Source organism: Ralstonia flaminis (assembly GCF_958415495.1).
Classification (GTDB): domain Bacteria; phylum Pseudomonadota; class Gammaproteobacteria; order Burkholderiales; family Burkholderiaceae; genus Ralstonia; species Ralstonia flaminis.
This window is the reverse complement of sequence record NZ_CATZLL010000004.1, coordinates 339,932-396,670: the sequence shown is the minus strand read 5'-3', so window position 1 is coordinate 396,670 and position 56,739 is coordinate 339,932. Positions and strand designations below refer to the sequence as shown.

Genomic DNA, 56,739 nt, shown 5'->3' with positions numbered 1-56,739 from the left:
GCTCTCATCGTTCACAAGTACGGTGGCACCTCGATGGGTTCAGTTGAACGCATCAAGAATGTCGCCAAGCGCGTTGCCAAGTGGCACCGTGCCGGTCACCAGATCGTGGTCGTTCCGTCGGCCATGTCCGGCGAAACCAACCGCCTGCTGGGTATGGCCAAAGAGATTTCGGCCCAGCCTGACCCGCGTGAACTCGACATGATTGCCTCGACTGGCGAGCAGGTGAGCGTGGGCCTGCTGGCCATCGCGTTGCATGCTGAAGGCATCGACGCCCGCAGCTACACCGGCTGGCAAGTGCCGGTGAAGACCGATTCCGCCTACACCAAGGCCCGCATCCAGTCGATCGACGACGAGCGCGTACGCGCTGATCTCGACGCCGGCCGCGTGGTTGTCATCACGGGCTTCCAGGGCATTGACGACGAAGGCCACATCACCACGCTCGGCCGTGGTGGTTCGGATACCTCGGCCGTGGCGGTTGCTGCCGCGCTCGAAGCCGACGAGTGCCTGATCTACACCGACGTGGACGGCGTGTACACGACCGACCCGCGCGTGGTGGACGACGCCCGCCGCCTGGACAAGATCACCTTTGAAGAGATGCTGGAAATGGCCAGCCTCGGCTCCAAGGTGCTGCAGATTCGCTCGGTGGAGTTTGCCGGCAAGTACCGCGTGAAGACCCGCGTGCTGTCGTCGCTGACTGATCCGCTGATGTCGCTCGACGTCGAGATGAACTCGGGCACGCTGATTACTTTTGAGGAAGATTCGAACATGGAAGCCGCCGCCATTTCCGGCATCGCCTTTGCCCGCGACGAAGCCAAGATCACCGTGATCGGTGTGCCGGACAAGCCCGGCATCGCCTATCAGATCCTGGGTCCGGTTGCCGATGCCAATATTGACGTCGACATGATCATCCAGAACCAGTCGGTGGAAGGTAAGACGGACTTCACCTTCACCGTGCCGCGCGGCGAATACCAGCGCGCACTGGCGATCCTGAATGACAGCGTGAAGGGCCATATCGGCGCCGCCAGCGTGTCGGGTGATCCGAAGGTGTCGAAGGTGTCGGTGGTGGGTGTGGGCATGCGCTCGCACGTGGGCATCGCCAGCAAGATGTTCCGCACGCTGTCGGAAGAGGGCATCAACATCCAGATGATCTCCACCTCGGAAATCAAGATCTCGGTGCTGATCGACGAGAAGTACATGGAGCTGGCCGTGCGCGCGCTCCACAAAGCATTCGAGCTGGATCAGGCGTAACTGACTGACCGGTGCCGGGTGGCCGGGGTGGCGACCCTCGGGAGCCACAGATTCTCACCGCGTGTCATGCAGTTGTCGTTGACCAGGTGGGGTGAAGTGGCTAGAATACGCGCTTCGTTGCACGGGCTCCTTCGTGCGACGGTCAGTTTGGGAGACGTGGCCGAGAGGTCGAAGGCACTCCCCTGCTAAGGGAGCATCCGGGCCAAAACCTGGATCGAGGGTTCGAATCCCTCCGTCTCCGCCAGTTTGGCGCTTCTCGCGGGAAGCGCATATAACAGGCGGATGCGAGTCGAGTTGACGTGACGGCTCGCATTGCACTGCACGTCAAAAAGCCCGCATGGTTTGCGCCATGCGGGCTTTTTCTTTGTCTGCCGCCTCGGCGGGCTTCACGTGCATGCGCCATCCGAAGATGGCGCACATGCATCGGCGCATCAGCCTTGGCCGACGCTCTCCGGCACGCCTGCGGTCACGTTGAAGCCGCAATCGACGTAGGTGATCTCGCCGGTCACGCCGCTGGCCAGGTCCGACAGCAGGAACGCAGCCACGTTGCCGACTTCTTCGATGGTGACGTTACGGCGCAGCGGGGCCACGTCTTCCATGTACTTGAGCAGCTTGCCGAAATCCTTGATGCCGGATGCGGCCAGCGTCTTGATCGGGCCAGCCGAGATGCCGTTGGCTCGAATCCCCTTCGGCCCCAGCGCGCCGGCCAGGTAACGCACGCCGGCTTCCAGCGAGGCCTTGGCCAGACCCATCGTGTTGTAGTTCGGGACGATGCGCTCGGCGCCCAGGTAGGTCAGGGCGAGCAGCGAGGCATTGGGCGACAGCATCGGCAGTGCGGCCTTGGCCAGTGCCGGGAAGCTGTACGCCGAGATGTCGTGCGCGATGCGGAACGACTCGCGCGACAGGCCATCGATGAAGTTGCCGGCAATCGCCTCGCGTGGCGCAAAGCCGATCGAGTGCACCAGGCCATCGAAGTGGCCCCAGTGCTGGCCCAGGTCTTCGAACACCTTCGCGATCTGCTCATCGCTGCCGACGTCGCAGTCGAACACCAGCTTGCTGTCGAACTCGTTGGCGAATTCGGTAATGCGGTCCTTGAAGCGTTCACCGACGTAGGTGAAGGCCAGTTCAGCGCCTTCGCGCTTGCAGGCGTTGGCGATGCCGTAGGCGATCGAGCGGTTGGACAGAAGGCCGGTAATCAGAATGCGCTTGCCAGCGAGGAATCCCATGGTTTCTCCGTACAAATGTGGGGCAGCGTCGCGCCCGTATGTCACTGCGGTCACTCAGCAGCGGTATCTGGAGGGCACGAGGCAATTAGGGTCGGCGCGATGATACCGGAAAGCGCTGGGCGTCTGCGCTTTTGGGTGCCGCTGCATGTGCTGCATTCGTTGCCGTGTCACCCTTGTCAATGCGGGACGATCCCCGGGCCAGAATTGACGGGAAAGCCCGAATAGGGCGTTAGAATCGTCTGAAACAGGTTTTCATACAGTGATCGATCTGGATCCACGCATGCAGGGACAACGGGGGCAAGGGGCGCAATGAGCGCAATGGGCGTACTTGCAGCGGTACATCAGCCGTACTGGCGACGACATCGGCAGCACCTCGCAGCGCTGGCCTGCCTTGTGACGACCTTCTGCGCGGCACCGGCCTGGGCGGCGCATGGTTATGCGGAATATGGCGATCTCAAATATCCGGCCGGTTTCTCGAATTTCGGCTATCTGAATCCGAAGGCGCCCATTGGCGGCATGCTGCTGCTGGGCAACCCCGACCGGCGCACGAGCTTCGACAAGTTCAATCCGTTTACGATCAAGGGCACGTCTGCGCCGGGGCTGACGCAGCTCGTGTTCGAGACTCTGCTCATCACAAGCTGGGATGAGACTGCCAGCGGCTACGGCCTGCTGGCTGACGATGTGACGGTCGCACCGGACGAACTCTCGGTTACTTTCCACATCAACCCTCGCGCACGTTTCTCCAATGGCGATCCGGTGCGTGCATCCGATGTGAAGTACTCCTACGACATGCTGATGGGCAAGGGCGCCAGCCCCGCCTATCGCAGCATGACAGCCGATGTGTCCAAGGTGACGGTGGTGGATGCCGCCACCATTCGCTACGACTTCAAGCGCCGCAACAAGGAGTTGCCGCTGATCGTTGGCGGCCTGCCGGTGTTCTCACCCAAGTGGGGCAAGGGCAGCGGCAAACCGGACGATCCGGATGGGGGGAGGGACGCGACTTTCGATAAGCTCACGTTCCAGGACCCGATTGCCAGCGGTCCCTATGTCATCGAGCGCTTTGACCCGTCGCGCGGCATTACCTTTCGCCGCAACCCGGACTACTGGGGCCGTGAGCTGAACGTCCGGCGCGGCTCGTTCAACTTCGAGCGCATTCAGTACAAGCTCTACAAGGACCAGACCGCGCGTCTGGAGGCGTTCAAGGCCGGCGAGTACGACGCGATGGTCGAGTACCTTGCCAAGAACTGGGCCAAGAGCTACGTGGGCGTGAAGTTCCGCAGCGGGGAGCTCATCAAGAGCGAGTTTCCGCACCGCAACGGCGCGGGTATGCAGGGTTTCCTGATGAACTTGCGTCGACCACTGTTCCAGGATTTGCGGGTGCGCAAGGCGCTCACGCTGGCGCTGGATTTCGAGTGGCTCAACCGGCAACTCTTTTATGGAGCGTATCGCCGGCTTGACAGTTATTTCACCAACAGTGAGCTGGCCGCCTCCGATTCGCTGACCGGCATGCCGAGCAAGGGCGAGCTGGCACTGCTGGAGCCGCTGCGCAGCCAGCTCGATCCGGACGTGTTCGGCATCCTGCCCGCGCCGCCCTCGACGGATCCGCCCAGTTCGCTGCGTGACAACCTTCGCCAGGCGCGCCGCCTGCTGGCCCAGGCCGGCTGGACGTATTCCGACGGTGCGTTGCGCAACGCTCGCGGCGAGCCCTTCGTCTTCGAGATGCTCGATGACGGCGGGGCAATGAGCCGTGTCATGGCCGCGTATGTGCGCAACCTGGAGAAGCTCGGCATCCAGGTCAACCAGCGCATGACCGATTTTGCGCTGTACCAGAAGCGGCTCGAAGAGTTCGACTTCGACATGATCTCGCTGCGCTTTCCCGATTCGCAGAGCCCCGGCAATGAGCTGAAGGATCGCTTCGGTTCGGCGGCGGCGGACGAGCAGGGCTCAGACAACGTGATCGGTCTGAAGTCGCCGGCTGTGGATGCGTTGATCGACGATGTGCTGCGTGCCAACAACCGCGATGAGCTGATCATCGCCTCGCGCGCGCTCGATCGTGTGCTGATGCACGGCTATTACGTGATTCCGCACTGGTATTCGGCCGTGCACCGCGTCGCTTACAACAAGAACCTGATGTATCCGGATCGCCTGCCGTACTACTACTCGGCCGAGGCCTGGGTGCTGACGGCCTGGTGGCGCCAGCCGGAGTCTGCCAAATGAGCCGCCCAATGACCGTATCGGTGACACCATGTTTGCCTACCTGATCAAACGGCTGCTACTGCTGATCCCGACGCTCATCGGCGTGGTCACGCTCACCTTTGCGGTGATCCAGTTTGTGCCCGGCGGTCCGGTCGAGCAGATGATGCTGGAGATGAAGGGGCGCAACGGTGTCGGCGAGGCTAGCGGTGGCGGGGCATTTGATTACCGCGGTCGCCGCGGAGTCGACCCCGAGAAGATCAAAGAGATCCGCGCGCTGTATGGCTTCGACAAAGGTCCGGTCGAGCGCTACTTCCTGATGCTTGGACGGTTTGCCCGCTTCGACCTGGGTGAGAGCTACTTCCAGCACCGCAGTGTGTGGGAGCTCATCAAGTCCAAGTTGCCGGTTTCGATCTCGATTGGGCTGTGGACGTTCTTCCTGACCTACCTGATAGCGGTGCCGCTTGGTATCGCCAAGGCAGTGCGGGCGGGCAGTCGGTTCGATCTGGTGACGAGCATCATCGTGCTGGTTGGCTATGCCATTCCGGGCTTCGTGCTGGGCGTGCTGTTGCTGGTGCTATTTGGCGGCGGAACGTTTTTCCAGTGGTTTCCGATTCGCGGCATCACGTCTGACAACTGGGACCAGCTCAGCCTGCTCGGCAAGGTGACGGATTACCTCTGGCACATCGCACTGCCCGTGACGGCATCCGTGGTGGGCAGCTTTGCCGTCATCACGATGTTGACGAAGAACGCATTTCTGGAGGAGATCCGCAAGCAATACGTGCTGACTGCGCGCAGCAAGGGCTTGTCGGAGCGGCGCGTGCTGTGGAAGCACATCTTCCGCAATGCGCTGCTGCCGTTGGTGACCGGCTTTCCGGCGGCCTTCATCGGCGCGTTCTTCACGGGCTCGCTGCTGATCGAGCAACTGTTCTCGCTCGATGGCATGGGGTTGCTGTCGTATGAGGCGGTAATGCGCCGTGACTACCCGGTCGTGCTCGGCACGCTGTACCTGTTCACGTTGATCGGCCTAGGGGCGCGATTGATCTCCGACGTGTGCTATGTGCTGGTCGATCCGCGTATTCACTTCGGCTCGGTCGGGCGATAGGCGGGCAGGCGATCATGACTCAGTATTCACGCACATCTGCCCATCCGACCAACACGGCTGTGCCGCACGCGCATGCGGTCCGCCATTCGCCGTCGCCGCTCAAGCGCGCTTGGCGACGCTTCAAGCAGCACCGATTGGGTTACTGGAGCCTGATTCTGTTTGTGGTGCTGTTCGTGCTCAGCATGGGCGGCGAGCTCATCTCCAACGATCGGCCGCTGGTGGTGAAGTATCACGGCACTTGGTACTTCCCCATCGTGAAGACCTACCCGGAGACAACCTTCGGCGGCGACTTTCCGACACCCACGGATTACCTCGATCCATTTATCCGTGACAAGTTTAAGGAGCCGGGGAGCTTTGCGATCTACCCGCCCAATCCGTATTCGTACGAGACGCTGAACTACTTCTCGAAGGAGCCCAACCCAGCGCCGCCATCGGCCGAGAACTGGCTTGGTACGGACGATCGCGGCCGTGATGTGTTCGCGCGGCTGCTGTACGGCTTCCGGGTGTCGGTGCTGTTCGGGCTGGCGCTTACGCTGATCGGCGTGGTCGTCGGCACGCTGACCGGCGCGCTGATGGGCTTCTTTGGTGGACGCTTTGATTTGTGGTCGCAGCGGCTGATCGAAGTTTGGAGCTCCATGCCGGAGCTGTACCTGCTGATTATCTTCGCGTCGATCTTCACCCCCAGTCTCGGGCTGCTGATCATCCTGCTGTCGCTGTTCGGCTGGATGAGCCTGTCTGACTATGTGCGTGCCGAGTTCTATCGCAACCGCTCGCTCGACTATGTGAAGGCTGCGAGGACGATGGGTCTTTCCAGCTGGCAGATCATGTGGCGCCACATCATGCCCAACAGCCTGACGCCGGTCATCACGTTCCTGCCGTTCCGTATGAGCGCGGCCATCCTGGCGCTGACCAGTCTCGACTTTCTCGGCCTCGGCGTGCCGCCATCTACGCCCAGCTTGGGCGAGTTGCTGGCGCAGGGCAAAGCCAACCTTGATGCGTGGTGGATCTCGCTATCGACTTTCGTGGTGCTTGTGCTGACCCTGGTGTTGCTGACCTTCATGGGCGACGCACTGCGCGACGCCTTCGACACGCGCCTGTCGTTCGCGCAACTGCGTGCGCGCCAGAAGCCGGCGGGGGTGAAATGACCCGCGTTGATCTGCGTTCCTCCGGGCCCAAGTACGACGGCCCGCTGTTGCGGCTGGACGACCTGTGCGTGCACTTCGAATCCGAGCACGGTGAGGCAACCGAGGCCGTCAAGCATGTCTGCCTCGACTTGCATGCCGGTGAGCGCTTCGCGCTGGTGGGGGAGTCGGGCTCGGGTAAGTCGGTCACGGCACTGTCGATCATGCGCTTGCTGGCCGACGCGCAATACAGCGGTCGCATCCTGTTCGAAGGCCGTGACTTGCTGGCCGCCAGCGAGCGCGAGATGCGCGGCCTGCGTGGCGCCGACGTGGCCATGGTGTTCCAGGAGCCGATGACGGCGCTCAACCCGCTATACAGCATCGGCAACCAGATCGTCGAGACGCTGGAGCTGCACGAGGGGCTCGACAAGCGTGCCGCCAAGGCGCGCGCCATTGCGCTGCTGGAGCGTACTGGCATCGCCGAGGCGCCGCGCCGCTTTGATGCCTTTCCGCACCAGCTCTCGGGCGGCCAGCGCCAACGCGCGATGATCGCCATGGCCCTTGCGTGCTCGCCCAAGCTGCTGCTGGCGGACGAGCCGACCACAGCGTTGGACGTGACCGTGCGCATGCAGATCCTGCAGTTGCTGCGCGAGTTGCAGGGCGAGTTTGGCATGGCCATCATGCTGATCACGCACGACCTGAACATGGTGCGCGCCTTTGCCGAGCGTGTTGGCGTCATGGAGCGCGGCGTGCTGGTGGAGTCCGGTGACACAGCAACCGTATTCGCGGCCCCGCAGCACCCATACACCCTGCGCCTGCTGGAAAGCCGCCCGCAGCGTGACGTGCTGCCGCTGGTGCCGCTTGCGCCCGTGCTGCTCGAGGCAGACAAACTCACCGTCACCTACGAGCGCCATCGCCCGGGGTTTGCTGGCTGGTTCCGTAGTGATCCGTTTACCGCGGTCGATGCCGTCTCGCTGCAATTGCGCGAAGGCGAAACGCTGGGCATCGTCGGTGAATCGGGCTCGGGCAAGACCACGCTCGCGCAGACGCTGCTCGGGCTGCAGACGCCCAGGGGTGGAGACCTGCGCTTTCTCGGCAACTCGCTGCTGCACATCTCGCGCGATGAGCGCCGCGCGGTGCGTGCTCGCATGCAGGTGGTGTTTCAAGATCCCTATGGCTCGCTCTCGCCCCGCATGACGATCGAAGAGATCGTCGGCGAGGGCCTGGCGCTGCATCAGCCGCACGTGAACCCGACCGAGCGTCGGCATCGCGTGATCGAAGCGCTGCGCGAAGTGGGGCTGGATCGCACCGCGCTGGGGCGTTACCCGCACGAATTCTCCGGTGGGCAGCGTCAACGCATTGCGATTGCACGTGTGCTGATCCTTAAACCACAGGTGCTGGTGCTCGATGAGCCGACTTCAGCACTTGACGTGTCGATTCAGCAGCAGGTGCTGTCGCTGCTGGGGGGGCTTCAGAAAAAGTACAACCTGTCGTATCTATTCATCAGCCATGACCTCGCCGTCATCCGTGCAATGTCGCATCGCGTGGTCGTGATGAAGGACGGAAAAGTGGTGGAAGAGGGCGACACGGAAGTGGTGTTGGCATCACCCTCACACCCCTATACCTGCAAGCTGATGGCCGCCGCTTCGCTCATACCGTCAAGGGATAACCCGTAAAAACGGCCGACTGCGCCCCAGAAGAGTGCAGTTTTGAAAGGTCTGCATTGTAAGGGTGCGCTTCTAAAGTCATGTCTAAGTGCCTGATTCGCATATGAATTCAGGCGAATTTGTAACGACCTTTGACAAGTCAAAGTGTGACTTTTATCATCCTGCGAGATTGTTTTGAGCAGGATTCGGACGCGTCTCATTTGCATTCACGCATAAAGAGCCGATCATTCCGACTTTCCCAGGAGAACCGATGCAGCACTTCGTACTTCATTCCATGGCGCGCCTGGCGGTAGGGGTTGTGATCGGCTGCGGCGTGATCGTGTCGAGTGCAGTGCAGGCTGATACGGTCTTCAAGGACACGGAAGTTCGGGCCGACGTGAAGCCGGAAGCCAAGCCTGGTCTCATCTCCAACGTCATGACCAAAACCGGCGACGTCGTCATGAACGCACTGGGCATGATTGGTCTGCGTTACCGTTTTGGCGGCAACACGCCGGAATCGGGCCTCGACTGCAGCGGCTTTGTCCGCTACGTCTTCAACGACACCTTCGGTTTTCTGCTGCCGCGCCGCGCTGTTGAGATGAGCCGCGTTGGCACGAGCGTCGACATGGCCGAACTGCGCCCCGGTGACCTAGTGTTCTTCAATACTATGCGCCACACGTTCTCGCACGTCGGCATCTACATCGGCGATAACAAGTTCGTGCACGCACCGTCCACCGGCAGCAAGATCCGCGTGGATGACATGACGGCCTCGTATTGGGTGACGCGCTATAACGGTGCGCGCCGCATCGAGAACAGCTCGGGTACCCCGATCAAGGAAGGCGCTGACAACTTTGTCGAGCAACTCAAGCGCGTGGACCCGAACGCTGCTGGCAAGCCGCTGGCTCTGTACGGCGGCTGATCTGGTCAGCGCTCAGTAAAAAGACCGCCACGGCGGTCTTTTTTGTTGCGTATCGATTGGGAGTCAGTGCGCCGGCAGCGGAGCGGCCACCGCGGTTTGCGGCAAGCGCAGCTTCTCACGCAGCAATGGCATGGCGGCCTGTGCGGCTTGCTCGCCGGCGAGGATGGCCTCGTTGCGCGCGGTAAAGTCGCTGCCCTTCACAAACGGCAGGGATGGCGTGATCACCACGTCGGCTTGCGCCAATTCTGTCTTGTTGATGCTCTGACCCATGATGGCAGTCGTCTGCAGCAGCATGCTGGCTTGACCCGAGACCGCCTGGTTGGACGGGTCTGCGGAGATGTTCACGGCAATCACGAATGTTGCGCCCATCTGCTTGACGTACGAGACCGGTACCGGCGCCACCAATCCGCCATCCACATATTGATGCCCGCTGATGGTGACGGGCTGGAACACTCCCGGGATGCTGCACGACGCGCGCACCGCCTGACCGGTATTGCCGCGGCGGAACAGGATCGGCTTGCCACTGGCCAGGTCCGTGGCGACGATGCCCAGCGGAGTGCGCATCTGTTCGATGGTCTTCTGCTTCACGAGGCGGTTGATGTATTTCTCCAGCGCCTCACCCTTGAGCCAGCCGCCAAAGCGCGTGCCGAACGGCAGTGCCCAGTCGGCAATCATGGCCTCGTCCATCTTCAGTGCCATGCGGTTCATCTCCAGGCCGGACATACCCGACGCGTAGATGGCTGCCACCACGCTACCCGCGCTCGTGCCGGTAATGAAGTCGATCTGGATGCCTTGTGCCTCCAGCATCTTGATGACACCGATGTGCGCGAAGCCGCGCGCGGCGCCACCGCCCAGCGCCAGCCCGATGCGTACGGGCTGGGTGGCAGGCTGTGCCGTGGGCGGCAGCACGGCCGTCGGCGGCGTCACGGGGGTGTCAGTCTTGCCGGACGAGAAGCCCGTCACGGTGCAGGCGGAGAGCAGGGAGGCGCCGGCGGCGCCCAGAAAGAGGCGGCGTTGCATGGATCGATTTTGAGGGCCCAGGGGTCGCGCGAAGGTGCGCGGCCGGCCGCCATTGTGCCAAAGATCGACGGCAAGCTGAGCGCGCCGCTGCCGTCAGTTGTGAATCCAGAGATGGAACCTCCCGTCTCCCGTTTTGACGACCCGTGCGCTGAAGGGTTTCTCCCGGGGGAACGGGGGATCTTTGCGCCAATCGTGCACATCAGCAATATTCGGCGTATTGCCGCATTGGGCTGAGTCTTTGACTTCTGCGCGCACTCTGAGATCTGCGTTGTCGGAAATGCTAAATCTTTCGATAGCATTAGGCCTGACAAAACGCGCGTGCTGGATTTCCCACGGCCTGATGCTGTAGGACTGATAGATGGTGATCCAGGTGCAGTTTTGGGTCTCATTCTTGACGGTGAGAATGAAGGCCGGTGCTGCAGTCGATGGCAGGGTGAGCGCAAGCAGCACGGTGGCTAATAGAGGCGTACGCATCGTTGACTCCGGTGGGGGTGTTGGTGAGTGCCGGTTCCCGTACGGCGTAGGATTCGGCGGCGTCAAAAAAGGCACCTCGCGGTGCCTTAGGTTTTGGTACGCAGGAGGCGTCAAGGGTTGTGCCAGTGCCCGCCGGACGCGTCACCCCGCAAGTGGATCGAGTCGTGGTCCGTCTTGGTCAGGTATTGGCGTGTCGTGGTCGTCCAGCGGTGCGGCTCCGCGGTCGGGTACTCGGCGAGCAGCTTGTACTGCGAGCCGATCGCATAGAACCCCGACGTGAACTCGTGATTCTTGCCCTTATCCACGTTGCCGTAGCCGATCTGCTGGCCGAACGGATCGTAGATCGTTACCCAGATGCTCTGATCTGAGTCGTTGAACACTTTGAAACCAGCCATGTGCTCTGCTCCTGAAGGCGTCGCTTGAGAGCGATCTTTGAGGATTACGGCTTGATGTGGCGGATCTCGGTCAGGTGTGCATCGCCCGACAGCGGCTTGTGCACATAGACCAGTGCCGGGAATTGCGTGTGCGGCGTGATGTAGGTGGTCGTGCCGGTGCACAGGAACGCGTAGTTGGTGCCGGCAACCACCTGCGTTGCAAAGGCCGTCGGGGTGTATTGCACGCCCACGAGATTCCCGATGGCCTCCTTGAGTACCGTCTTGGCTTCGGCTGTGATTTCATAATCGAATTCGGTCCAACCGCCAACGATTTGCGTCATGTTATTGACTCCTAGAAGGTCGCATTGAGAGAGAACCTGTTGCCGTTGCGACCGACAGCCGCAGGTTGATAGGACCGTTTCCCGTGTCTCAAAAATCAGCGTGAATATCGGTGATGCGGTACCCGGTGTCTGTAGAACAAAGGCGCTACAATCGCCGGCCCTGAACCGTCGTACATTTATTTCCCCATGGAAACTGCACGCACCGATTCAGCCCCGCCGCATATTCGCGTCGCCATCGTCGAGGACGATGCGGGTTTTCTCGCTGCAGTCAGTCATGCAGTGAATACGGCGCCGGACATGCGGCTGGCCGGGCAGGCCGGCACGCGGGCCGAGGGGTTGGCGATACTGCAGGGGACACCGGTAGACGTACTACTGGTCGACCTGGGTTTGCCGGATGGCTCCGGCATCGACGTCATCCAGGCAGCCGCACAACGCTGGCCTGGCTGCAGCATCATGGTCAGCACCAACTTTGGCGATGAGACGAACGTGATGCGCTCGATCGAAGCCGGCGCGGCAGGCTATCTGCTCAAAGACAGCTCGCCGGCGCGGATGCTGGACGAAATCCGTAGCCTCGCCAGCGGTGGCAGCCCGATCAGCCCGATCATTGCCCGGCAGATCCTGGCCCGTTTTCGCCAAGGCAGCGGCGGTGCGCGCGAGCAGGCCGCTGCGCCGGATCTGCTGTCGGCTCGCGAGAAAGAAGTGCTCGACCTCATTACCAAAGGCTTTACCGCGCAGGAAATCGCCAGACTGATGCAGGTGTCCCACTTCACCGTGCGCTCGTTTGTTCGGCGTATCTACAGCAAGCTCAAGGTGACTTCCAAGGCAGAAGCCATTTACGAGGCGAGAAAGCTCGGATTATTGGACGATTAGCGCGTGGACTGCGGTTTCGCCCTTTTTCAATCACCGCGCATTCGTCATTCCCCTCTTGCGAGGGGGTAAAACCGGGAACTTGATTTGATGCTGCCGGCGATATGCTTGCGGCATGAAAATCCTGCCCGCTTCTCTATTTGCCAACGCGGTCTTTGCTTTGTCGTTGGCATTGTTGATGGCGGTAGGCGTCTGGTATCTGAAAGCGGATGGCACGCAGTTGCCCGACGCTACACGGCATCTCACGCAGGCCGATTTGCTGAACGCCGATGTGCCGGATCGGACACCGCCGCCTGCAACCGTCGATAGCAAGACCTTGCCGGGCGTCTGGCAACCCGTCGTGTTGCCCTATGCGCAGCCGTTCGCCCTGCCGCAGCAAACCGGCGCGAGCGCAGGTGCCGCTGGCAGCGTCCGCACAGACTGGTACAGATTGTCCGTGCATGGGGTGCCTGATCCCGGCCAGCCTCTGGTGCTGTACGGCGTTCGTATCAAGACTGAGGGCACCATCGCCGTGTATGCCAACGGCAGGCTGGTGCATCGGGCGCAAGAACACGGCCCGCTATGGAATAGCCTGTTCACGCCCCTGTGGGTGGTGCTGGACAACGCGGTAGAGGATGCGCCACCGACAGAAATCCTGATTCGTATCCAACACCCACCGCATACTCGGGAAGCCATCTCCTCGTTCTGGCTCGGGCCTGCCGATGCATTGCGCGGACGCTACTACGCCCGACAGTGGCTGCAGCGCGAATTGCCGGCAACGCTTAGCGCGGCATTCTTGGCGGTGGGTGTCTTTGCCCTGTTCGTGTGGTTCCGGCGCGGTCATGAGCGCCGCTATCTGCTGTTCTTCCACCTTGCTGCCGTTTCGTTTGCTGGGCATCTGCACTACTACGTGGGCTTGCCCATCGTTGGCGGCTGGTTTGCCTGGCTGACCAGCAACGCGTTGTTCTGGCTACTGACGGTTATTCATCTATTTATGCGGCAGTTGCATGGCCGTCGGCTCACATGGCTGACGCGCGCGGTGATTGGCGTGTCGTTGGTGGTGAGCGTGCTGTCGCTACCCATGGTTGGCGTGCTGCCGGTCTATCCGAGCACGTCGATTCTCGTGCCGGTGATTTACGGTGTTGCCGTAGTGCAGAGCGTGGTGGTCAGCGTGGTCGGGGCCATCAGTTCCTGGCGGCGCTCGGTGGATGGGCTTCTGGTGGCGGTGGGCCTGTGTGTCTGCAGCTTGCTGGGGATGTCGGAATGGCTGATCTACAACAACGTGATCAGCGTGGAGGGCTGGTTTCTCGGCGCATATGCCAACGCCGTCACATTCGGCGTGTTCGGCTTCCTGATGTACCGGCGCTATATCAGTGCGATTGTTGAAGTCGAGCAGGTCAATGCAAATCTGGCGTATCGCCTGCAAGCGCGCGAGGCGGAGCTGGAAGAGAGCCACCGCCTGCTGCGCGAGGCCGCGCTGCGGCAAACCATCAGCGACGAGCGGCAACGCTTGATGCAGGACATGCACGATGGGCTCGGCGCATCGTTGATCAGCGCGATCCGGTCGGTAGAGCACGGCGGTGTGAGCGATCTCAAGGTCTCGCAAATCCTCAAGGGCTGCCTGGATGACCTGAAGCTGACCATCGATTCGATGGAGCCCATCGAAGCCGACCTGTTGCTCCTGCTGGCCACGCTGCGCTTTCGCCTGGAGCCTCGCCTGGAGGGCTCCGGCATCGCCCTGCGGTGGGAGGTGCAGGCGCTGCCCGCGCTGCCATGGCTGGACCCTTCCAGCGCACTGCACATCCTGCGCATCGTGCAGGAGAGCATCGCCAACATCCTGCACCACACCCGCGCCAGCGAGATTCGTGTGGTCACCGCCCGTGTGGGGGAGGGCGTGACGGTGAGCATCGACGATAACGGCCAAGGCTTCGACGTCAGGCATGCGCTGGCCGCCGCCGCCGGGCGGGGTTTGCACAACCAGCAACGCCGCGCCCATGCCATCGGCGGCACGGTGGGTTGGCGTTCAGGGCCAACGGGAACGCACTTCACGCTATGGCTGCCGCTGACCCGGTGAGGCATCTCGCCGGCAATACCAACCGCCTGGTCTTAACGCGAACGCGACGGCAAGGGAGCAGGGCGCGGTTGCTATAATTTGCGTTTTGACAGAGGCCGCTGATGATCCCATTGCGCGGCCTTGTTCATTTCGCCATTCCTATGACTCAGCGCGTCCGCACCCGTTTCGCCCCCAGCCCCACCGGCTTTATCCACCTCGGCAATATCCGCTCGGCTCTCTATCCGTGGGCCTTCGCTCGCAAGATGAAAGGCGATTTCATCCTGCGTATCGAAGACACCGATGTCGAGCGCTCCAGCCAGGAAGCCGTCGACGTGATCCTGGAAGCGATGGACTGGCTGGACATGGACATCGACGAAGGCCCGTTCTATCAGATGCAGCGCATGGACCGTTACCGCGCTGTGGTCGCGCAGATGGTTCAGCAAGAACTGGCCTACCCGTGCTACATGAGTACGGAAGAGCTCGACGCCCTGCGCGAAGCCCAGCGCGAGCGCGGCGAGAAGCCTCGCTACGACGGCACCTGGCGCCCGGAGCCCGGCAAGGTTCTGCCGACGCCGCCGGCCGGTGTGCAACCCGTGATCCGCTTCAAGAACCCCATCGGCGGCAGCGTGGTGTGGGACGACGCCGTCAAGGGTCGAATCGAAATCTCCAACGAAGAGCTGGACGACCTCGTCATCGCGCGCCCGGACGGCACGCCCACGTACAACTTCTGCGTGGTCGTCGACGACATGGACATGCAGATCACCCACGTGATCCGCGGTGACGACCACGTCAACAACACGCCGCGCCAGATCAACATCCTGCGCGCGCTGGGCGGCACGCCGCCGGTCTATGCGCACTTGCCAACCGTGCTCAACGAGCAGGGCGAGAAGATGAGCAAGCGCCACGGCGCCATGAGCGTCACCGGCTACCGCGACGCCGGCTACCTGCCCGAAGCCATCGTCAACTACCTCGCCCGTCTGGGCTGGGCACACGGCGATGCCGAGATATTCTCGCGTGAGCAGTTTGTCGAGTGGTTCGACCTGGAGCACCTGGGCAAATCTCCCGCGCAATACAACCCCGAGAAGCTCGCCTGGCTGAATAACCACTACATCAAGCAGGCTGACAACGCGCGTCTGGCTGATCTGGTGAAGCCGTTCATTGAAGAACTGGGTGGCAAGGTTGATGGTGGCCCCGTTCTGGCAGATGTGATTGCGCTGGTGAAGGATCGCGCCAACACGCTACGCGAAGTCGCTCAGACCGCGCTGCTGTTCTATCGCACCGATTTGACCATTGAGCCGGAGCTGGCCGCGCAGCATCTGACTGACGACGTGCGCCCAGGCATTGCCGCGCTGGCCGAGAAGCTAAGCGCGCTGCCCGAGTGGAAGCGCGAGGCTATCGGCGCCGCCTTAAAGGAAGTGCTGGCCGCGCATGGCTGGAAGATGCCCAAGCTTGCGATGCCTGTGCGCTTGCTGGTGGCTGGTCAACTGCAGACGCCGTCGATCGATGCGGTGTTGGAGCTGTTCGGCCGGGACGTCGTTCTGCGTCGTCTGGCGGCGTGATGGGTGCGCCGCAAAAAAATTTGCGAAAGGGTATTGCCAAGCGCTAAACACTTCCCCTATACTCTTGTTTTCGCTGCAACACGAAGCGAAACGCAGTAAGAAGCAAGCAGTAAAGTGCAGTTAGTGATTGGGGCTATAGCTCAGCTGGGAGAGCGCTTGCATGGCATGCAAGAGGTCAGCGGTTCGATCCCGCTTAGCTCCACCAAAATGCCGGAAGATTCGATTCAAAAATAAATTTGAAAAGAAGTTTCCAAAACGCAAAGAAGTGCGTTATGATAGCGGACTTCGCAGCGTAAGACAGAAAGCGTTGCAAAACAGTTTCTGTCCCCTTCGTCTAGAGGCCTAGGACATCACCCTTTCACGGTGAGTACAGGGGTTCGAATCCCCTAGGGGACGCCAAAACAAGAGCTTAACCAGAAGCTCGTTCGCAAAGCCAGTCTCTAGCTGGTTTTGCAACCGACACGGAGCGGTAGTTCAGTCGGTTAGAATACCGGCCTGTCACGCCGGGGGTCGCGGGTTCGAGTCCCGTCCGCTCCGCCAAATCAAAACCCGCTGCTTGCAGCGGGTTTTTTCTTTTCTGCTTCCCATTCAATTGCGGTATTCGCCTTGACTCCGTGCTTTTAAAGCTGGAGGCAATCTGTCGTTTAATGCATGGCTTTAATCGGCAGTGCGGCTGACGCGATTGAAATAACTAACCAGCAGGGCGCCGGCCACCATCAGGCTCAAGCCATTGGCTGCCCAGAAGCCCGCAGCGCCACGCAGTACGGCAGCACCGTCCCCCAGAAGCCCGAAGCCGAGCACATAGCCACCACCCAAGCCAACGCCCCACAACGAGAGCGCGTAGATGACGGTTGGGATCAGCGCGATCTTGTAGGCGCGCAGAATGAACGCAGCCATCACCTGCAGTGCATCGAACATCTGGTAGAACGCGATGAAGGGCAGCAGCGGAACCGCAATCGCCAGGACTGCCGCGTCATGCGTGTACAGGCTGACGAGATCCCGTCGCAGGATGAGTACTGCGGTGCCGACAATCGCTGCACAGATCACCGCCAGCTTGATGCCGTTCAACGAGATACGCCGAGCCGCCGCGCGATCGCGGGCGCCAATCGACTGCGCTGCCAGCGTGGACGTTGCAATCGATAGGGACAGCGGCACCATGTACGCCACCGCCCCGAGGTTGGCGGCAATCTGATGCCCGGCCAGTACCACCGTGCCCAGCCGCGCAATGAAGATCGCCATCAGCGTGAACGAGGTGATCTCAATCAGGTAGGTGAAGCCCATCGGTACACCCAGGCGAATCAATGCCCATAGCCGCGTGCGATTTGGCGGCGAGAACTGCGTGAAAATCGCGAACGGCTTGTAGGCCGGATTGCGCATCAAGATGGCCGCACCAGCGACAAACCAAAGCCAACTGATGATCATGGAGGCCAGTGCGCAGCCTGGGCCGCCCATTGCCGGAATGCCCATGCCACCGTATAGGAACAGTGCATTGAGCGGGAACTTGAGCACGAGGCCCCCGAGCTGCAGCACTGTCACCATCACAGGGCGAGACAGCGCGTTATTCAGCGCCGAGTAGATCCGGAAGCCAAGCGCCGCAGGCAGTGCCAGCGCTTCGTAGCGCAGGTAGGCGGTTGCTTTCTCCGCCAGTTCCGGCGATGCATTTGCCAGGTGGAGCAGCGGGGCAGGAAACCATAGGAGCAGCATGCCGATGGCTGCCAGTGCCACTCCGAGCCAGATGGCTTGGCGGACTTCTTCGCCGATCTCGCCGTGCTTCTGCGCGCCGTAGAGTTGTCCTGCGATGGGCGAGAGTGCCTGCAGCACGCCCATCAGGCTGATGTAGACGGTGACATAGATCGACCCGCCAAGCCCAATGGCTGCCAAGTCTGCTGCCGATGCGCGCCCAGCCATCGCCGTGTCGAGTACACCGAAAGTGATGACGGCCAGTTGGCCAATCAGAACCGGCCAAGCAAGCGCGGCAATACGGCGGACATCTGTGGCGAACATTGGGCGCTGCAATGGGTGTTACTGGCGCAGCTTGCGCCGGCGCGTAGTAGATGGGGTTGGTGGTGGGTGCGTTGCGGCGCCCGCTTCCGTCAGGCGGTACATGCGGAAGTGCTCATCGCGGTCGGCAGGGCGGCGGCCCTCCCAGATCAGATTCCACTCATAGTTCGAGACGCGCGAAGGTGCCCCGTAGTCGTACGGGTCGTGACGCAGGAGGATGTCGCAGTTGTCTTCCGGGCTGCCGAAACGGATGTGGCCGAAGTAGGCGAACGACGCGAGCTGCGCGTCGCCCATGCGAATCGGCTGCACGCACGTATAGGTGCGCGGCAACGCCAGTGCGGCCGATTGTGCGACATCGCGGTAGGTCTTGGCATAGTTGATGGTGGGCAGCCACAGCGTCATCATCAACACCCACATTAGCGTTGTGCCGGCCGCAGAGATCACCACCGCGCGCCAGATGGCCTTGGGTGCGCGCGACGTGCGCCATACGACGATGAGTACCCACGCAGCCGTTACCAACAACGCACAAGCCAGCGCTGTCCAACTGAATTCCGGCCGATAGCCCGGCACGATGCGATACACGTTGCGTGCGAGTTGCGGTGGGAAGCCTGTCATCTTGGCGATCCACAACAACCACACCGTACCGCCCAAAACGGTGAAGGCCAGCAGCGCAAACCAATCGATTGCGCTGATGGCGCCCCGCTTGAGCGTCGGCAGGGCAAACGTGGCCATCACGGCCATCGGCGGGATCAGCAGCAGGAAGCCGTCGTCGCTCGGTTGTTGCTGCAACAGCAGCAGCAACAACTGGGGGGCAAGCACGGCCAGCGGCAGCGCAATATGCGGCGCCGTGCGCATGCCGCCCCAGCTCTTCCAGGCCCACGCGGCGAGCGGCCATACCGGCCAGGCGAACAGCGGCAGGTTGCGCGCAATGTAGCCAAGCGAATGCGTGGTTGGGCCGGCGTACTGGTGGCGGTCGAAGCGCGCCCACTCCCGAACAAAGGTGACGGCATCGTTCGGGTTGGTGGCCAGCAGGTAGGCCATGGTCGGCCACGAGCAGCCGAGTACAACCGACACCGGCAGCGCCACGGTCAGCAACGGGCGCAGCGGCAGCACGCGTGTGGCCCGCGCGATGGCGAGCACGGCGACGGTGATGCTCAGCGGCAAGATCGGTCCGCCTGCAAGCGCCAGGCATCCGACGCCGATACCGTAGGTAAGGCTGCCTTGGATCGGCTTGTCCAGCGCGCGGATCAACCCATACACCGTGACTGCGACGAAGCACAACGAGCCGACCAGTGGCGTGGTCTCGTGGCCGCGCTGCGCCAGGCCCACGCAGGCGAGGAAGATCAGCAGCGCGCCGTCGGCCAGCGTACGGCCATAGTCGCGCGAGTTCGGTTGTCCACCGAAGACGAATTCGAACGGTTGGACCTCGGCGCGGCGACCGAGCAGGTAAGCGCCATACCAGATGCAGGCGCAGGTGACGAAGAAGAAGAGTGCCGTCGCCAGGCGCGATGCATCTGACGGGCCAAACCATTGGCCGAATACGCGGATGAACGCGCCGCCGATCCAGAACACCAGTGGGCCAGCCTGCGCAACCGGGCGGCCGACGATGTTTGGCATCAGCCAGTCTTGGCTGTTGCCTGTAGCCAGCGTCCACATTGCACCGAAACCCGCGGCGTCTTCGTTCTTCCACGGGTCGCGCGAAAACAGGCCCGACAGGCCGTAGATCACGCAGATGGCGAGCAGTAGCCAACGCGGCAATTCACGGGTGGCGGCGGCAGTCAGGCGGATGCGCGAGACGCGTGTGGTGTTCATCGGGTGTCAGACCGGGCGGGCCCGGCCGCGGTTGCACGGCGGCGTGCAGATCGTAAGAAGGGGCAGGAGAGCGGCCTGCCATTGTGCCGAGAAACAAAAAAGGCAGCCGCAGCTGCCTTTTTTTGACCAGTGAGACGGGTCATGTGGTGAGCCGTCTCCGGCGCCGGTATTACTTGGCAGCCTTGCCGATCTTGCTGCCGAACTTGTTGCGGAACTTCTCGACGCGACCGGCCGTGTCCAGAACCTTCTGCTGGCCCGTGTAGAACGGGTGCGATTCGGACGAAACTTCGATCTTGGCCAGCGGGTATTCCTTGCCGTCCAGCGTGATCGTTTCCTTGGTCTGGATCGTCGAGCGGGTGACGAACTTGAAGTCGCTGGACATGTCCTGGAACACGACTTCGCGGTAATTCGGGTGAATGCCTTCTTTCATGATGGGCCCTGGTGTAGAGGTAGCCAACTCGAGACGCGCTACAGGTGCTTTGGTGAGAAACCGCACCGTGCGACCAGCCGTCGAATCACTTGCCGGGTGGAGAAACGGCGATTATGCCAGAGAAACAAGGGCTTGGGCAACGCGCCGGCTGCAAAATCCGTGGTCGCGGAACATCAAAAAGCGATGTATCGGGCGCTTTTCAGCGATCGGCGGATCAAGGTAGCCCTTGGCGTTCGATTGTGAGGGTACCGCGTCCGTCCAGATCGAGGGCTTTGCTGTCTCCAACACGCAGCGAGGTGTTCAGATTTCGGGCCCAGGTGTGGATATTCGCGGGCGCCTGCGTATCGGTGGCAGGAATCGAAACGATGCGACGTGACGTCGCGATATGCCCTCATGACGGGAAACCCTCCTGGCGTTGCTCGGCAAGCAGCATGCGCCGTGCCGGGTCCTGCAGGTAGAACGCCTGCATCAACGCGTACAGCGTGGGCAGCGTATCGAGCAGCGAGGCTGGCTCCACAAAGAACACCTCGGAGGCCACCGCGAAGAACTCCGCCGGATGCTGTGCGCCGTACGGATCAAGCAGCGAGAGAATCGGGTCGGCATCCCAGCGATGTTCCGGGAGCTGCTCGCAGCGGTCTGCAAACGCGTCGTATTCGGCGTAGAGGTCGTCGGCCCATTGCTCGCGATCAATGCCGGCATGCAGCTGCGAGGAGAACGCAGGAATGCCATCCGACTCACCGTTGAGCATGTCGAGCTTGTGCGCAAACTCGTGTATGACCACGTTGTACGGCTGCGCGCCGGGTTGAGCCAGCGCGCCGCCCAGCTCGATGTCCTGCCACGAAAGGATGACCGGGCCGTGCTCCCACGCCTCGCCGGCGGCTTCTTCTCGCACGTTGTGTACGACGCCGTCTTCGTCCATCACCTCCTTGCGGATGACGAACTCGCCAGGGTAGATGACCACGCCGCGCCAGCCGCGATACCACGTGATGCCAAGCGCCAGGATCGGCACGCTGGCCTGTATGGCGATGCTGATCACCATCTCGTCGGTGAGCGGCAGATCGTGCGCGGTGGTGAATTCCTTCTCGGCGATGAAGAGCGTGGCCGTTTCACGCAGGCGTGCGAGGTCGGACTCGGGCCAATCCAGTAGAAAGGGCAGGCCAGCGAGCGCGCGCGACCAATGCGTATCGGAGATGGCGTAACGCGCCAGGCGCCGCGAACGCGCGCGGCCGGAAAACCAGCGGAAGACGGACGAAAGCATGCGCCCAGTATATCGACGCGCGCTTTCGTTCTTGGTGGGATCAGGCTACGGAGAGCAACCGCGCGCCGCGCTGATTGGCGACGTAGACGGCCTCGGTGCGGCTGCGGACTTTCAGGCGCCGGTACAGCGTGCTGATATGGGCCTTGGCGGTGGCCTCGGAGATGTTCAGCATGCGGCTGATGGTCTTGACCGGGTGCCCGCGCGACAGCAGCACCAGAATCTCGTACTGGCGCGGCGTAATGCCGAGCAGCTTGGGATCGGTTTGCGGATCACCGACAAGCGCGGGATTGGGTGCGCCGTCCAGGCGGGACTCCGGCAGCAGCGCGCTGGCCGGGATGTACTGCCCGCCCACCAGCACCAGTTCCAGTGAGGCCGCAATGACCTCGCCGGGCGAATGCTTGAGCGTATAGCCCGACAAGCCCATCTGCATGAGCGTGCGGATGATGTCGGGGGATTCAGATTCGGCCAGCACGACCACGTGGCGTGCGTGTGGCCGGTGCATGATCTCGCCGATGGCCGAGAGCTCGTCCAGATGCGGAAGCGGCAGGCCAATCACCAGAAGACCCGCGTCGGCATTGGTTTCAATGGCGTCAAACATGCCGTCGTCCGGCTCGACGACGGTGACGCCAGTGACGCCCTTGAGCGTCCGCAGCAGGTGCGCAATGCCCGTACGCACCAACGGATGGGCTTCGATCAAAACAGTGTTCATCGTTGTTCTCGACCTGTTACCGATCTTGCGAACATCCTTGTCGCCCCAAGCGAGAAGCAGGCCGGAGCAGACCCCCGTTCCGAATCATTTTAGTGGCGTCTCGCGAAAATGACAGACGGCACGGCCATGCCTCGGGAACCTTGTTGACGCGCTCAGGCTACTGTAGACCAGTGTTCGCCAGGGCGCGCAATTCACTCAGGAGACGCGGTTCGACCCTCAGGCCGAGCTTTGCGGCAGTGGCTGTTTCGGCCATGACACAAAAACGCGCGCCTGATCGGGGCGATTCGTCTTCCATGCGCTGAATATCCCGTAAAAACAAAGCTTTAATCGTCTTGGCACGGATGTCGCTCTACTGTCACGGGGAGGAGCGAGCCATGCCAATGTCCGCGCAGCGCCGTGCTCGACGTTTGCCGCTCTGGTGGACGATCGATATGACCGGAATGGTCGCGAGTCATGCGGCCATGGTCGTCATGGTGCCGGCGCTCGCAGAAGACGGCGACATCATCCGACAGCGCACATTCGCGCTGCGTATCGCCGATCGAGGCGTTCCTACCGATACGTTGTCGGTGCGAACCGCGCTCGGTCCTTATCCCACCCGCGCATTCGATCTGTCCAGCGGCCCTGCCATGTCGGTGCTCTCCGACGGTGAACTGAGTACGTCGCATGCGTGGCTTAACAATCCATCGTGCGGGGGGCAGGGTGCAATCCCCCCGAAAGTGGGGGTTGGGTGGCAGGTCGGTGCCATGCTCAACGCCCATCAGGCAAATCTTCACAGTGTGTGCCGGCAGGCCATGTCGGCCATCGCAGGTGCAGTCGTTCCAGGCAAGCCCACGCGGTGCTATCGCCCATATTTGGGGACAGTGTTGAAAGCCGCGCTGTTGAGCCATCAGAGAGTCGCTTTCATGTTGATTTGCACGGCCGCGGCACGGTCAGGAGGTGTCCGGGTTGATGACATCTGTGACGAAGCCGACGCTTTGGGTGCAGGCGGGTGTGCTGCCGTGCATCGGCTGGCGTGGCCCGGGGCACGGGCAATGTGTGTTGCAAGCGTAGCGTTACCGCAACGTGCTTGTTGGCGCGGAACATCGATTGCATTCACGCAGTGTCACCAGATTGAACCACCCGCCGGCAGTCCCCTGCCGGACGTGGTGGCGCAGACGGGGCGTGTCACGTCCAACGCTTTCGTGCTCCGTCCCCCGGCGGGCACTTTTTTATAACGGCAATTCAGGGAGAGGAGATCGACATGCAAGCCAATCCGACTGCTTTTGCAGCCCTGGCGCCACCACTCATACGGTGACCAGGGCTGTGTTGCTCGACAGGCTTCGAGACGGTATTGCCTGTCACGCAACGTACTGCATTGGGCGAATGCTTAAAACAATCGGGGCGCAGCACGCAGGCTACGCCCCGAGACAGTAAGGAGTGGCAGGCGATGGGATCAGGCCGAGGCAGGATGCAACGGATGTTCCGCGCGGATGCCGTGCTTCTGCATCAGCCGGTACAGCGTTACGCGGGATACCGCCAGCTCGCGCGCCGTCATGCCCATATGGAAGCCGTTGCGGGCGATGGCCGTGCGGATGGCATCGGACTCGGCACCTTCACGCGCTTCTTCCAGCGTCTGGCCCGATACCGACGCGTAGCCTTCCAGATGGAGGTCAGCGGCGGAGATCTTGCGATTGTCCGTCATCACCAGTGCACGGCGCACGCGGTTGATGAGTTCGCGCACGTTGCCAGGCCACGGGTAATGCATCATCGCGTGCAGCGCGCACGGCGTGAAACCGCGGATGCGGTGCGAGGCCTCGCTCGCATGCTGGGCGAGGATGTGTTCTGCCAGCAGCACGATGTCGCTGCCGCGTTCACGCAGCGGCGGCACCGACAGCGTCAGCACACACAGCCGGTGAAAGAGGTCGGTGCGGAAACCGCCGTGGTGCTGGGCGGCCTCCAGGTCGACGTGTGTCGCCGAGATGATGCGCAGGTCCAGTGGAATCGCCTGATGCCCGCCCAGCCGAGTGATCGTGCCTTGTTGCAAGAAGCGCAGCAGGCTCACTTGGCTTTCCAGCGGGAGATCGCCGATTTCATCGAGGAACAGCGTGCCACCATTGGCATGCTCGACCCAGCCGATATGGCGCTGATGCGCGCCGGTGAAGGCGCCTTTCTCGTAGCCGAACAGTTCGGACTGAATCAGGTGGGGCGGTATCGCGCCGCAGTTGATCGCAATGAATGGACCGCTTGCACGTGCCGAGGCCTCGTGGATGGCCTGCGCAGTCAGCTCCTTACCCGTACCGGATTCGCCGGCAATGAAGGCCGGTGCGCTGTTTTGCGCAACCTTGCGGATGGCGCGGAGCAGGTTGTGCATGGCCGGGCATTCGCCCAGCATGCGGGCATTGTTCCCCTTGGGGGCGGGCGTTGCTTCTTGCGCGAGGGACGCCATTCCCCACGCATGACGCAGGGAATATGCGGTTTCATCGGTGCGCAGCGGCATCTGCACGTAGTCGACGCAGTAGTCGCGCACGAGCTGGCGCACGCGTTCATGGGTCAGCATGGCAGGCGGCAGCGCGGCCACCCAGCCCACGTGCGGCACCTGCATGCAACGCTCGAGCAGATCCAGATCGGCTGCAGAAAAAGCGCTGCTGAAATCGATCAATCCGGCCTTGGGCACACCGTCACGAATAGCGCTGCCGAGCTCGCGCATCGACGTTACGCGTCGAACGTGCCAGTCAGCTCCCAGAATTGTTTCGTCGATCTCCCCCATCCCCGCACGTGACGCGACTACGACGGTTCGGCACGCACCAGTACATTCCAGCGACTCTTCGCGCATGGTTTCCCCCGTTCGATTTTTGGTGATTCCCTCCTGCTCTGGATTCAGCGGCTCGGCCCAGGCAGGCTTGCAGTATGGTTGCCGGGTTCCGCTTTTGCGATGCAGTTTTAGGACGATGGAAGCAAACGGTTGCGCGCCACACTTGTAATGCAAATGAACTAGCGAATTTCACAACTTTGACGAGGAAATCCGCTGATCAATCAAGCTGTTGATGTGGCAATAAAAAAGCGCACCGTTTCGGGTGCGCTTTTCGGTACGTGCAAAAGACGTCAGGAGAGACTTAGCTGCCGCGTCGCATCATGTCGAAGAATTCAGCGTTGTTCTTGGTCGACTTGAGCTTGTCGAGCAGGAATTCCATCGCCTCGACTTCATCCATGTCGTGGATGAACTTGCGCAGGATCCAGACCTTTTGCAGGATGTCCGGCTTGATCAGCAGCTCTTCGCGGCGCGTGCCCGACTTGTTCAGATTGATGGCAGGGTAGACGCGCTTCTCGGCCAGGCGACGCTCGAGGTGCACTTCCATGTTGCCGGTGCCCTTGAATTCTTCGTAGATCACGTCGTCCATGCGGCTGCCGGTTTCGATCAGTGCCGTACCGATGATAGTCAGCGAGCCACCTTCTTCCAGGTTACGTGCGGCACCAAAGAAACGCTTCGGGCGTTGCAGCGCGTTGGCGTCCACACCACCGGTCAGCACCTTGCCCGAGGTCGGGACCACGGTGTTGTAGGCGCGGGCCAGGCGCGTGATCGAGTCCAGCACGATCACCACGTCCTTCTTCAGCTCAACCAGGCGCTTGGCCTTTTCGATGACCATCTCGGCCACCTGCACGTGGCGCACCGCTGGTTCATCGAAGGTCGAGGCCACCACTTCGCCGCGTACGGTGCGCTGCATTTCGGTCACTTCTTCCGGGCGCTCGTCGATCAGCAGCACGAACAGTTCGGCTTCCGGATGGTTGGTCGCGATGGCATGTGCAATGTGCTGCAGCATCACGGTCTTACCGGATTTGGGCGACGCCACCAACAGCGCGCGCTGGCCGCGGCCGATCGGGGCGATCATGTCGATGATGCGGCCGGTGATGTTCTCTTCGGCCTTGATGTCGCGTTCGAGTATGAGCGGCTTGTTCGGGTGCAGCGGCGTCAGGTTCTCGAACATGATGCGGTTCTTCACCGCTTCAGGAGGCTGGGTGTTGACCTTGTCGACCTTCACCAGCGCAAAGTAGCGCTCGCCGTCTTTGGGCGTGCGGACTTCACCTTCAATCGTGTCACCGGTGTGCAGATTGAAACGGCGGATTTGCGACGGGCTGATGTAGATGTCGTCGGTGCTGGCCAGGTACGAGGTCTCCGGCGAGCGCAGAAAACCGAAACCGTCGGGCAGCACTTCGAGCGTGCCGTCACCGAAAATCGTTTCCCCCTGTTTCGCCTTCTTTTTCAGAATGGCAAACATCAATTCCTGTTTGCGCATGCGCTGGGCGTTATCGATCTCCAGCTGTCCCGCCATTTCCAGCAATTGGGACACGTGCAGGGATTTCAGTTCTGTCAGATGCATAGACGAAAGAATGGGAAGGGCCCGAACGGGCAGCGAAACGAGAAACGGGGGGAGGGGGAAAAGGTCGAGCGAACGCTCGGGGAAACAGATTCGGTGCAATCTTAGCACAACGCTGGCGGGCTTCCAGGCGGAAGATTGCCAGCGTTGTAACTGGGCGGCGAGATGTACTCCGCGCCGCAGTCGAATACCGACGACTTACAGGTGGCTATCCAGGAACGCGGTGAGTTGCGACTTGGACAGTGCGCCAACCTTCTGCGCAGCGACGGCGCCGTTCTTGAACAGGATCAGCGTCGGGATGCCGCGAATGCCGAACTTGGCCGGCACACCGGAATTTTCATCAACGTTGATCTTGGCGATCTGCACCTTGTCGCCGTAGTCCTTGGAGACTTCGTCCAGGATCGGGGCGATCATCTTGCACGGACCGCACCATTCGGCCCAGAAATCGACCAGCACGGGTTTGTCGGACTTGAGCACGTCGGCCTCGAAGGACGCGTCGCTCACATACTTGATCTGTTCGCTCATGGCGGGAACCTCTGTTATTTCGTAAAAGCTGGCGACGTGCGCCGAACCCATACATTACACGATTACGCGGACAGACGTGCATTGGGGCCACTGCCAGCGCGGATGCTGCTGATATAGTACCGGCGCCCCCATTTTCAACCGTTGATTGTCGCTATCACGCTGATAGCCACGGCCGCAGTTCATCGCCCATTTCCCTCGCTGCATGCAGACGCTTGCCTTTGCGCCCGGTCCAGCATTTCTCTCACGCGCTGCCGATGCGACGTGGCGCTTCCTGGACGCGCACGCGCAATCGTCCGGCGCCGGTACGGTCGTCGTACCGACTGCCGCGCAAATCCCGGGTGTACGCAGCGCCCTCCATGCCAGTGCGCAGGCGTCTGGCATGCCACGTCTGCTGCCGCGCATTCTGACGCTTGGCCACTGGCTGCTTGATCTGCCACCAGAGCCGGGTTTCCCTGCTGCACGTACCACGCTCTCGCGGTTGCTTGCTGTGCAGCAGGCGCTCAAGACGCAAGCGTGGCTGCGCGAAGCGCTCGGTGCCCAGGACGATGCGGCGCTGTGGGGGGTGGCGCAGGTGATGGTCACCGTGTCAGACGAGCTGTCGCAGCGGTGGCTCACGCTGGATGCGGCCGACAGCGATGCGCAAGAGCGCCCCGATGCGCTGGAAGCGGCGCTGGCCGAAGCGCTGGAGCGCACGTACGCACAGTTGTCCGAGCGCTTTCTTGGCACGGAATCGCGCATCGTTCTGACGTTCTGGCGGTTGCTGTCGGGTGCGGCTGACCCCATTCCGGTGCGGCTGCATGCCATGCAGCGTCTGCTGGAGGCATTGCAGGGGCCGATGGTCTGGATGAGTCCGACCGACCCTGAAGCCGTTGATCTTGATTTCCTTCAGCGCGCAGCTGAACGCGTGCCCGTGCTGGCGATTGGTTACGACTGGAACGCGCCCGAGGTGGTGTCATCCGGCAGTCCGGCCACGCATGCCGATTTTCGCGATCTGCTGCTGCATGCCTGGCCCGAGTGCGCCACGCCGGCACAGGCGGCGCACGAGGATTCCGACGCTGGGCTTCCCGCGCCTGTCCTACGCATCGCCGGCGCGGCGCGGTTTGAGGATGAGGCTGCCTTTGCTGCGCACACGCTGGTCGATTGGCTGAATGCGGGGCGGCGCTCGCTGGCGCTGGTGGCGCAGGACCGCATCGTCGCGCGGCGTGTGCGGGCGTTGTTGGCGCGCGTGAATGTGCCCGTGCGCGATGAAACCGGCTGGAAACTTTCCACAACACGCGCCGCCGCCGCGCTGATGCGCTGGGTGGATGTTGTGCAGGGTGACGGCGATACCGCTGCGTTGCTTGACCTCATCAAGAGCCCGTTCTGTTTGCGCGACTCAGATGTCGGCACCGCCACGCCTGTTTGGGTTGCAGAGCTGGAGCGCCGCATCCGCAGGCACAACGTGTCGGGTGGATGGGGGCGTCTGCGCCGCCTGGTGGCCGATCGCCCTGCCGAAGAGGCCAGTGGCGAGCCGCAGGTCAGTCGCTTGGCTGACCGCCTGGGCCTGCTGGCAGACGAAGCTGCGCTGTGGCGCCGCGCTGGCAACGCCACGCTCGAAGCGTGGGTCACGCTGCTGGCTGGCACGCTTGACCGCCTGCACATGCGCACTGGTTTGCAGAACGATGATGCGGGGCGCCAGCTGCTCGACTGGATTGACCGGCTGCGTGCGTCCGTACATGGCAGTACGGATGCCGTTGCGCGCTTCTCACTCACGGAATGGCGCGCGCTGCTGTCGATGCTGCTCGAATCCGCTGTCTTCAGCGAGCCCGCACCACCGGCGGACCGGCGTGTCGTCATCCTGCCGCTGAACGGTGCCCGCATGCGGCGTTTCGACGGCGTGGTGGTGGTCGGTTGCGACGACGCGCAATTGCCATCCGCGCAGCCGGAATGGCTGTTCTTCTCAAACGATGTGCGTCGCGAGCTGGGCTTGCCGGACCGCGCACAACGTTTCGCTCAGCAGGCGCGTGACTTGGCGGAGGTGCTGCTCAATCAGCCCGAAGTTGTGCTCACCTGGCAGCGCCACGGGGGGCGCGGAGAACCCAACCGCCTCTCCGGTTGGCTTGAGCGTTTGCAGCGACGGCTGGCCGTGGCAGGTGTGCGGATCGACATGCCTGTCGTTCTACCGAACCTGCAGACCCATCGTCAGCCAACCGATATGCCCGCGCCGGCCGCACCCGCGCTGGTGCCGTCCACACTCAGTGCCGCGGCTTACAACAGCCTGCGCCGCTGCCCGTACCAATTCTTCGTCGGCCGCATGCTGAAGCTGGGTGAGCTGGAAGAGGTGTCCGACGAGTTGGAGAAGCGCGACGTCGGCGAGGTCCTGCACGCGATCCTGCACCGCTTTCATCGGCACTTGCTGGACGCGCCGATGCACGACTCGGTTGATCGCGGGGCGCTGCTGCAGACCATCACCGACGAGCAATTCGGCCCGATGTTGGCCGAGGACGGCAACGCGTTGCGCTTCTATCGCCGCTGGCAGGCCGTGATGCCGTCGTACCTGGCGTGGCAGGCCGCGCGCGAGGCGGAGGGCTGGCACTTTGAAGCGGGTGAGGTCGATGTCGATACGTCGATCACGTTACCGGATGAGCGTCCGCTGCGCCTGCGCGGCCGCATAGACCGCATCGACGTGCATCGCGAACACGGCGTAGCGGTGCTGGACTACAAGACGCAATCGCCCATGGTGCTGGTGCGGCGCGCCAAGACACCGTTCGAAGATTGCCAGTTGCCCTTCTACGGAGTGCTCGATGCGCGTGCTGATGCGGGCGGTTGGGTCTCGCTCGACGGCGAAGCGCGCGGTGATAAACGCGACGTCGCGTTGCCGGACTTCAAGCAAGTGGTGGATTGGCTGCTCGAACAAATGGAGAAAGACATGACCGCCCTGGCGGCTGGCGCGCCGTTGCCGGCCTTTGGCGACGAATCGGCGTGCCGCTATTGTGCAGCGCGTGGCCTGTGCCGCAAGGGGTACTGGACCACAGGCGCGCCAAGTGAACCGGTGAAGGGGCAGGCATGAGTGACTTCGCCTACGAGCGCGATGGCGCCCCGGTCACGCCCGAAGATTTCTCGCGTGCTGCGTGTGACCCGCTGCGCTCGGTCGTGGTGGAGGCCTGTGCGGGTAGCGGCAAGACGTGGCTGCTGGTTACGCGCATGCTGCGCTTGCTGCTGGCCGGTGCAGCGCCATCGGACATCCTTGCCATCACCTTCACGCGCAAGGCGGCCGAAGAGATGCGTCAGCGCTTGCTGGACATCCTTGCGCAACTGGCGAGCGCGGACGACGAAGGCGTTGTGCGTGAGCTGATCGCCCGCACGGTCGACGAGCGCGATGCTCCGGCGCTGATCGATGTGGCACGCGGGTTGTATGCGCGCGTGCTGGAGTCGCCGCAGCGAATGGCGATCGACACGTTCCACGGTTGGTTCGGTTCGTTGCTGCGCGGGGCGCCGCTGTCATCTGGCGTGCCGCAGGGGGCGTCGCTGCGCGAGGATGCCGGGCGGCTGCGCCGCGAAGCCTGGGCGCCGTTCTGGCGTGGCCTGCTGGCGGAAGATCACGCCGAGTTGCGCGCTGTGTACGAAACGCTTGCGGACTTGGTGGGTGACTTTCAGGCGGGTCGATTGCTTGACGCCATGTTCCATCAGCGCAGCGACTGGTGGGCCTACAAGGCGCAAGCTGGCGAGCATCCGCTGAACCCGCTCGATGATTTGCTTGGCGACGATGCACATACCGATCCGCTGGTCGAGGCGCTGCAAAACCAAAACTTGCTGGCCGACATGCTGCGCATATCCGGTTGGCTGGGGCAGGGCGGTGCTGCCGAAAGCAAGCGTGCGACGCAGATTGAAACGGCGGCCACGTCTGCGCGTTCGATTGATGTGTCGGACGAATCTGCGCGCAGGCGGGTCTTCGACGATCTGTTTGGCGCGTTCCACACGCAAGCTGGCAAGGCGCGCGCCTGCAAGCCGACCAAGGCGCTCATCAAGGCGATTGGCGACGGGCAGGCGCTCACCTTGGTTGCCCTGCATGCCACCGTGTGTGAGGCGCTGACTGTCTATCAGGCACGTCGCCAGGAAACGCATGTGCGCGCCGTCAATGCCGCGCTGTTCACCTTGGGCGATGCACTCATCGATCGCTATCAAGCCTACAAGCGTCAGGCACGTGCGATGGACTTCACCGACCTGGAATGGGAGGCCGCCCGCCTGATGCAGGACGAGGACACGGCAGCCTACCTGCAGGTGCGGCTCGACGCGCGCTACAAGCATCTGCTGCTCGACGAGTTTCAGGATACGAATCCGATGCAGTGGCGCATTCTGCAAGGCTGGCTCGCCGGCTATGCGGGTACGGGCACGCAACCGAGCGTGTTCCTGGTGGGGGATCCGAAGCAATCGATCTATCGCTTTCGCCGCGCGGATGCGCGCCTGTTCGATGCTGCGTGCGAGATGCTCGTAGCGGATTTCAGCGCCACCGTGTTGCGCACCAATCGGACGCGCCGCAATGCTCCGGCTGTGCTGGAGTGGGTGAACGCCGTGTTCCTGCAGGCGCGCGCGCGCGGTGACTATCCAATCTATGCGGAGCAAAGCACGGCAGTCAGCGCGCCCATCGGGCAGGCGTTGCTGCTGCCGCTGGTGCCCGTGCCTGAAGCGGCAGAAGTCGATGGGGCCGCACCACGCGACACGCTCACCGAACCACGCGAAGAGGCTGGTGACTCCCAACGCTACGACGAAGGCCGGCAGGTGGCCGCATGCCTGCGCGCGCTGCACGCTGGAGAGCGCATCCGCGAGAACGGCATCGAACGCCCCGTGCGCTGGAGCGATTTCCAACTGCTCGTTCGCCGCAAGCGCTATCTGGCCGACTATGAACGGGCGCTGCGCGATGGCGGTGTGCCGTATGTGAGCCCGCGCAGGGGCGGCCTGCTGGCAACGCTTGAAGCGCTGGATCTGTGTGCGCTGCTGGACTTCTTGATGACGCCGCAAGCCGATCTGTCGCTCGCGCACGTGTTGCGAAGTCCGATCTTTGCGGCAACCGACCAAGACTTGATCCTGCTCGCGCAGTCCGCCGACGGTACGTGGTGGGAGCGCCTGAGCGTGCTGGCACAGCAAGCCGAGACCGCCCCAGCGTTGAGGCACGCGCATCGTATGCTGTCACGCTGGCTGGCAGTGGCGCCCACGTTGCCGGTGCACGATCTGCTCGACCACATCGTCTACACCGGCGAGCTTAAACGCCGCTACGCCGAATGCGCCCCCGCCGCCAATTGCGAGCAGGTGCTCGCCAACCTGGATGCGTTCCTCAAGCTCGCGCTCGACCTGGACGGCGGTCGCTACCCGAGCCTGCCCAAGTTCATGGCCGAACTGCGTGCCATCCGCCAGGGCGATGAAGACGAAAGCCCCGACGAAGGTATGCAGAGCGATGCTGCAGAGACGCCTGACGCCATCGACGCCGAACTTGCAAGCGAAGGTCTGGACGTCGCGCAGATTCTGACCGTGCACGCATCGAAGGGGTTGGAGGCACCGTTCGTGGTGCTGCTCGACACCCACCATAGCGACACGCGCGCCGACAGTGCCGGCATCCTGATCGACTGGCCGCCAGGAGCCGAAGCGCCCGCGCATTTCTCCGCCTTTGGCAAGACGGCTGAACGCGGCCGTGCACGCGATCCGCTGTTCAAGCAGGAAGACGACCTTGCCGCGCGCGAGAACTGGAATTTGCTGTACGTGGCAATGACGCGCGCACGGCAGGCGCTGATCGTCTCCGGCGTGGCCAATAAGCGCGACGCATCTGCCGCACAGGCGACCGACGAAGGTGACGTGCCGGAGGTGGATGGCGACGCAAGCTGGTACACATTGCTGGCAACGGCGGGTGTTGCTTCACCCGCGCCGGTGCTTGAGGCTGCCGCTAGTACGGATGTCTTCGCTGCTGAGGCCGAGGTCGTCTCGTACCACGATTTCCGCGCACCCCTTACGGTAACGGTGCGCGTCGGCGCTGCCATGGCACAGGCAGAAGGTGCTGCCGATCCTGTGTTCGATCAGGGCGCTGTCGCGCAGGGCGAACTGCTGCACGCCGTACTGGAGCGCCTGACGCGCCGCGGCATACCCGAACAGGTACCGGACGCGGCAACCATCGCGCGCTGGTTTGGCTCGACCGGTGTGACCGAAACCGATGCCGCCCGCGCTGCTGAAGCCGTGCGCCGCATGCTGGCCGCCAAAGCCCTGTCACACGTATTCGATCCCGCGCACTTCGATGTCGCCCACAATGAAATCGAACTCTTCAGCCCCGACGGTGCTCTGCTGCGCATCGACCGCCTGATCGAGCGCGGTGATGACATCCTCGTGGTGGACTACAAGCTGCGTCTCTTGCCGGTCGAGCGTGCTGCCTATGCCGACCAGTTGCGCGGCTATGTGGCCGCCGTCACACCGATGTACCCGGGCCGCACGGTGCGCGCTGGTGTAGCAACCGCGCAGGGGGAATGGATCGATCTGGAATCGCTGCCCAAGCCGGCAAAGTCGTCACATGACGATAGCCAAGGCGCGCTGTTCTGACGCGGGCGACACAAGCAAACAGGGGAGGGGCAATGCAGAAGGGAAAAGAGAAGGGGGACGAGCCTGACCCTCGGCACTGGCGGAAAACGGCTGTGGCTGCTTCGTTCCCGACCTGACCAGGTTGACCGCGCCACCATGCGAGGAGGCCCGTCCGACCGGCATTGTAACCGACTCGCGCATCCTCACCGGAATATCCTTGCAATTCACTCGGCGCGCACCATGTTCGAACCCTTGGAAAGCCCGTCGGAAATCCACCTCGCTTTGCTACAATCCGCCGCATGAGTTATCAAGTGCTCGCCCGCAAGTGGCGCCCTCGCGATTTCACCACGCTCGTCGGTCAGGAGCATGTGGTGCGCGCGCTCACGCATGCGCTCGAACAGCAGCGTCTGCACCATGCTTATCTCTTCACGGGGACGCGCGGTGTTGGCAAGACCACGCTGTCGCGCATTCTCGCCAAATCGCTCAACTGCGTCGGTGCAGACGGGCAGGGCGGTATCACCGCGCAGCCGTGCGGCGTGTGCCGTGCCTGTACTGAGATCGATGCCGGGCGTTTTGTCGATTACATCGAGATGGATGCGGCGTCCAATCGCGGTGTCGACGAGATGGCCCAACTGCTCGACCGCGCGGTCTATGCGCCGACAGTCGGCCGCTTCAAGGTCTACATGATCGACGAAGTGCACATGCTGACCAACCACGCCTTCAACGCGATGCTGAAGACGCTGGAAGAGCCGCCCGAGCACGTCAAGTTCATTCTCGCGACCACTGATCCGCAGAAGATTCCGGTGACGGTGCTGTCGCGCTGCCTGCAGTTCAACCTCAAGCAGATGCCGCCGGGGCACATCGTGTCGCACCTGGAGCGCATCCTCGGTGAAGAGCACGTCGCCCACGAAGTGAATGCACTGCGCCTGCTGGCTGCCGCCGCGCAGGGTTCGATGCGCGATGCGCTGTCGCTCACGGACCAGGCCATCGCCTACAGTGCTGGCGAGGTGAGCGAAGCTGCGGTGCGCGGCATGCTTGGTGCGATTGACCAAAGCTACCTCGTGCGCCTGCTTGATGCGCTGGCCGACGAGAGCGGCGCGGGGCTCATCGAGATTGCTGACGAGATGGCGGGGCGCAGCCTGAGCTTCTCGGGTGCGCTGCAGGATCTGGCGTCGTTGCTTCAGAAGATTGCACTGGCGCAAGTCGTGCCGGCCGCCGTGCAGGACGATTGGCCCGAAGCGGATGATGTACGCCGACTGGCTGAGCGCTTCGACGCGCAGTCGGTGCAACTGTTCTATCAGTTCGCCAACCTTGGCCGCAATGAGCTGGCCCTGGCGCCCGACGAATACGCTGGCTTTACGATGACGTTGCTGCGCATGCTGGCGTTCCAGCCTGGGCAGTCGGGTGGGGATGCGACGCCGCCCTCGGGTGGTGGCGGTAAGCGGATCGTGTCATCGCCGTCGGCGGGCGTGCCGGCTGCATCCCCGCGTCCGACCATGGCGGCGAGTGCACCCGCGGTGGCGCCGGTCGCGCAGACGACGCCTGCGGCGCGTCCGGAGCCGGTGGTTGAGGCGCCGCGCGCAACGTATCAAGTTACTCCGCCGGCGCCGGCATCAGCGGCAGCGGTTGAAACGCCAGTCCCAGCGTCCGTCAGTGCGCCAGCGCGCCGTTCGCCGGCCATGGAGGCATTGGCTGCTGCTCGTCAGGCATCGAGCCGTGGTCGTGGCGGCGCTTCAGCACCAGCCGCTACGCCAGTGGCTGTTCCTGCGCCAGCGCCAGTCGCGCGTCCTGTTGCCGCCGCGGGGCCGCGCCCGAATCCAGTGGCTGCACCTGCGTCGCCACCGCCGCGCCGTGGGCCGCAGGCTGCATCGGCGGCTTCGCCCGACGATGGCCCGCCGCCGTGGGATGAAATGCCCGGCGAGTTTGCCTCGCCGTCGCTGGAAGAGATCAATGCTGCGTTCGCGGGCTGGGATTCGGCTTCGAGTGCGCGTCCTGATGCTTCTGCGCCCGTTGCGCGTTCTGCGCCGGTCGAATCACCCGCCGCCCCACCGGTCCCGGTGCAAGCCAAGCCTGTTGCGCCGGAGCTCGTAGCTGCCGCCACGCCGCCCGACCTGAGTGCAAGCAGCCTCACCACGTTTGATGGGGATTGGCCCAAGCTCGCGGCAGGCCTGCCGATACGTGGTCTGGCCCAGCAGCTTGCGCACCAGAGCGAACTGGTGGCAGTGGAGGGCGTCACCGTGCGTTTGCGCGTACCACTGCCAGCATTGACCGAAGCCGGTGTCGTGGAGCGGCTGGAGGCTGCACTGACGGAGCACTTCGGCACGTCCATACGCGTGGCATGCGACATCGGTGCTGCACGTACGACAGCCGCTGCTGCCGATGCGGAGCTACGTGCCCAACGCCAGCGTGATGCTGAAGACGCCATTGCGTCCAACCCGTTTGTACAGGCGCTGGTGCGTGACTTTGCCGCACAGGTTGTCCCGGGTTCGATCCAGCCGCACGCACACTGAGCACGCATTCCCAAATTGAACACTGGCGCGCTCAATCAAGCGGCGCGCCTCGTATGACCCATTGCAAGGAGCAACAACCATGATGAAAGGCCAGATCGCCGGGCTGATGAAGCAAGCCCAGCAGATGCAGGAAAACATGAAGAAGGCGCAGGAACAACTCGCCCAGATCGAGGTGGAAGGCGTGTCTGGCGCTGGCCTCGTGAAGGTGGTGATGACCTGCAAGAACGACGTGAAGCGCGTGTCGATTGACCCGAGCCTGGTGGCCGAAGGCGAAGACAAGGAGTTGCTGGAAGACCTGGTTGCCGCCGCATTCAACGACGCCGTACGCAAAGCCGAGGCGACCACGCAAGAGAAGATGGGCTCACTGACGTCGGGTTTGGGTGGCATGGCAAGCATGCTGCCGCCGGGCTTCAAGCTGCCGTTCTAAGGCCACACCGATCGGGATCGCGCCATGGTGCTGGAATCTGCGCTACTGCACGTCAAGCCTGGCCAGGAAGCCGCCTTCGAGGCGGCTTTTGGCGAGGCCCGCCACATCATCGGTGCGATGCAGGGCTTTATTTCGCTGACGCTGTCTCGCTGTGTGGAGGCGCCTAGCGATTATCTGCTGCTGGTGCAATGGCAGACGCTGGAAGACCACACCGTTGGTTTCCGGCAGTCGGCTGAGTATCAGCGCTGGCGCGCACTGTTGCATCACTTCTACGATCCGATGCCGGAAGTGCTGCACCACACGCTGGTTTGGGAGCAGGCATGACGCGTAGCGGCCAGGGCACGCCATCGGCGCTGCAGATGTTGGTCGAGGCCCTGCGCGTGCTGCCGGGCGTGGGCCCCAAGTCTGCGCAGCGCATGGCGTACTACCTGTTGCAGCATGATCGCGATGGTGCCGAACGTCTGGCGCAAGCGCTGAGCGAAGCCACCGAATCGATCCAACACTGTAGCCGCTGCAACACCTTTACCGAGCAGGAAGTCTGCGAAACCTGCCTGGACTCGCGCCGTGATGCGTCCGTGCTGTGCGTGGTGGAAACGCCCGCTGATCAGATGATGATCGAGCAGACGCTCACGTATCGCGGGCAGTATTTCGTGCTGATGGGGCGGCTCTCGCCGCTGGACAACATCGGCCCCAAGGAAATTCACCTCGAACGCCTGCTGGCCCGCGCGACCGATCCTGCGCTGGGTGGGCCGTGCGCCGAGGTCATCCTCGCGACCAACTTCACCAGCGAGGGTGAGGCCACCGCACACTACATCGGCGAGATGCTCAAGGCGCGCGGCATCAAGGCAACGCGCCTGGCACGCGGTGTGCCGGTGGGCGGCGAACTGGAGTATGTCGATGCGGGCACCATCGCCCGCGCGGTGCTGGATCGGCGCCAGCTCTGATCTTCCAAAGCGTTTCTAGAACTCGGCGTGGATGCGTGCACCCACGATGGATACCGGGCCGCGATCACGGTTGTATGCGGGGTGGACGACGTACTGATAGTTCAGGCCCAGCGTCAGGTGCTTGATGACGGCTACGTTGTAGTACAGCTCGGCAATGCGCTCGGTGCCGTAGTTCAGCGCGCCGTCGCCGATCAGCACGCCCATGCCGCCGGCTGCAAAGTATTGGCGTGCCGCGCCTGACAGGCCATTCACCACCACAGCCGCGCCAAACGTGTCGTTCGGGCGTCCCCAGTGCGTGCCCTTGAGCGAGAGCCCGGCCGATACCGACTGGTTGATGTCGGTGAATTCGAACGTCTCCTTGCTGCCGTCGTTCATGCTGGCGCGGGCAAAGATGCCCAGGTTGTCGGTGACTTCCTGCTCGATGTTCAACGCGATACCAGGGCGCCAGGCGAGTCGCCGCACGAGGCCGGTGTCCGGCGTGTTGCCGGTCTGCTGGGCGAGGTTCACCGCATCGCCATAGCCGCCCATCTTGCCCCGTGTCGCAAAGGCGAGCAGCTTGACCTTGCCAGGCCGGCCGAACCAGTTTTGGCGCGCCTCGAACTCGCCCACCCACTGATACTGCTTCCACGTCGTGTCGATCGTGACGCTGTTGGGCTCCTTCGACAGCGCGAAGAGGCCGCCGCGCAGCGTCCACCACGACTGCGTCCATTCCACCGCCAGACCGTGCGTGTAACCCCAGGCGTCGGCGGCGTAGTCGAATGCGCCGGCGTCGACCACAGCCCAGTTCAGGAAGTCGCCGCGCGGATCGTGCGCATAGGTGTTCGTGTCGAAGATGTCGACCACCGAGAACTTGCCAACCGTGATGGTCAGGTTATTGGCGGAGTGGCTGCCCGCGAGCTGGTTGGGCCCCGACTCAATGGCCTGTTGTTCGCCTCCCAGGTCGATCACTTGCCGCAGGAATAGCCGGGGCAGCTTGTGATAGGGGGCATTCTTGCCGACCTTGTAGGCCTCGGCACTGGAGAAGCCCGCCAGGCCCACGGTATTGCTCAAGCCGAAACCCTGGTCGATTTCCGGGTTTGCATACAGCTCGGCGCCCTTCCACAGGCGCAGGCCCAGGTAGAGCGTGACGTCGGTCGTTTCCTTGTTGTTATTGTCGGCCGTCAGGCTGTTGGTGCCGCTGTATGGCGAGTGGAACGATGGGTGCCACTGCGTCACATTGGTGACCTGCCCGTGAATGTTCCAGCGTTCTGGCTCGGGGATGTCCGTGTTGGGCGTGTCGGCGTCCGCTGCCAGGGCAATCCCCTGCAGGCCCAGTGCCAGCATGACGGCCATGAGGGCCTGCCGGGCGGTGCCGGCGCGCTTGGCGCGGTGGGAAAGAAAACGGGATGCGAGGCGAAGAGACGACGATGGCATGGGCGCAACAGAGAGGGCAGCCGCTAGAATTCCAGGGTTGTGCGCTCGGAATAGGCAAAAACCCGGCGATAGTAAACGCCGTGCTATGACCAACCGGTGAAAACTGGACCGTTTGCACGAACCTGTCGCATTTCTCCAAATCCGCCGGATGGCCTCTACGATGAACCTTGCCCGCTTCGATCTCGTCACCCTCGGCCTGTTTGTGGCGGTGGCCCGGCTGGGCAGCATTTCTGCCGGGGCGCGGCAATCACACCTAGCGGTGGCTGCGGCAAGCAAGCGGATTTCCGACCTCGAAGCCGCTGTGGGCGCACCGCTGCTGTATCGCCATGCCGCCGGGGTGGAACTGACCGAAGCTGGCCAGGCATGCTTTCGCCATGCCGTCGGCATCCTGCAGGACGTCGAACGTATGGCCGGCGCGCTGTCGGACTTTGCTGCCGGCACACGCGGGCTGGTGCGCGTGTGGGCCAATACCTCGTCGATTACGCAGTTCCTGGCCGATGATCTGGCTGCTTTCATGCTGGCCAATCCGGCCATCCGCATCGCGCTGGAGGAGCAGGACAGCGGCGATATCGTCGCCGCACTGCGTGAGAACCGCGCAGACCTTGGTATCTTCGCTGCCGGCACGCCATGCGATGGGCTGCAATCGTTCGATTACCGCGAGGACGATCTCGCCCTTGTCACACCGCGCAGCCACCCGCTGGCAGGCCGCAAGCAGGTGAGTTTTGCCGATGCGGTGGAGTTCGATTTCGTCAGCCTGCCGCCCGGTACATCGCTGGCAGCGCAACTGTTGGAGGAGAGTCAGCGCCTGAGCAAGCCGCTGCGCTTACGCATCCAGGTGCGCAGCTTCGAGGCGGTCTGCCGCATGGTGGCCTCGGGCCTGGGTGTGGGGGTGCTGCCGCGTATTGCCGCACAGGGGCACGTGTCGAGCTTGCCGGGCGCAGGTCTCGCGCTGGTCTCGCTGCAAGACGAGTGGGCGCATCGGCGCCTGCTGGTGGGCGTGCGCGACCCGGATGCACTCACCAGTTCTGCGCGCCTGCTGATGACGCATCTGCTCGGCAATCCCGCCGCACTCTGAATTCAACGTTCTCTATACGACCATGCCGACACAGGTTTTGCAGAACATCCGTGTGCTTGAGCTCGGGCAATTGATTGCCGGGCCGTTTGCCGCCAAGACGCTTGCCGATTTCGGTGCGCAGGTCATCAAGATCGAGCCACCGGGGCAGGGGGATCCGCTACGCAAATGGCGGATGCTGCATGAGGGCACCTCGGTCTGGTGGGAGGCGCAGTCGCGCAACAAGCAGTCTGTTTGCGTGGATTTGCGTGTGCCCGAGGGCCAAGAGGTCGTGCGCAAGCTGGCCGCCGAGGCCGATGTGCTCATCGAAAATTTCCGCCCTGGCACGATGGAGAAGTGGGGCCTGTCGTACGAGGCGCTGTCGGCCATCAACCCAAAGCTCATCATGCTGCGCGTATCGGGCTATGGTCAGACCGGCCCCAAGCGCGACGAGCCGGGGTTTGCAGCGATTGCCGAGGCGATGGCCGGCTTGCGCTACCTGACCGGTGAGCCGGGGCGCCCGCCTGCGCGTGCGGGTCTGTCGTTGGGCGACACGATTGCCGGGTTGCACGGCGCGCTGGGCGTGCTGCTCGCGCTGTATGAACGCGATGCGCGCGGCGGCAAGGGGCAGGTGATCGACGTGGCGTTGTATGAGTCGGTCTTCAACCTGACGGAGAGTCTGCTGCCGGAATACTCGGTATTCGGCGCCATTCGCCGGCCGGCCGGCGGGGCATTGCCGGGCATTGCGCCATCCAACGCGTACCGCTGCGCGGGCGGCGAATACGTCTTGATTGCCGCGAACGGTGACAACATCTTCCGCCGCCTGATGCAGCGCATGGGCCGGCCGGACCTGGCCGATGATCCAGGTCTTGCGCGCAACGATGGCCGCGCCGCCCGCGTGGATGAGATCGATGCCGCCATCAACGCGTGGACGGGTGCGCTTCCCATAGCGGAGGTTCTGGCTGCGCTGCAAGAGGCCGAGGTGCCTAGCGGTCCGATCTACACCATCGCCGATATTGCTGCCGACCCGCATTACCGCGCGCGCGGTGTCATCGAGACCGTGCGTGCGCAATCAGGCATCGATGTGGAGATGCCGGGCGTGGTACCCAAGCTTTCCGGCACGCCCGGTGCGGTACAGGCCAGCGCTCCGCGCCTGGGTCAGCACACGCGCGACGTGCTGCGCAGCCATGGCTTGACCGACGCGCAGATCGATGCGCTGGCCGCACAAGGCGTGATTGCCGAAGCGGCAGGCTAAGGGGCTAGGACCATCCCGCATGTTGTATGGCAAATCGTTGCGGTAATATCGCCGCCAAGGCAGTGAACGCTGCAGAACAAAGCACTCAGGAGACAAGCATGGGGACACGAGGCATCAGCCGCTGGGCAAAATGGATGGGCGCAGCGCTATGCGCGACGAGCCTGCTGGCAGCCAGCCCCGCCGTGTTGGCACAGGGCAAGCCTGAGAAGAGCAAGGTGACCATCGCCGTGGGTGGCAAGGCGTTGTTCTACTACCTGCCGCTGACGATTGCCGAGCGCCTGGGTTACTTCAAGGACGAAGGGTTGGATGTCGAGATCGTCGACTTTGCTGGTGGTGCCAAGGCACTGCAGGCTGTGGTGGGCGGTAGCGCTGATGTGGTGAGCGGCGCCTACGAACACACGCTGGTGCTCCAGGCCAAGGGCCAGATGTACCAGGAGTTCGTGCTGCAAGGCCGCGCCCCGCAGATCGTGCTGGCGGTCAACAACAAGACGATGCCCAACTACAAGTCGATCGCTGACTTGAAGGGCAAGAAGATCGGCGTGACGGCCCCGGGTTCGTCGACCAACATCATGGTCAACTACGTGCTGGCACGCGCTGGCATCAAGCCGAATGAGGTGTCGATCATTGGTGTGGGCCCGAGCAACGGTGCCATTGCCGCCATCCGCGCGGGGCAGATCGACGCGCTGGCCAATCTGGACCCGGTCATGTCGATGCTCACGCAGAAGAACGAAGTGCGCGTCGTTTCCGACACCCGCACGCTGGCCGATACCAAGGCTGTCTTTGGCGGCAACATGCCTGCGGGCTGCCTGTATGCGTCGACCGCGTTCATCCAGAAGAATCCGAACACGACGCAGGCGCTGACCAACGCCATGGTGCGTGCGCTGAAGTGGCTGCAGAAGGCGGGCCCGTCGGACATCGTCAAGACCGTTCCTGAAGCCTATCTGTTGGGGGATCGCGCGCTGTATCTGGCTGCTTGGGATAAGGTGCGCGAGGCCATCTCGCCGGACGGCGCAATGCCCGCCGACGGCCCGACCACGGCGCTGCGTACGCTGTCGGAGTTCGACGCGGAAGTGAAGGGCAAGCAGATCAAGCTGGACCAGACCTTCACCAACACCTTCGTGCAGAAGGCCAACGCCAAGTACCACTAAGTCCAGCAGACTTTCACCCTGCGCCCGGTCTAACCGGGCGCATTGCTTTCTTGGTAGCCATCAGGCAGACACCATGACAACGCCCGCGCTTTCGTTCGACCAGATCACCTGTACCTTCCTTTCACCTGACAAACCGGGCCAGCGCTACACGGCCGTACAGAACACGACGCTGGATATCCAGGCCGGCGAGTTCGTCTCGGTGGTAGGCCCGACCGGCTGTGGCAAATCCACCTTGTTGAATTTGGCGGCAGGGCTGTTGCAGCCATCGTCAGGTCAGGTGCGTGTGTTTGGCGAGCCGCTGGTCGGCATCAACCGCCGCGCTGGCTACATGTTCCAGGCCGAGGCGCTGATGCCGTGGCGCAGCGCACTGGACAACGTGCTGGCCGGGCTGGAATTTCGCGGCACGCCTGACAAGGAGGCGCGCGAACTGGCGATGTCGTGGCTGACGCGCGTAGGCCTGGCCGGATTTGAAGATCGCTATCCGCATCAGCTCTCTGGCGGCATGCGCAAGCGCGTGAGTTTGGCGCAAACGTTGGTGCTCGACCCCGACATCATCCTCATGGACGAGCCGTTCTCTGCGCTGGACATCCAGACGCGCCAGTTGATGGAGAACGAGGTGCTCGACCTCTGGGCCGCCAAACGCAAGGCCGTGCTGTTCATCACACACGACCTGGATGAGGCCATTGCCATGAGCGACCGCGTGGTTGTGCTATCCGCAGGGCCGGGCACGCACCCGATCGGGGAGTTCGTGATCGACCTGCCACGCCCGCGCGATGTGGCCGAGATTCGCGACCAGGCCGGCTTTGTCGATTTGCATTCACGCATTTGGGATGTGCTGCGTGAAGAAGTGCTGAAGGGTTACGCGCAGCATCGCCGCGTGGCCTGAACCGAATTCGATCGATCTCTCTCATGGCTAATCGTCCGCTCTCTTCGTTCACGCTGCGCGCCTGGCAGCTTGGTCTCCTCGTCGTCACGCTGGCCGGGTGGCACTTCGCCACGCGCTCGCAAGATGTCGCGTTCTTCTTCGGTGAACCGCTCATCGTCGCCCAGCGCATCTGGGCGTGGTTTGTGTCTGAAGGCGACATCTACCAGCACCTTGGCGTGACGCTGGCTGAAACCGTGCTGGCTTTCGTCATCGGGACGGCCACCGGCCTGGGTGCCGGGCTGTGGCTGGCGCTGAGCCCCGCGGTGTCTGCGGTGCTCGATCCGTACATCAAGGCCGCCAACTCGATGCCGCGCGTGATCCTGGCGCCCATCTTTGGTGTGTGGTTCGGCCTGGGGATCTGGTCGAAGGTCGCGCTGGCGGTCACGCTGGTGTTCTTCATCGTGTTCTTCAACGTCTACCAGGGCGTGAAGGAGGTGAGCCCCGTGGTGCTGTCCAATGCGCGCATGCTGGGGGCCTCGCAGCGGCAGCTGTTGCGCTTCGTCTATCTGCCGAGCGCGACAAGCTGGGTGTTCTCGTCGCTGCATACGTCAGTGGGTCTGGCGTTTGTGGGGGCGGTGGTGGGCGAATACCTCGGATCTGCGCGCGGCGTCGGTTACTTGATCCTGCAGGCTGAGGGCACGTTCGACATCAATACCGTGTTTGCCGGCATTGTCGTGCTGACAGTGTTTGCGCTGGTGCTCGATTGGTTGGTCGGTCTGGTAGAGAAGCGTTTGATGCGCTGGCAGCCCAAGACCGGCGAGACTGAGAAGCTGTAAGCGAAAAATTCCGAGCGACTAATCGTCACATCGACCCTGCTCACTGCGGGGGCATGCAACTAGACGGTCGGTCTACTACAATCCAATCCACCATGAGCAAGCACCCCGAACCCGTCACCGCTGAAGGCACCGAAGCCCGGCACGACACCCGCGACCGCATTCTGGACGCCGGCGCCGAGCTGATCCTCGGGCGCGGCTTCTCGGCCGTCGGGTTGGCGGAAATCCTCGGCCGTGCGCAGGTGCCCAAAGGCTCGTTCTATTACTACTTTGGGTCAAAGGAAGACTTTGGCGTTGCCATGCTGGAGCGCTACTTCCAAGACTACGACGCCGGTGTCGTCAGCCTGTTCAACGACTCCCGCCTGACTGCACGCGAGCGGTTGCTGCGCTACTTCACCGCCTGGATTGACCTGCACGAGCGCAGCGCGTGCGAAGTCACCTGCCTGGCCGTCAAGCTGTCGGGGGAGGTGTCGGACTTGTCGGAGCCGATGCGCAAGGTGCTGTCGACAGGGATGACGCGCATGGTGGATCGCATTGCCGACGTGATCGAGACGGGCGTCGCCGATGGTTCGCTCGCACCCGTGAGCGACGCACGCCATCTGGCCGAAGGTCTGTATGCGATGTGGATGGGCGGCGCGCTGCTGGCCAAGGCGCACCGGACGGTTGCGGCGTTCCGGAGCTGCGTGGCGCAAACCGAAATCCTGCTGGCCATGCCGAAACATTGATCGCAACCGAATCCATTGCCGGCGAGGCATGTTCCTCGCCTTTTCTTTGACTCCGGTTCTAGATGACCGGTCGAATAGTAATAAGTATTCTCTCTTTTTGGAGCTGATATGACCCAACAACTGTTGTCGCCTGTCCAGGTCGGTCGTACGACCCTCGCCAACCGCGTCGTCATGGCACCGCTCACGCGTTCGCGCGCCGGTCAGCCCGGCGACGTGCCGACGGAGCTGAACGTGACCTACTACGCGCAGCGTGCGACGGCTGGCCTGATCGTGACGGAAGCCACGCAAATTTCCCGCCAGGGCCAGGGTTACGCCTGGACGCCGGGCATGTACACCGACGCACAGGAAGCCGGCTGGAAGGCCGTGGTGGATGCCGTGCACGCCAAGGGTGGCCGCATTTCGCAGCAGCTCTGGCACGTGGGCCGCATCTCGAACACGCTGCTGCAAGAAAACGGTCAGGCGCCGGTCGCGCCGTCCGCCATCGTCGCCAAGGGTGCGCAGAGCTTTGTCGTGCACCCTGACGGCACGCCGGGCAACGAGCCCACCAGTGAGCCGCGCGCGCTGGCCACGGAGGAAATCCCGGGCATCATTGCGCAGTACCGTCAGGCCGTGCTGCGTGCACGGCGTGCTGGCTTCGATTTTGTCGAGATCCATGCCGCCAACGGTTACCTGCTGCACCAGTTCCTTTCCACCAATAGCAATCAACGTACTGACCAGTACGGCGGCTCGCTGGAAAACCGTGCGCGCCTGATTCTGGAAGTCGTCGACACGGCCATTGCAGAAATCGGCGCGGATCGCGTTGGCATTCGCTTGTCGCCGCATTTTGTTGCCCACGACATCGCAGATGCCGAAGCCGAAGCCAGCGCGCTGTATCTTGCGCGTGAACTGACCAAGCGCGGCATCGCCTATCTGCACATCGCCGAGCCGGATTGGGCGGGTGGTCCTGAGTTGTCCGGCGAGTTCCGCCGCCAACTGCGCGATGCCTTCAAGGGTACGCTGATCGTCTGCGGCCAATACAGCGCGGAAGAGGGCGAGCAGATGGTGGCGTCGGGTCTGGCCGATGCCGTGGCCTTTGGTCGTCCGTTCATCGCCAACCCGGATCTGGTGGCGCGCTTCCGCGCCGGCGCGGTGCTCAACAAGCCGGATCGCACGACCTACTATGGCGGTCAGGAAAAGGGCTACACCGACTATCCGACGCTGGAAGAAGCGGCCTGATCGGTACGCGCCCTCCCAACAAAAAGCCGCGCTGGCAATTGCCTAGCGCGGCTTTTTTGTTTGGCGTGCGGGTAACGTTCAGGGTTGAATCACCACCTTGCCCGTCACCTTGCGTGCCGCCATGTCGAGCAGCGCTTGCGTGGTTTGCTCCAGCGGGTAGCGCGCTGAAATATGCGGACGAATCTTGCCTTCTTTCATCCAGCCAATCATCTGCATCATGTTGGCGAGATTGGCCTTCGGCTCGCGGCGTGCGAACTCACCCCAGAACACGCCCACCAACGACGCACCCTTGAGCAGCGCCAGGTTCAGCGGCATCTTGGGGATTTCGCCGTTGGCAAAGCCCACCACCAGATAGCGGCCACGCCAGGCGATCGAGCGGAACGCCGGCTCTGCATAAATGCCGCCGACCGGGTCATAGATCACGTCTGGGCCCTTGCCGTCGGTCAGTTCTTTGATGCGCTCGCGCAGGTCTTCGGCCGAGTAGTTGATCAGCGCATCGGCGCCGTGCTCCTTGCAGACGGCGAGCTTTTCATCGCTTGACGCGGCGGCAATCACGCGCGCGCCGATTGCCTTGCCGATTTCGATGGCTGCCAGTCCCACGCCACCCGCCGCACCCAGTACCAGCATCGTTTCACCGGCCTTCAGTTGGCCGCGATCGACCACCGCGTGGTGCGAGGTTCCGTAGGTGAGGGTGAATGCTGCCGCCGTATCAAACGCCATGCCCGGCGGCATCGGCATCACCACCTTGGCCGATGCCTTCACCTGCGAGGCAAACGCGCCCTGACCAAGGAACGCGATCACATGGTCGCCCGCTTTCACGTGCGACACACCTTCGCCCACTGCGTTGACCACGCCCGCCACTTCCGAGCCCGGCGTGAAAGGCAACTCCGGCTTGAACTGGTATTTGTTCTGGATGATCAGCACGTCGGGAAAATTCACCCCCGCGGCCTTTACGTCGATGACGACTTCGCCGGCGCCCGGCGAGAGGTCCGGCAGCGTTTCAATCACCAGCGATTCGGGCGGGCCCCAGGTCTTGCAGACGACGGCTTTCATGGTGTGTCTCCTGATCGGTCTTGCGTTGGATGGTTCGCGTGTCTCGCATGCTTTGTGTGCGATCTCGTCTGGCAGTTTAACCGAATAAAAGCACGGTCGTTCGATTTGATCGCGAGGCGCTCATCGAGCAATCGGTTGGCCGATATATTGATCGGTTTTTATAGGCGTGCACCAGGCGCGCGTGAGCACGATTCGTGCGCATTGCTCGGTTACAATCCGCGCCATGCATATTCTTATCGCCAACGACGACGGATACCTCGCGCCGGGTCTCGCCGCGCTGCACCGTGCGCTCAGTCCCCTGGGCCGCGTAACGGTGGTGGCGCCGGAGCAGAACCACAGCGGTGCATCCAACTCGCTCACGCTCCAGCGTCCGCTGTCGGTGTTTGAAGCAACGGACGGTTCCCAGAAGGGGTTCCGCTTCGTCAACGGCACCCCGACGGACTGCGTCCATATCGCCCTGACCGGCATGATTGAGGAGAAGCCCGACCTGGTCGTCTCCGGTATCAACCAGGGGCAGAACATGGGCGAGGACGTGCTGTATTCCGGCACCGTTGCTGCCGCTATCGAGGGCTATCTGTTCGGCATTCCGTCGATTGCGTTTTCGCAGGTTGATAAAGGCTGGACGCACCTGGATGCTGCAGAGCGCGTCGTCCGCGAGGTGGTCGAGCGCTACCTGTCCGATCCGCTCGAGGGGCAGATGCTCCTCAATGTGAACATTCCGAATCTGCCGTACAGCGAACTCGGTGGCTGGCGTGCCACCCGCCTGGGCAAGCGGCACCAGTCGCAACCGGTGATCCGCCAAGCCAACCCGCGCGGCGAACCGATTTTCTGGGTCGGCGCCGCCGGCGATGCCAAGGACGCCAGCGAAGGCACCGATTTCCATGCAGTCGCGCACGGCTTTGTTTCGTTGACGCCGTTGCAGCTCGATCTGACCGACACGGCGCAACTGCGCACCGTGCGCCGCTGGCAGACGCCATGATCGCCACGGTGGCCCATGTCTGAACATTCGCGCGGCCGGCGCTTTCCTCTGACGCTTGACGCGGTGGTCGAGCGCAAGCCGTTGGAGCGCCAGCGCGAGACGCGCATCTCGTCCGGTGTGAGCGCCGTCTCCCGCCCGACACCGGCGCGCGCGGCGTCGGTCGAGCGCGTGCAGCCTGCGTCGGCGCCAGCTCCCGCTCCGCAGCGGGTAGCGGGCGTTGATGCTGCGGTCGGTGCCATTGCGGCGAGTGCCGTACAGGCGCGCACGGCCGCTGCGCATGCGGCGGCAGGTGGTATGGCATCGGATCGCGCACGCCAGGCATTGGTTGACCGCGTGCAAGCCGCGGGCGTGAGCGACAAGCGCGTGCTGGCTGCGATTGGCACGGTGCCACGCCATCTGTTCGTTGATGCTGGTCTGGCCTCGCAGGCCTATGAGGATTCCGCGCTGCCAATTGGTCATCAGCAAACGATCTCGAAGCCTTCGGTGGTCGGCCGGATGATCGAGTTGCTGCTGCGCGAGCGTCCCGCGCGTGCGCAAAGCTTGCCGCTTGCGCGCGTGCTCGAAATTGGAACTGGCTGCGGCTACCAGGCCGCTGTGCTGTCGCAAGTGGCCGACGAGGTGTATTCGATCGAACGCATCCGTCCGCTGCATGAGAAAGCCAAAGCGAACTTGCGGCCACTCCGCGTGCCAAACATCCGGCTGCACTACGGTGACGGCATGCTGGGGTTGCCGAAGGCGGCGCCGTTCGACGCCATCATCCTGGCCGCTGCCGGGATGGAGGTGCCGCAGGCGCTGCTCGATCAGCTTGCCGTTGGCGGGCGCCTGATTGCCCCGGTGGCGACGGACCGCAATAGCAGTGGCTCGGGCCCCGCGCAGCAGTTGGTGCTGATCGAGCGTCGCAGCCGCTTCCAGTTTCACAGTACCGCGCTTGAAGGCGTTTTCTTTGTCCCTTTAAAATCAGGAACTGTTTAGCATGTTCATTTCCCGGAGTTCCATGAACCCTCCAAGCCCCGCACGCACCGGCCGGCTTGCCGTGGCGATGGTGTCGGCCGCATTGCTGGCGGCTTGCGCATCCTCCGGCAACCAGGCACCCGTTCTCGACCGCACCTCGCGTGCCGGTACCACGTCCACTGCCTCGCAAGAGCCGCCGCCCCCTGGCTACTATCGAGTCAAACGCGGCGATACGCTGTATAGCATCGCTCTGCGCAACGGCCAGGCGCCGCGTGATCTCGTGGCGTGGAATAACATCCCCAATGCGAATCAGATCGAAGTCGATCAATTGATACGCGTCGTACCGCCGAACGCGGATGTCAGCAGTAGCGGCGCAGTTGTTACGCCGGTCCGCCCGGGCAATACGAGTGCGCAGCCGGTTGATTCCACGTCAGCCACGTCGCCCGCGGCTACGTCTGGCGCCTCTGCCGGGGCAAGCGATAACGCAATCGCACTGGCCTGGCCAGCACGCGGCGCGCTCCTCAATCGCTTCGATGACAAGGCCAACAAGGGCATCGACATTGGTGGCAAACGTGGTGACGCCGTGGTCGCTGCAGACGACGGAAAAGTGATCCACGTTGGACCCTTGCGTGGGTACGGGAATCTTGTCATCATCAAGCACAACGACACGTTCCTGACCGCCTACGGCAACAACGACAAGGTTCTGGTCACCGAGCAATCCACGGTCAAGAAAGGGCAGAAGATCGCAGAAATGGGCAGTACCGATGCGGATCGCGTGAAGCTTCACTTTGAAGTGCGCCGCAACGGTAAGCCGGTCGATCCGATGCGCTTCTTGCCGCCTCAATAGAGGAATGCATGCCGCGCCAGAAAGCCGCTACGCCCGCCACCCCCGCCGATGACAACATCGACGCTGCAGATGGCCAAAGCACCCAGAATGGGCGCGCGGGGCGGCGTGCGCGCGGCGCGGCGCAACCTCCGGCGGAAGAGATCGAGGTTGTCGATGCGCTGATCGACGATCTGCCAGCCGCAGAGCCAGTCGACGTCAACGACGTTTCCGACAGTGCCGACGAGCCTGACGAAGACGAAGACGACGAAGAGGAATCGGAAGAGGCCGCACCGGAGGAGGATTTCCGCAAGGTGCTGCAAGCCGAGTTGGCGGCAGATACCGTCCAGCACTATCTCAATCGCATCAGCATCAAGCCGTTGCTGACGCCCGCCGAGGAGTTGCATTTCTCGACCTTGGCCAAGGCAGGCGAGTTTGCCGCGCGGCAGGTGATGATCGAGCGCAACCTGCGCCTCGTTGTCAGCATCGCAAAGGGCTATCTGAACCGCGGCGTGCCGCTGCTCGATCTGATCGAAGAGGGCAACCTTGGCCTGATGCACGCGATCGAGAAATTCGATCCGGAGCGTGGCTTCCGTTTCTCGACCTACGCTACGTGGTGGATTCGCCAAAGTATCGAGCGCGCCATCATGAACCAGGCGCGTACGGTCCGCCTGCCGGTGCACGTGATTCGCGAGCTCAATCAGGTGCTGCGTGCCAAACGCCATCTGGAAAAGAGCGGGGTGGACGGGCGCGATGCGAGCCTGGAAGACATTGCGCACCTGCTCGGCAAGACCACGGATGAAGTGCAAGACGTGCTTTCGCTCAACGAGCATACAACGTCGCTCGATACACCGTTCGATCTCGATCCGGGCACCAGCCTGCTCGATTTCCTGTCAGACGAGCATGGTGCTTCGCCGGATCAGGAAGTTGCGCATCGCGAGTTGTCGCAACTGATGAAGTCGTGGCTGGCGCGCTTGTCTGACAAGCATCGCTACGTGGTCGAGCGTCGTTTCGGCCTCAACCACATCGAACCTGCCACGCTGGAAGAGCTGGCCGCCGAGATGGGCCTGACGCGTGAACGCGTGCGCCAGATCCAGCAGGAGGCGCTGGTCAAGCTCAAGCGCCATTTCGCCTCGCAGGGCGTGCGCAAGGACGCGGTGCTGTAAGGCGCTGCCGTCCAGTCGCTTCGCTCCTTAATCGTCGCCACCTAGCTCCAGCAGCATCGGCCGATGGTCGGATGCCTGCGTGGCGCTGTTCACCTCTACGCGCAGCACACGCGCCTTCAACGGCTCGCTGATCAGCATGTAGTCGCACGCATAGGCTGGTTCGGTCCAGTCAGTGCGATCGTGTACGCCGAAGGTTGGCGGCTGCGGCGTCGCGCCATGTGCAATCTCCCAGGCATCGTGCAATGCCGGGTGCTGTGAAAATGGAATCGTAGCCAGGCGCTTGGGTATGGAATCAGGTTTGCAATTGAGGTCGCCGCAGATGAGCGTGGCGGTGGTTTGCGCAAGCGGCCGGAACGGGCCAGCATCTGACTCCGCGCCAAGTACGGGCGGGTGAGCCACGCGACCACAGCCTTCTGCGTGAATGGCCCGTAGCGCGTCGATCTGTGCCAGTCGCTGGGTCTCTGAGTAATACTCCAGATGTGTCGTGATGATGCGCAGTACTCCGAATGCGGTCTGCACGAGCGCCTCGATGGCCATGCGCGGCATCGCCGGTGTGGCATCCGGCGGACTGGGCAGTGCGTGGCGCATGACGTAGAGCAGCGGCAGGCGCGTGGCGATGGCATTGCCGAAACGCTGCACGCGCGCGCCGTCGTGACGCTCAAGTGCAAAGCCGCCGATCACCGTGTATTCCGGGCCGAGCGCGTCGGCTAGCTCCCCCCACTGGTCGGCGCCCGGGTGGCCGGGCAGGTTGCCGAAGCCAGAGGTGACTTCCTGCAGGCAGAGCACATCGAAGTCGGCCATGGCGCGCGCTTCGGTGAGTTGCCGCGCGAGGTCCACGCGCCCATCCGCGCCGCGGCCCCACTGGATGTTCCACGTCAGGATGACGGTGCCCATGCTGGTCCTCCGGTGTCTTACAATGCCGCCCTTGTCCCCAATTTGTTCAGGCTCGCCCGTGTCTCAAGCTGCACCCAACGCTATGCCGTCATCTCCCGATACCGCAACTGTCGCGCCGGCCAAGGCGCCGCGTGGGCGTAGAAAACCCGAGATGCCCGTGGCTGGCCCGCTGGAGATCGTCTCGCTTGATGGCGAGGCGCGCGGCATTGGCCGTCTGGCCAACGAGGATGGCACGCCGGGCAAGGTCGTCTTCGTGGAAGGCGCGCTGCCGGGCGAACTGGTGACGTACCGCAGCCATCGCGCCAAACCGTCGTATGAGCAGGCGAGCGTGGTGAACATTCTGCGCCAGTCTGCCTCGCGCGTGACGCCGCAGTGCAAGTTCTTTGGTGTGTGCGGTGGCTGCTCGATGCAGCATCTGGATTCACGCGCGCAAGTCGCCATCAAGCAGCGTGTGCTGGAGGATGACCTATGGCACCTGGCCAAGCTGCGCCCAGACGTCGTGTTCCGGCCGATTGCCGGGCCGGATTGGGGCTATCGCTATCGCGCTCGTTTGACGGTACGCCACGTGGCAGCCAAGGGTGGCGTGCTGGTGGGCTTTCACGAGCGCAAGAGCAGCTACGTGGTCGACATGACCTCATGCGAGGTGCTGCCGCCGCATGTGTCGGCGCTGCTCGTACCGTTGCGCGGGCTGGTCGGGCGGCTCTCCATCTTCCAGCGCATGCCGCAGATTGAACTGGCCGTCGGTCAGGATGTGACGGTGCTGGTGCTGCGCAACCTTGAGCCGCTCACCTCCGCTGACGAGGCTGAACTGCGTGCATTTGCTGATCAGTACGACGTGCAGTTCTGGCTGCAGCCCAAGGGGCCCGATACGGTGTATCCGTTCTATCCGCTTGATCGCGCACTGACGTACACGCTGCCTGAATTCGGCATCACCATGCCCTTCAAGCCGACGGACTTCACGCAGGTCAATCACCAGATCAACCGTGTACTGATGTCGCGGGCGCTGAAGCTACTTGATGCGCGGCCGGGCGATCGCTTGCTCGACCTGTTTTGCGGGATCGGCAACTTTACGCTGCCGATGGCCACGCGTGCTCGCGAAGTCATGGGCATCGAGGGCAGCGAAGCGCTGACTACGCGTGCGCTCGCCAACGCTCAGCACAATAGGCTTGATGCGAAGACAACGTTCGCTTGCCGCAACCTGTTCGAAGTGACGGCTGACGATATTGCCGCGCTGGGCAAGTTTGACCGCTGGCTGATCGATCCGCCGCGCGAAGGGGCGCTGGCGGTTTCCAAGGCGCTGGCTGAGCTGGCGCAACGCGGCGGCGAGGCGGCCGATCTTCTGCCTAAACGCATTGTCTACGTTTCATGCAATCCGGCGACGCTGGCGCGCGACGCGGGCCTGCTCGTCCATGAGGCTGGCTACCGGCTGGCGGGTGCGGGCGTGGTGAACATGTTCCCGCATACGTCACACGTGGAGTCGATCGCGGTATTTGAGCGCGACTGATTCGCTATTGCGTATCTCGCAGGCAAAGAAAAACCGGCGCACCAGGCGCCGGTTTTTTTGTCGCTGCGCTGTTTCCAGCGCGCTGCGATGGCTTAGTTTCGGTTGCCGCCGAAGATCCCCAGGATCGCCAGCAGGTTCGTGAAGATGTTGTAGACGTCCAGGTAGATCGCCAGGGTGGCGGTCACGTAGTTGGTCTCGCCACCGTTCACGATGCGCTGCACGTCGAACAGGATGTAGGCCGAGAAGATCGCAATCGCCAGTACCGAGATCGTCAGCATCATTGCGGGCATCTGCAGCCAGATATTGGCCACCGACGCGACGATCAGCACCAGTACGCCCATGAACAGCCACTTGCCGAGACCAGAGAAGTCACGCTTGCTAACCGTGGCCACCGTCGCCATCACACCGAAGATGATCGCCGTGCCGCCGAACGCCGTCATGATGAGCGAGGCGCCGTTCGAGTAACCCAGGATCATGCCGATCAGGCGCGACAGCATCAGCCCCATGAAGAACGTGAAGCCCAGCAACAGGGCAACGCCCACGCCGCTGTTCTTGTAGCGCTCAATGGCATAGAAGAAGCCGAAAGCTACTGCCATGAAGATGACGAAGCTCATCAACGGGCTGCCAGCCATCAGCCGGAAGCCGGTAGCGACGCCGATCCACGCACCGAGGATGGTGGGGATCATCGAAAGTGCGAGCAGCCAATAGGTATTGCGCAGCACGCGGTTGCGGACGGCCAACGCGCCGGCGGTGCCGGAAGCGCCAAAACCGTACGTGTTGAGTTGGTTGTCCATGCGAACTCCTTGGGTGAATGACATTGCAGACAATGCGACGACGTTGCGAATGTCGCATCCGAAGTGCGCTTTTGCAAGTCGCGTCGTCCTTACTTTGAGGGGGCAGGATGCCATGCGGTTCCAGTATCCGGGGGATGATCCGGCCGGAAAGCGCACTTCTGGGGTGACTTTTCATGCTCTCAATAAGGCAATCTTAAGCCCGTCTCCCTTGTTGTGTCGTGCGAGACAGGCGGAGTGATGCATGGATCGCCTTCCGCAGTCGTTGGGCGCGGGGCGGGGTTGCACCGCTTGACATCCAATCTGGCTGCGCCCCGTGTTAGAATCTAACGTTTATCTTTCACGTAACACCTTCATTTTTTGGAGTTTTTAATGGCGATCGAACGCACCCTCTCGATTATCAAGCCGGACGCAGTGGCCAAAAACGTCATCGGCCAGATCTACGCCCGTTTCGAAGGCGCAGGCCTGAAGGTCGTCGCGGCCAAAATGATCCACCTGTCGCGCGCCGAAGCCGAGCAGTTCTACGCTGTGCACAAGGAGCGCCCGTTCTTCAAGGATCTGGTGGATTTCATGATCTCGGGCCCGGTGATGGTGCAAGCGCTGGAAGGCGAGAATGCAATTGCCAAGAACCGTGACCTGATGGGTGCAACCGACCCGAAGAAGGCAGAGAAGGGCACGATCCGCGCTGACTTCGCTGACAGCATCGACGCCAACGCCGTGCACGGTTCGGACGCTGCTGAAACGGCTGCCGTGGAAGTCGCTTTCTTCTTCCCCGGCCTGAACATTTACAGCCGCTAAGCGTCAACACTAGACTGGGATTGGTAGTTTCGGGTTGCAAGTCATGAACGATGTGGTGAATCTCCTCGATTTCGACGCACAGGGCCTTCTCGCGTACTGCGAGAGCCTGGGCGAGAAGTCGTTCCGCGCCAAGCAATTGCAGCGCTGGATTCACCAGTCGGGTGCGTCTGATTTTGGCGAGATGACCGATCTCGCCAAGTCGCTGCGCGAAAAGCTCGCGACCCGTGCCAACATCCAGGCACCGGCGGTCATTTCCGATCACCTCTCGACGGATGGCACACGCAAGTGGCTGGTCGACGTGGGGCAGGGCAATGCCGTCGAGACGGTCTACATCCCCGAAGAGACGCGCGGCACGCTGTGCGTGTCGTCTCAGGCGGGATGTGCCGTCAACTGCCGGTTCTGTTCGACCGGCAAGCAAGGGTTTTCGCGCAACCTCAGCTCGGGCGAGATCATCGGCCAGCTCTGGATGGCCGAATTCGCCATGCGCAAGCAACTTGGCCGTGGCCCCAAAGACGACCGTGTCATCACCAACGTGGTGATGATGGGCATGGGCGAGCCGCTGCTGAACTACGATGCCTTGGTGCCCGCATTGCGCTTGATGTTGGACGACAACGCGTACGGCTTGTCGCGCCGACGTGTGACGGTATCCACCTCCGGCGTGGTGCCGATGATGGACCGCCTCGCGCACGATGTGCCGGTGGCGCTGGCGGTGTCGCTGCATGCCTCCAACGATGCGCTGCGCGACGTGCTTGTGCCGCTGAACAAGAAGTACCCGCTGGCCGAACTGATGGCAGCCTGCCGCCGCTATCTCGAGTTCGCGCCGCGCGATTTCATCACCTTTGAATACTGCATGCTGGATGGCGTCAACGACACCGTCGAGCATGCCCGCGAACTGTTGCGCGTCGTGGCCGACGTGCCGTGCAAGTTCAACCTGATCCCGTTCAACCCGTTCCCTGAGTCCGGGTTGAGGCGCTCGAACAACGAGCAGATCCGTCGTTTCTCGCAAGTGCTGCTGGACGCCGGCATCGTCACCACGATCCGCAAGACGCGTGGCGACGACATCGATGCGGCCTGCGGCCAACTGGCTGGCGAGGTCAAGGATCGCACGCGCTTGGCTGAGCGCGGCAAGTTTGGCAAGATCGTCGAGATCCCCGTGGTTGGGGCCGACTCCACTCACCGCATGGGTACCGCATGAAGCGTTGGTCGACTGCTGTCAGTTTGGTCTTTACGCTGGCAGCCGCCGGATGCGCATTGCCGCCGCCGGTCCAGACACAGACACGAGAAGTCACGACCGTCCCCGATCAAAAGGCAGACACCGGCCGTCGTGCCGCGATCCGATTGCAGCTTGCGACGCAGTATCTGGAAGCTGGTCAGGCTGCAACTGCGCTTGAAGAAATCAAGAACGCCATCGCCATCGACCCGAACGTGCCGGGTGCGTATCACATTCGGGCGTTGGCTTACATGAGCCTGGGTCAGCGCGAACAGGCTGACGACAGCTTCCGTAGCGCTCTGGCCTCGACGCCGCAAGACGGCGATCTGCTGAACAATTACGGCTGGTTCCTGTGCTCGCAGGGTGGCAAGCCCGATCAGGGCATGGCGATGCTACGTCAGGCTATCGAGGCGCCGGCAGCGGGCAGCCCGGCCA

At 62.8% G+C, this 56,739-nt stretch carries 48 protein-coding genes, 4 tRNA genes and 1 other RNA gene (2 of these 53 only partly in view); 35 read left to right on the top strand and 18 right to left on the bottom strand.

Going from position 1 to position 56,739, the window contains the following annotated elements:
• Window positions 1-1,248, top strand: the 3' portion of a protein-coding gene (locus R2N11_RS08705; protein WP_199027082.1) for an aspartate kinase. Its footprint begins 3 nt before the window's first position; only the last 1,248 of its 1,251 coding nucleotides appear in the window; the start codon falls outside the window, past its left edge; the stop codon is at window positions 1,246-1,248.
• Between the two features lie 150 nt (window positions 1,249-1,398).
• A tRNA-Ser gene (locus R2N11_RS08700) sits at window positions 1,399-1,492 on the top strand.
• A gap of 187 nt (window positions 1,493-1,679) precedes the next feature.
• On the opposite strand, the gene fabI is transcribed toward R2N11_RS08700, so the two are convergent.
• The gene (fabI, locus tag R2N11_RS08695) at window positions 1,680-2,474 is read right to left on the bottom strand and encodes an enoyl-ACP reductase FabI (RefSeq protein WP_021194147.1); all 795 of its coding nucleotides are present in this window, start codon (window positions 2,472-2,474) and stop codon (window positions 1,680-1,682) included.
• Between the two features lie 318 nt (window positions 2,475-2,792).
• Between fabI and R2N11_RS08690 the strand changes: the two genes are divergently transcribed.
• The 5 genes from R2N11_RS08690 (at window position 2,793) to R2N11_RS08670 (ending at window position 9,458) form a co-directional block, all read left to right on the top strand.
• Window positions 2,793-4,691 (top strand): extracellular solute-binding protein, encoded by a 1,899-nt coding sequence (locus R2N11_RS08690; protein WP_316680809.1) that lies wholly within the window; start codon window positions 2,793-2,795, stop codon window positions 4,689-4,691.
• Between the two features lie 28 nt (window positions 4,692-4,719).
• The gene (locus R2N11_RS08685; RefSeq protein WP_316680808.1) at window positions 4,720-5,772 is read left to right on the top strand and encodes a microcin C ABC transporter permease YejB; all 1,053 of its coding nucleotides are present in this window, start codon (window positions 4,720-4,722) and stop codon (window positions 5,770-5,772) included.
• A gap of 14 nt (window positions 5,773-5,786) precedes the next feature.
• The gene (locus R2N11_RS08680) at window positions 5,787-6,917 is read left to right on the top strand and encodes an ABC transporter permease (RefSeq protein WP_199027078.1); all 1,131 of its coding nucleotides are present in this window, start codon (window positions 5,787-5,789) and stop codon (window positions 6,915-6,917) included.
• Window positions 6,914-8,569: an ABC transporter ATP-binding protein gene (locus R2N11_RS08675; RefSeq protein ID WP_316680807.1), complete on the top strand. Its 1,656-nt coding sequence runs from the start codon at window positions 6,914-6,916 to the stop codon at window positions 8,567-8,569. The genes R2N11_RS08680 and R2N11_RS08675 overlap by 4 nt, the downstream gene beginning before the upstream one ends.
• Window positions 8,570-8,810: 241 nt before the next feature.
• Window positions 8,811-9,458, top strand: coding sequence for a C40 family peptidase (locus tag R2N11_RS08670; RefSeq protein ID WP_199027074.1), 648 nt, complete (start codon window positions 8,811-8,813; stop codon window positions 9,456-9,458).
• Between the two features lie 63 nt (window positions 9,459-9,521).
• Here R2N11_RS08670 and R2N11_RS08665 read toward each other — a convergent pair whose 3' ends face one another.
• From R2N11_RS08665 to R2N11_RS08650, 4 genes are all read right to left on the bottom strand, one after another.
• Complete coding sequence (locus R2N11_RS08665; protein ID WP_199027072.1) at window positions 9,522-10,478, bottom strand: patatin-like phospholipase family protein; 957 nt, start codon at window positions 10,476-10,478, stop codon at window positions 9,522-9,524.
• Window positions 10,479-10,571: 93 nt separating this feature from the next.
• Window positions 10,572-10,952: a hypothetical protein gene (locus R2N11_RS08660; RefSeq protein WP_316680806.1), complete on the bottom strand. Its 381-nt coding sequence runs from the start codon at window positions 10,950-10,952 to the stop codon at window positions 10,572-10,574.
• 110 nt (window positions 10,953-11,062) lie between these two features.
• Complete coding sequence (locus tag R2N11_RS08655) at window positions 11,063-11,347, bottom strand: hypothetical protein (RefSeq protein ID WP_316680805.1); 285 nt, start codon at window positions 11,345-11,347, stop codon at window positions 11,063-11,065.
• A 44-nt stretch (window positions 11,348-11,391) separates the two neighbouring features.
• A complete protein-coding gene (locus R2N11_RS08650) occupies window positions 11,392-11,667 on the bottom strand; it encodes a hypothetical protein (RefSeq protein ID WP_316680804.1) in 276 nt (91 codons plus the stop codon).
• A 186-nt stretch (window positions 11,668-11,853) separates the two neighbouring features.
• On the opposite strand from R2N11_RS08650, the gene R2N11_RS08645 reads away from it, so the two are divergent.
• The 6 genes from R2N11_RS08645 (at window position 11,854) to R2N11_RS08620 (ending at window position 16,665) form a co-directional block, all read left to right on the top strand.
• Window positions 11,854-12,537 carry a response regulator transcription factor gene (locus R2N11_RS08645; protein WP_316680803.1) on the top strand — a complete coding sequence of 228 codons (684 nt, stop codon included), beginning with the start codon at window positions 11,854-11,856 and terminating at the stop codon, window positions 12,535-12,537.
• Window positions 12,538-12,649: 112 nt separating this feature from the next.
• A complete protein-coding gene (locus R2N11_RS08640; protein WP_316680802.1) occupies window positions 12,650-14,587 on the top strand; it encodes a sensor histidine kinase in 1,938 nt (645 codons plus the stop codon).
• Between the two features lie 140 nt (window positions 14,588-14,727).
• Entirely contained in the window at window positions 14,728-16,125 is a 1,398-nt protein-coding gene (gene gltX / locus R2N11_RS08635; protein WP_199027059.1) for a glutamate--tRNA ligase, read from the top strand.
• A 129-nt stretch (window positions 16,126-16,254) separates the two neighbouring features.
• A tRNA-Ala gene (locus R2N11_RS08630) sits at window positions 16,255-16,330 on the top strand.
• Between the two features lie 118 nt (window positions 16,331-16,448).
• Window positions 16,449-16,524: transfer RNA gene (locus tag R2N11_RS08625), tRNA-Glu, on the top strand.
• Between the two features lie 64 nt (window positions 16,525-16,588).
• A tRNA-Asp gene (locus R2N11_RS08620) sits at window positions 16,589-16,665 on the top strand.
• A gap of 117 nt (window positions 16,666-16,782) precedes the next feature.
• Here the strand turns inward: R2N11_RS08620 and R2N11_RS08615 are convergent.
• The 5 genes from R2N11_RS08615 to R2N11_RS08595 form a co-directional block, all read right to left on the bottom strand.
• Window positions 16,783-18,129 (bottom strand): MATE family efflux transporter, encoded by a 1,347-nt coding sequence (locus R2N11_RS08615; RefSeq protein ID WP_199027058.1) that lies wholly within the window; start codon window positions 18,127-18,129, stop codon window positions 16,783-16,785.
• Window positions 18,130-18,147: 18 nt separating this feature from the next.
• Entirely contained in the window at window positions 18,148-19,938 is a 1,791-nt protein-coding gene (locus R2N11_RS08610; RefSeq protein WP_316680801.1) for an ArnT family glycosyltransferase, read from the bottom strand.
• Between the two features lie 169 nt (window positions 19,939-20,107).
• Complete coding sequence (locus R2N11_RS08605; RefSeq protein WP_021194158.1) at window positions 20,108-20,368, bottom strand: type B 50S ribosomal protein L31; 261 nt, start codon at window positions 20,366-20,368, stop codon at window positions 20,108-20,110.
• Window positions 20,369-20,759: 391 nt separating this feature from the next.
• The gene (locus R2N11_RS08600) at window positions 20,760-21,626 is read right to left on the bottom strand and encodes a M90 family metallopeptidase (RefSeq protein WP_199027056.1); all 867 of its coding nucleotides are present in this window, start codon (window positions 21,624-21,626) and stop codon (window positions 20,760-20,762) included.
• Between the two features lie 40 nt (window positions 21,627-21,666).
• The gene (locus tag R2N11_RS08595; RefSeq protein ID WP_199027051.1) at window positions 21,667-22,335 is read right to left on the bottom strand and encodes a LuxR C-terminal-related transcriptional regulator; all 669 of its coding nucleotides are present in this window, start codon (window positions 22,333-22,335) and stop codon (window positions 21,667-21,669) included.
• Between the two features lie 374 nt (window positions 22,336-22,709).
• On the opposite strand from R2N11_RS08595, the gene R2N11_RS08590 reads away from it, so the two are divergent.
• Window positions 22,710-23,549, top strand: a complete 840-nt coding sequence (locus R2N11_RS08590) for a hypothetical protein (protein WP_199027049.1) — start codon at window positions 22,710-22,712, stop codon at window positions 23,547-23,549.
• 218 nt (window positions 23,550-23,767) lie between these two features.
• Here the strand turns inward: R2N11_RS08590 and R2N11_RS08585 are convergent, their stop codons facing one another.
• From R2N11_RS08585 to trxA, 3 genes are all read right to left on the bottom strand, one after another.
• Complete coding sequence (locus tag R2N11_RS08585; RefSeq protein ID WP_199027047.1) at window positions 23,768-25,147, bottom strand: sigma-54 dependent transcriptional regulator; 1,380 nt, start codon at window positions 25,145-25,147, stop codon at window positions 23,768-23,770.
• Window positions 25,148-25,427: 280 nt separating this feature from the next.
• A complete protein-coding gene (gene rho / locus R2N11_RS08580; protein WP_199027045.1) occupies window positions 25,428-26,690 on the bottom strand; it encodes a transcription termination factor Rho in 1,263 nt (420 codons plus the stop codon).
• A gap of 195 nt (window positions 26,691-26,885) precedes the next feature.
• Window positions 26,886-27,212: a thioredoxin TrxA gene (gene trxA / locus R2N11_RS08575; protein WP_199027043.1), complete on the bottom strand. Its 327-nt coding sequence runs from the start codon at window positions 27,210-27,212 to the stop codon at window positions 26,886-26,888.
• Between the two features lie 202 nt (window positions 27,213-27,414).
• On the opposite strand from trxA, the gene R2N11_RS08570 reads away from it, so the two are divergent.
• A complete protein-coding gene (locus R2N11_RS08570; protein ID WP_316680800.1) occupies window positions 27,415-30,261 on the top strand; it encodes a PD-(D/E)XK nuclease family protein in 2,847 nt (948 codons plus the stop codon).
• Window positions 30,258-33,770: a UvrD-helicase domain-containing protein gene (locus R2N11_RS08565; protein ID WP_316680799.1), complete on the top strand. Its 3,513-nt coding sequence runs from the start codon at window positions 30,258-30,260 to the stop codon at window positions 33,768-33,770. Before R2N11_RS08570 ends, R2N11_RS08565 begins: the two co-directional genes overlap by 4 nt.
• Before the next feature lie 53 nt (window positions 33,771-33,823).
• Here R2N11_RS08565 and ffs read toward each other — a convergent pair.
• Window positions 33,824-33,922, bottom strand: an RNA gene (gene ffs, locus R2N11_RS08560) — signal recognition particle sRNA small type.
• Between the two features lie 126 nt (window positions 33,923-34,048).
• On the opposite strand from ffs, the gene R2N11_RS08555 reads away from it, so the two are divergent.
• The 4 genes from R2N11_RS08555 to recR all read left to right on the top strand — a co-directional run bounded on the left by R2N11_RS08555 (window position 34,049) and on the right by recR (window position 37,630).
• Complete coding sequence (locus R2N11_RS08555) at window positions 34,049-36,259, top strand: DNA polymerase III subunit gamma/tau (protein WP_316680798.1); 2,211 nt, start codon at window positions 34,049-34,051, stop codon at window positions 36,257-36,259.
• A gap of 79 nt (window positions 36,260-36,338) precedes the next feature.
• Window positions 36,339-36,686 (top strand): YbaB/EbfC family nucleoid-associated protein, encoded by a 348-nt coding sequence (locus R2N11_RS08550; RefSeq protein WP_199027035.1) that lies wholly within the window; start codon window positions 36,339-36,341, stop codon window positions 36,684-36,686.
• Between the two features lie 24 nt (window positions 36,687-36,710).
• Complete coding sequence (locus R2N11_RS08545; RefSeq protein WP_199027033.1) at window positions 36,711-37,010, top strand: antibiotic biosynthesis monooxygenase family protein; 300 nt, start codon at window positions 36,711-36,713, stop codon at window positions 37,008-37,010.
• Window positions 37,007-37,630 carry a recombination mediator RecR gene (gene recR / locus R2N11_RS08540; RefSeq protein WP_199027031.1) on the top strand — a complete coding sequence of 208 codons (624 nt, stop codon included), beginning with the start codon at window positions 37,007-37,009 and terminating at the stop codon, window positions 37,628-37,630. Before R2N11_RS08545 ends, recR begins: the two co-directional genes overlap by 4 nt.
• Window positions 37,631-37,645: 15 nt before the next feature.
• On the opposite strand, the gene R2N11_RS08535 is transcribed toward recR, so the two are convergent.
• Window positions 37,646-39,043, bottom strand: a complete 1,398-nt coding sequence (locus tag R2N11_RS08535; RefSeq protein ID WP_430715421.1) for a carbohydrate porin — start codon at window positions 39,041-39,043, stop codon at window positions 37,646-37,648.
• Between the two features lie 160 nt (window positions 39,044-39,203).
• Between R2N11_RS08535 and R2N11_RS08530 the strand changes: the two genes are divergently transcribed.
• The 7 genes from R2N11_RS08530 (at window position 39,204) to R2N11_RS08500 (ending at window position 46,135) form a co-directional block, all read left to right on the top strand.
• Window positions 39,204-40,118 carry a LysR substrate-binding domain-containing protein gene (locus R2N11_RS08530; RefSeq protein WP_316680796.1) on the top strand — a complete coding sequence of 305 codons (915 nt, stop codon included), beginning with the start codon at window positions 39,204-39,206 and terminating at the stop codon, window positions 40,116-40,118.
• 22 nt (window positions 40,119-40,140) lie between these two features.
• Complete coding sequence (locus R2N11_RS08525) at window positions 40,141-41,349, top strand: CaiB/BaiF CoA transferase family protein (protein ID WP_316680795.1); 1,209 nt, start codon at window positions 40,141-40,143, stop codon at window positions 41,347-41,349.
• Window positions 41,350-41,447: 98 nt separating this feature from the next.
• A complete protein-coding gene (locus R2N11_RS08520; RefSeq protein ID WP_316680794.1) occupies window positions 41,448-42,497 on the top strand; it encodes an ABC transporter substrate-binding protein in 1,050 nt (349 codons plus the stop codon).
• Between the two features lie 73 nt (window positions 42,498-42,570).
• Window positions 42,571-43,383 carry an ABC transporter ATP-binding protein gene (locus R2N11_RS08515; RefSeq protein WP_048934269.1) on the top strand — a complete coding sequence of 271 codons (813 nt, stop codon included), beginning with the start codon at window positions 42,571-42,573 and terminating at the stop codon, window positions 43,381-43,383.
• 23 nt (window positions 43,384-43,406) lie between these two features.
• On the top strand, window positions 43,407-44,198 hold the full coding sequence (locus tag R2N11_RS08510) for an ABC transporter permease (RefSeq protein ID WP_316680793.1): 792 nt from the start codon (window positions 43,407-43,409) through the stop codon (window positions 44,196-44,198).
• 92 nt (window positions 44,199-44,290) lie between these two features.
• A complete protein-coding gene (locus R2N11_RS08505; RefSeq protein WP_199033160.1) occupies window positions 44,291-44,920 on the top strand; it encodes a TetR/AcrR family transcriptional regulator in 630 nt (209 codons plus the stop codon).
• Window positions 44,921-45,028: 108 nt separating this feature from the next.
• On the top strand, window positions 45,029-46,135 hold the full coding sequence (locus R2N11_RS08500; protein WP_316680792.1) for an alkene reductase: 1,107 nt from the start codon (window positions 45,029-45,031) through the stop codon (window positions 46,133-46,135).
• Window positions 46,136-46,213: 78 nt separating this feature from the next.
• On the opposite strand, the gene R2N11_RS08495 is transcribed toward R2N11_RS08500, so the two are convergent.
• Window positions 46,214-47,188 (bottom strand): NADPH:quinone oxidoreductase family protein, encoded by a 975-nt coding sequence (locus R2N11_RS08495; protein ID WP_199033188.1) that lies wholly within the window; start codon window positions 47,186-47,188, stop codon window positions 46,214-46,216.
• Window positions 47,189-47,411: 223 nt separating this feature from the next.
• Here R2N11_RS08495 and surE point away from each other — a divergent pair, with 223 nt between their 5' ends.
• The 4 genes from surE to rpoS are packed head-to-tail and all read left to right on the top strand — an operon-like array spanning window position 47,412 to window position 51,107.
• Window positions 47,412-48,167 (top strand): 5'/3'-nucleotidase SurE, encoded by a 756-nt coding sequence (gene surE / locus R2N11_RS08490; protein ID WP_199033190.1) that lies wholly within the window; start codon window positions 47,412-47,414, stop codon window positions 48,165-48,167.
• A 15-nt stretch (window positions 48,168-48,182) separates the two neighbouring features.
• Window positions 48,183-49,139 (top strand): protein-L-isoaspartate(D-aspartate) O-methyltransferase, encoded by a 957-nt coding sequence (locus R2N11_RS08485; RefSeq protein WP_316680791.1) that lies wholly within the window; start codon window positions 48,183-48,185, stop codon window positions 49,137-49,139.
• Between the two features lies 1 nt (window position 49,140).
• Entirely contained in the window at window positions 49,141-49,965 is an 825-nt protein-coding gene (locus R2N11_RS08480; RefSeq protein ID WP_316680790.1) for a peptidoglycan DD-metalloendopeptidase family protein, read from the top strand.
• Window positions 49,966-49,973: 8 nt separating this feature from the next.
• Window positions 49,974-51,107, top strand: a complete 1,134-nt coding sequence (gene rpoS, locus R2N11_RS08475; protein WP_199033106.1) for an RNA polymerase sigma factor RpoS — start codon at window positions 49,974-49,976, stop codon at window positions 51,105-51,107.
• 27 nt (window positions 51,108-51,134) lie between these two features.
• Here rpoS and R2N11_RS08470 read toward each other — a convergent pair whose 3' ends face one another.
• Entirely contained in the window at window positions 51,135-52,001 is an 867-nt protein-coding gene (locus R2N11_RS08470; protein ID WP_316680789.1) for an endonuclease/exonuclease/phosphatase family protein, read from the bottom strand.
• A gap of 151 nt (window positions 52,002-52,152) precedes the next feature.
• On the opposite strand from R2N11_RS08470, the gene rlmD reads away from it, so the two are divergent.
• Window positions 52,153-53,505, top strand: coding sequence for a 23S rRNA (uracil(1939)-C(5))-methyltransferase RlmD (gene rlmD, locus R2N11_RS08465; protein ID WP_199033104.1), 1,353 nt, complete (start codon window positions 52,153-52,155; stop codon window positions 53,503-53,505).
• A 92-nt stretch (window positions 53,506-53,597) separates the two neighbouring features.
• On the opposite strand, the gene R2N11_RS08460 is transcribed toward rlmD, so the two are convergent.
• Window positions 53,598-54,299, bottom strand: a complete 702-nt coding sequence (locus tag R2N11_RS08460; protein WP_316680788.1) for a Bax inhibitor-1/YccA family protein — start codon at window positions 54,297-54,299, stop codon at window positions 53,598-53,600.
• Window positions 54,300-54,668: 369 nt separating this feature from the next.
• Here R2N11_RS08460 and ndk point away from each other — a divergent pair, with 369 nt between their 5' ends.
• The 3 genes in view from ndk to pilW are tightly spaced (at most 43 nt apart) and all read left to right on the top strand, a layout consistent with a single transcriptional unit that may run on beyond the window.
• Window positions 54,669-55,094 carry a nucleoside-diphosphate kinase gene (gene ndk, locus R2N11_RS08455; protein WP_199031140.1) on the top strand — a complete coding sequence of 142 codons (426 nt, stop codon included), beginning with the start codon at window positions 54,669-54,671 and terminating at the stop codon, window positions 55,092-55,094.
• A 43-nt stretch (window positions 55,095-55,137) separates the two neighbouring features.
• On the top strand, window positions 55,138-56,289 hold the full coding sequence (gene rlmN, locus R2N11_RS08450) for a dual-specificity RNA methyltransferase RlmN (protein WP_199031139.1): 1,152 nt from the start codon (window positions 55,138-55,140) through the stop codon (window positions 56,287-56,289).
• On the top strand, window positions 56,286-56,739 hold the 5' portion of the coding sequence (gene pilW, locus R2N11_RS08445; RefSeq protein ID WP_316680787.1) for a type IV pilus biogenesis/stability protein PilW. 344 nt of this gene lie beyond the right edge of the window; only the first 454 of its 798 coding nucleotides appear in the window; the start codon lies at window positions 56,286-56,288; the stop codon falls past the right edge of the window. The genes rlmN and pilW overlap by 4 nt, the downstream gene beginning before the upstream one ends.

Coding starts and splice junctions, on each gene's coding strand:
- recR (WP_199027031.1), top strand. CDS start 37,007: ATGACGCGTAGCGGCCAGGGCACGCCATCGGCGCTGCAGATGTTGGTC.
- rho (WP_199027045.1), bottom strand. CDS start 26,690: ATGCATCTGACAGAACTGAAATCCCTGCACGTGTCCCAATTGCTGGAA.
- rlmD (WP_199033104.1), top strand. CDS start 52,153: ATGCCCGTGGCTGGCCCGCTGGAGATCGTCTCGCTTGATGGCGAGGCG.
- R2N11_RS08605 (WP_021194158.1), bottom strand. CDS start 20,368: ATGAAAGAAGGCATTCACCCGAATTACCGCGAAGTCGTGTTCCAGGAC.
- rlmN (WP_199031139.1), top strand. CDS start 55,138: ATGAACGATGTGGTGAATCTCCTCGATTTCGACGCACAGGGCCTTCTC.
- gltX (WP_199027059.1), top strand. CDS start 14,728: ATGACTCAGCGCGTCCGCACCCGTTTCGCCCCCAGCCCCACCGGCTTT.
- R2N11_RS08665 (WP_199027072.1), bottom strand. CDS start 10,478: ATGCAACGCCGCCTCTTTCTGGGCGCCGCCGGCGCCTCCCTGCTCTCC.
- R2N11_RS08600 (WP_199027056.1), bottom strand. CDS start 21,626: ATGCTTTCGTCCGTCTTCCGCTGGTTTTCCGGCCGCGCGCGTTCGCGG.
- ndk (WP_199031140.1), top strand. CDS start 54,669: ATGGCGATCGAACGCACCCTCTCGATTATCAAGCCGGACGCAGTGGCC.
- R2N11_RS08685 (WP_316680808.1), top strand. CDS start 4,720: ATGTTTGCCTACCTGATCAAACGGCTGCTACTGCTGATCCCGACGCTC.
- R2N11_RS08640 (WP_316680802.1), top strand. CDS start 12,650: ATGAAAATCCTGCCCGCTTCTCTATTTGCCAACGCGGTCTTTGCTTTG.
- R2N11_RS08485 (WP_316680791.1), top strand. CDS start 48,183: ATGTCTGAACATTCGCGCGGCCGGCGCTTTCCTCTGACGCTTGACGCG.
- R2N11_RS08610 (WP_316680801.1), bottom strand. CDS start 19,938: ATGAACACCACACGCGTCTCGCGCATCCGCCTGACTGCCGCCGCCACC.
- R2N11_RS08500 (WP_316680792.1), top strand. CDS start 45,029: ATGACCCAACAACTGTTGTCGCCTGTCCAGGTCGGTCGTACGACCCTC.
- R2N11_RS08645 (WP_316680803.1), top strand. CDS start 11,854: ATGGAAACTGCACGCACCGATTCAGCCCCGCCGCATATTCGCGTCGCC.
- R2N11_RS08680 (WP_199027078.1), top strand. CDS start 5,787: ATGACTCAGTATTCACGCACATCTGCCCATCCGACCAACACGGCTGTG.
- surE (WP_199033190.1), top strand. CDS start 47,412: ATGCATATTCTTATCGCCAACGACGACGGATACCTCGCGCCGGGTCTC.
- R2N11_RS08530 (WP_316680796.1), top strand. CDS start 39,204: ATGAACCTTGCCCGCTTCGATCTCGTCACCCTCGGCCTGTTTGTGGCG.
- R2N11_RS08660 (WP_316680806.1), bottom strand. CDS start 10,952: ATGCGTACGCCTCTATTAGCCACCGTGCTGCTTGCGCTCACCCTGCCA.
- R2N11_RS08555 (WP_316680798.1), top strand. CDS start 34,049: ATGAGTTATCAAGTGCTCGCCCGCAAGTGGCGCCCTCGCGATTTCACC.
- R2N11_RS08505 (WP_199033160.1), top strand. CDS start 44,291: ATGAGCAAGCACCCCGAACCCGTCACCGCTGAAGGCACCGAAGCCCGG.
- R2N11_RS08495 (WP_199033188.1), bottom strand. CDS start 47,188: ATGAAAGCCGTCGTCTGCAAGACCTGGGGCCCGCCCGAATCGCTGGTG.
- R2N11_RS08525 (WP_316680795.1), top strand. CDS start 40,141: ATGCCGACACAGGTTTTGCAGAACATCCGTGTGCTTGAGCTCGGGCAA.
- R2N11_RS08565 (WP_316680799.1), top strand. CDS start 30,258: ATGAGTGACTTCGCCTACGAGCGCGATGGCGCCCCGGTCACGCCCGAA.
- fabI (WP_021194147.1), bottom strand. CDS start 2,474: ATGGGATTCCTCGCTGGCAAGCGCATTCTGATTACCGGCCTTCTGTCC.
- R2N11_RS08535 (WP_430715421.1), bottom strand. CDS start 39,043: ATGCCATCGTCGTCTCTTCGCCTCGCATCCCGTTTTCTTTCCCACCGC.
- R2N11_RS08590 (WP_199027049.1), top strand. CDS start 22,710: ATGCCAATGTCCGCGCAGCGCCGTGCTCGACGTTTGCCGCTCTGGTGG.
- R2N11_RS08655 (WP_316680805.1), bottom strand. CDS start 11,347: ATGGCTGGTTTCAAAGTGTTCAACGACTCAGATCAGAGCATCTGGGTA.
- R2N11_RS08650 (WP_316680804.1), bottom strand. CDS start 11,667: ATGACGCAAATCGTTGGCGGTTGGACCGAATTCGATTATGAAATCACA.
- R2N11_RS08670 (WP_199027074.1), top strand. CDS start 8,811: ATGCAGCACTTCGTACTTCATTCCATGGCGCGCCTGGCGGTAGGGGTT.
- R2N11_RS08570 (WP_316680800.1), top strand. CDS start 27,415: ATGCAGACGCTTGCCTTTGCGCCCGGTCCAGCATTTCTCTCACGCGCT.
- R2N11_RS08585 (WP_199027047.1), bottom strand. CDS start 25,147: ATGCGCGAAGAGTCGCTGGAATGTACTGGTGCGTGCCGAACCGTCGTA.
- R2N11_RS08520 (WP_316680794.1), top strand. CDS start 41,448: ATGGGGACACGAGGCATCAGCCGCTGGGCAAAATGGATGGGCGCAGCG.
- R2N11_RS08615 (WP_199027058.1), bottom strand. CDS start 18,129: ATGTTCGCCACAGATGTCCGCCGTATTGCCGCGCTTGCTTGGCCGGTT.
- R2N11_RS08470 (WP_316680789.1), bottom strand. CDS start 52,001: ATGGGCACCGTCATCCTGACGTGGAACATCCAGTGGGGCCGCGGCGCG.
- R2N11_RS08480 (WP_316680790.1), top strand. CDS start 49,141: ATGTTCATTTCCCGGAGTTCCATGAACCCTCCAAGCCCCGCACGCACC.
- R2N11_RS08545 (WP_199027033.1), top strand. CDS start 36,711: ATGGTGCTGGAATCTGCGCTACTGCACGTCAAGCCTGGCCAGGAAGCC.
- R2N11_RS08460 (WP_316680788.1), bottom strand. CDS start 54,299: ATGGACAACCAACTCAACACGTACGGTTTTGGCGCTTCCGGCACCGCC.
- R2N11_RS08595 (WP_199027051.1), bottom strand. CDS start 22,335: ATGAACACTGTTTTGATCGAAGCCCATCCGTTGGTGCGTACGGGCATT.
- R2N11_RS08515 (WP_048934269.1), top strand. CDS start 42,571: ATGACAACGCCCGCGCTTTCGTTCGACCAGATCACCTGTACCTTCCTT.
- R2N11_RS08550 (WP_199027035.1), top strand. CDS start 36,339: ATGATGAAAGGCCAGATCGCCGGGCTGATGAAGCAAGCCCAGCAGATG.
- rpoS (WP_199033106.1), top strand. CDS start 49,974: ATGCCGCGCCAGAAAGCCGCTACGCCCGCCACCCCCGCCGATGACAAC.
- R2N11_RS08690 (WP_316680809.1), top strand. CDS start 2,793: ATGGGCGTACTTGCAGCGGTACATCAGCCGTACTGGCGACGACATCGG.
- R2N11_RS08510 (WP_316680793.1), top strand. CDS start 43,407: ATGGCTAATCGTCCGCTCTCTTCGTTCACGCTGCGCGCCTGGCAGCTT.
- R2N11_RS08675 (WP_316680807.1), top strand. CDS start 6,914: ATGACCCGCGTTGATCTGCGTTCCTCCGGGCCCAAGTACGACGGCCCG.
- trxA (WP_199027043.1), bottom strand. CDS start 27,212: ATGAGCGAACAGATCAAGTATGTGAGCGACGCGTCCTTCGAGGCCGAC.